The following is a 45,095-nucleotide window of genomic DNA, read 5'->3' on the forward strand; positions in this document are numbered from 1 at the left end:
CGGCGTTTTCGTCCTGCTCGATGGCGCGCTGGGTATCGTCCCGGTAGAGCCGATACAACCGCGCGATATTCGTCTCCGCATTGGCGTAACTGCTGTCGTCCTTCAGCATGAATTTTTCGCAGTGCAGAGCGATGCTTTCTGCCTGGTCCTGCCGAAAACCCTGAGCTTCCGCTCGGCAGGTTGCACCCGTGGCGGCGTTGAAGAGGTTGTTGCCGGTGCCATCGAAGAACACGCCGACACGTAGGGTGATGCGCTGCTCCACCGGGCGTTCGGGCTGGCTAACTGAGCGGTCCTGACCGACTGGAGCCCCAACTGGGCGACTGGAAGCGCTGCCCGGCCCTGGTCTTTCACGTCCGCGCAGGCCGAGTGGCGCGGTCCGTCCTGGCGCTTGGCGGGCAAACTCCCCGCTCGCGGCACAGGTGCCGTTCGCCAAGCTGCCAGTGCTCAGCCCTCCGCCACCCATGCCGATGATCACCGTCCCCGAACCACCGATCACCACCCCGCCATGGCTGGTGACGCTGCCGAGCACGGCAGCAGGCTGGCCGTTGATCAGGACGTTGGGGATGACGGCCGCACTCAGCTTCGCACCACAGCCACAGGCTTGGCCCAGGGTGGCGGCGGGCAAGCCGTCGAAGAAGACGTTGGCCGAGCCCTGGACCAGGGCCGTGGCCCCGCACTTGGGGCAGGTGACGGCGTCACCCAGGCGCGCAGCAGGTTTTCCGGACATGACCGATTTCCCTATCGGTGATTTCAGGCCCGGAAGATGCCGCAGGAAAGGCTCTAGAACAATAGTTACAGACCGATAACGCGGAAACCGTCACACCGCTACCCGTGTGGATCTTCCGGGTAGGTGAAGGTCGGCATCTGCCAGTTGAATTTCAACGCCAGCAGGCGCAGCAGCAGGCCGGCAGCCAGGGTGATGAGCAGCGCCTGCTCTTCGCCGAGCCAGTGGCGGCAGAGCAGGTAGCAGCCGGCGGACAGCACGGCCACGCTGGCATAGAGTTCGCGCCTCAGGATCAGCGGGACGTCGTTGCAGAGGATGTCGCGCAGGATGCCGCCACAGGTGCCGGTGAGGGTGCCGCTGACGATGACGATGACCGGACTCAGGCCCATCTCCAGGGCCACCTGGCAGCCGATCACGGTGAAGGCCACCAGGCCCAGGGCGTCGAGCAGCAGGAACAGCCGGCGCAGGTAGCGCATGACTCGGGCGATGGCCACGGTGGCGAGGCCCGCGCCAACGGTCAGCGCCAGGTACTCCGGATGCTTGACCCAGCCCAGCGGATAGTGGCCCAGCAGGACGTCGCGCACCGAGCCGCCACCCAGGGCGGTGACGCTGGCGATCAGCGCCACGCCGAACAGGTCCATGCCGCGGCGACCCGCGGACAGCGCACCGGTCATGGCCTCGGCGGTGATGGCAACCAGGTAGAGGATGGACAGCAGCACGGGGGTGCGGCCGTCAGACCTTGATGAAGTGCTCGCGGTAGTGGCGCAGCTCGGCGATGGAATCGCGGATGTCGTCCAGCGCCAGGTGGCTGCCGCTCTTCTTCACGCCATCGCGGACGTGGGGGGCCCAGCGCGCGGCCAGCTCCTTGAGGGTGGAGACGTCCAGGTTACGGTAGTGGAAGTAGGCTTCCAGCTCCGGCATGCGGCGATGGAGGAAGCGGCGATCCTGGCAAATGCTGTTGCCGCAGATCGGCGACTTGCCCTTGGGCACCCATTGACGCAGGAACTCCAGGGTCAGGGCCTCGGCCTGGGCGGTGTCGACGGTGCTCTCGCGGACCCGCTGGGTCAGCCCCGAGCCGCCGTGCTGGCGGGTATTCCACTCGTCCATGCCGGCCAGCACCTCATCCGACTGGTGGATGGCCAGTACCGGGCCCTCGGCCAGCACGTTGAGATCGCTGTCGGTGACGATGGTGGCCATCTCGATGATCACGTCCCGATCCGGATCCAGGCCGGTCATTTCCAGGTCGATCCAGATCAGGTGCTGCGGATTGGGGGTGGTCATGGCGAACTCCTTGATGAGGGCGCCAGTGTAGCAGCGCGCCTGTCGCCTACCTACCGGCGCCATAGCAGCAGGCGGCTACCGCGCAGGTCACCCACTTCAAGGACGGCATCGGCCGGCTGACCGGGGATCTCGAAGGTGTTGCTGACCAGCCAGCTGCCGGGGCGCAGCTCCTGGCGGGCTTTCTCGCCCAGGCGTGGCATGGGCGCCGGCGAGAGAAAGCAGTAGACGACGTCGAACTCGCCCAGCTGCACCCGCCAGAGATCGCGATAGCGCACCTGGCAATTGCGCCGCGGCAGGCAGCGCAGCCAGGCCAGGGCGAAACTCAGCGGCGCCGTCTCCACCCCGACGAAGGTGGCCTGGGGAAAGCGCCGGGACAGATCGACCAGGGTATCGCCCAGGCCGCAGCCGAGGTCGACGAAGCGAAAGGTCGGCTCGCGCTCGGCGAGCAATTCGGCCAGCCGCTCGCGGGTCTGGCGCCCGGTCAGATAGAGCGGTACCCGCTCGCGCAGGCTGTTCCAGTTCAGCAGCAGGAGCAACAGAAAACCGAGCGCGGCGATGCCCGCCGACAGGCCGCGACCGCTGACCAGATAGAGCGCGGGGGCGAACAGCAGGTTGATGAACACCCACCAGCGCGCCAAGCCGAGCAGCTCCCCCAGCAGGGCCGCCAGCACTGCCTGCAGGCAGACCAGCGCCAGCAACGAAGGCCGCTGACCGGCGAAGCTGGCCCAGATTCTCAGGCCGACGATGGCGACCACCAGGGCGGCCAGTTGCACCAGCACGGCCAGCAACAGGGGATAGCGCGAGGCGAGATGGGCCAGCATGGGCGCTCCAGAGCGACGAGGTGCGCCAAGTTTAGGTAATCCGCGAGAGGCGGCCAATGCTAGACTCCTCGCCCCTGACACCCGCGGACTTCCCATGGCCAAACGCCACCTGACCCGTCGCCAGAGCTGGCGGATCGAAAAAATCCAGACCGAACGCGCCGCTCGCGCGGAGAAACGCGAATCCAAGCTGGTCGACGAACTCGAGGGTGGCGATCTGGGCCCGGAACAACAGGGCCAGGTGATCGCCCACTTTGGCGTTCAGGTGGAGGTCGAGGATGGCGAGGGCCGCTTGCAGCGCTGCCATCTGCGCGCCAACCTGCCGACCCTGGTCACCGGCGACCAGGTGGTGTTCCGCGCCGGCATCCAGGGCAATGGCGTCATCGTGGCCCAGTTACCGCGCCGCTCGGAGATCTGCCGGCCGGACATGCGCGGCCAGCTCAAGCCGGTGGCGGCCAACGTCGACCGCCTGGTGATCGTCTTCGCCCCGCTGCCCACACCCCACGCCAATCTCATCGACCGCTACCTGGTGGCGGCCGAGCACGCCGGCATCCAGCCGCTGCTGCTGCTGAACAAGGCCGACCTGATCGACGAGCACAATGGCCCCGCCCTGGATGAGCTGCTGGGCATCTACCGTGAACTGGACTACCCCCTGCTGGAGGTCTCGGCCCACAACGGCCTGAGCATGGATCAGCTCAAGAGCGCGCTGGACGAGCACGTCAGTGTCTTCGTCGGTCAATCCGGCGTGGGCAAGTCGTCGCTGGTGAACGCCCTGCTGCCCGGCGTCGATACCCGGGTCGGTCCGCTGTCGGAGCTGACCAACAAGGGCACCCACACCACCACCACCGCCCGGCTCTTTCACTTTCCCGACGGCGGCGATCTGATCGACTCGCCCGGCATCCGCGAATTCGGCCTGAGCCACGTCAGCCGTGACGACGTGGAAGCCGGTTTCAAGGAATTCGGTGACTTCATCGGTCGCTGCCGCTTCCGCGACTGCCAGCACGAGCGCGAACCCGGTTGCGCCTTGCTCGCCGCCCTGGAGCGGGGCGACATCCATCCGCAGCGGATGGCCAGCTACCGGCATATCCTGGCTAGCCTCGAAGGCGAATCGCGCTACTAGCTTGCGCTTGTTGCTCAGCCTTGTAGACAGGCCAAAAAAAACGCCGCGCTCTTTACACAGGAACGCGGCGTTTTTTCTTAACTGATCGGCATTGGGCCCATGCCGGACTATTGCATGGACCTCTACCGCTCCTGCTTTATCGCAGCCATGGCGGTCCGCCAATGCGGCCGCTCCGACAGGTACATCGTGCCTTTTTAGGAGCAACTGTCTGCGCGCATTATCGCGGCCATGGCGGTCCGCCGATGCGGCCGCTCCTACAGAGGCACCACACCCTGTAGGAGCGGCCCATGGCCGCGATAGCAGGCCTAAAGCCAGATCCAAGCTTCGTCCCAGCCACCAAGGCCTTCCCGAAACGCTAGGCGAAGGCTAACTGATCGGCATTAGGGACAAGCCTGGCCTCTTTATGATCAACCGAAGACGCGGAAGCGCTCGGCGTCATCCATGAAGGTCTTCTCCGGGAAGTCGCCCTCGTTGGAGCCGAAGGGCATCTGGGCGCGCAGGTGCCAGGTCTCCGGCAATTTCCACTCGGCGGCGGCCAGGGCATCGGGCAGCGGATTGTAGTGCTGCAGACTGGCGCCGATGCCGGCATTGGCCAGCGCCGTCCATACCGAGAACTGAGCGATGCCGCTGGCCTGTTCCGACCAGATGGGGAAGTTGTCGGCGTAGCTGGGGAATTTATCCTGCAGGGCCGAGATGACCTGGCGATCCTCGTAGAACAGCACGGTACCGGCGCCGGCGGCGAAGCTGTTGATCTTGCCCTCGGTGGGCGCGAAGGACTCGGCCGGCACGATCTGTCGCAGGGCCTGCATGACGAAGCCCCAGAACTTCTCGCTCTCGGCGCCGAACAGGATCACCGCGCGCGAGCTCTGGGAGTTGAAGGAGGACGGCGACAGCTTGACCGCCTCCTGGATCAGCGCGGTGACCTGATCCTGCGCCAGCGGCAGGTTCTTGCCCAGCGCGTACTGGCTACGGCGGCGCTTGATGGTGTCGATAAAGGCGTTGCTCATCGGGAGGCTCCTGCTGAGGGAATCGGAGATCGAGAGACCTCGTGCCAGGGCGCAAGGTGCCCGATCCATCATGAATCCTCTGCAGCATAGCGAGCCCTCTACCCGCCAACGGACGAAAAAACCGAACGCTGGCAGCGAATTTTCCTATCGATCAGCGCGATCGCTCAGGGCTTGCTCTGGATGACACCCGCATCGAAGGCATTAATCTGCTGCTTGAAAGCGGCGTTGTTGATGGGCTGCGCCAGATTGCCGGTGGCGGATACGCCCCCGCTGGAGACCCCGCTGCGATTGGCACCGGGCGCATCCTGAGCCGGCGCCGCGGAAGGACCCTTGTTACCGTTGCGCCCCTCGATGGCCTGCTGGGCCTTCTTGGTCAGCACGATGATGTCGATGCGGCGGTTGACCGGGTTGAGCGGGTGCTCTCGGTCGAAGGGTGCCGAAGCCGCATAACCGACGATCCGGGCCACCTGCTCGTCCGGATAGCCACCGGCCTCCAGGGCGCGCCGCGCCGAGTTGGCCCGGCCGGCGGACAGCTCCCAGTTGCTGAAATCGCCCTTGCCGACGTAGCGCGCCGCATCGGTATGGCCACTGATGCTGATCTTGTTCGGCACCTGGCGAATGGTGTCGGCCATGGCCAGCAGGATGTCCTCGAAATAGGGCTTCAGCCGCGGACTGCCCGAATCGAACATCGACCGATTGTCGGCATCGACGATCTGGATGCGCAGGCCGTCCTGGGTGATCTCCATCAGGATCTGATCCTTGAACTTCTGCAGCTCCGGATTCTCGTTGATCTTGTTCTGCAACTCCTGCAGCAACAGCTCCAGGCGCTGCTTCTCGACCTGCTCGGCGATCTTCTCCGCCTGGCTGGCATCCATCTTCTGGGCCTGCTGGCTCTGCTCCTGGTTCTGATCCTTCTGCGCCGCCGCATTCGGCTGGCGATCCGGCGAGGTGTCCGGGGACTGGGTCGGATCGGGCTGCACCCGGTTGGAGTCATTGGGGTCGGCGCGCTCCTCCATGTCCGGATTGACCTTGTTCTGGGTCGAATCCGGCTGGGCCTGGATCTCCGGATTCAAGGTCCGGTCAGGCGCGGGCGTCGGGGTGCCGCCCAGGTCGATGACATAGGGGCTGGCGCTTTCGGTGAAGCCGATCGGGTCCTGGAAGTAGCCGGCGATGGCCTTCTTCTGCTCCGGCGTGGCCGAAGACATCAGCCAGAGCACCAGGAAGAACGCCATCATGGCGGTGGCGAAGTCGGCGAAGGCGATCTTCCAGGCGCCGCCGTGGTGACCGGCGGCGCTCTTCTTGACGCGCTTGACGATGATCGGCTGATTGTTGTCCATCAGCTGCCCCGCATCGCCTGCTCGAGTTCACTGAAGGACGGCCGGTGCGCGGGGAACAGCACCTTGCGGCCGAATTCCACGGCGACGGTGGGCGGCATGCCGCTGGCGGCGGCCACCAGGCAGGCCTTGATGGCTTCCAGCACGTTGAGCTCTTCCTTGGCGTCGTGCTCCAGGCAGGTCGCCAGCGGACCGAAGAAGCCGTAGGCGGCGAGAATGCCGAGGAAGGTACCGACCAGCGCCGCGCCCACGTGGCCGCCGATGGCCGCCTGGTCGCCCTCGCCGAGCATGCCCATGGTGATCACGATCCCCAGTACCGCGGCGACGATACCGAAGCCGGGCAGGCCGTCGGCGACCCGCGATACCGCATGGGACGGGTGCTCCAGTTCTTCCTTGATGCCGGCCAGCTCCATGTCGAACAGGCCTTCCAGCTCGTGGGGCGCCATGTTGCCGGAGGACATCAGCCGCAGGTAGTCGGCAATGTAGGCCGTCATCCGCTCATCCTTGAGGATGTTCGGGTATTTGCTGAAGATCGGGCTGGCCTTGGGATCCTCGACGTCGGCTTCGATGGACATCATGCCCTCGCGCCGGCTCTTGTTGAGGATCTCGTAGAGCAGCTTCAGCACGTCCAGGTAGAAGGCGTGGGTGAAGCGGTTGCCGAACATCTTCAGCGACTTCTTGAACACCTGCATGAAGGTGCTGCCCGGGTTGGCCTGCAGGAAGGCTCCCAGGGCGGCACCGCCGATGATCAGCACCTCGAGCGGCTGGATGATCGCGGCGATCTTGCCGTGCGCGAGGATGTAGCCGCCGAGGACCGACGCGAATATCACGATGATGCCGATGATTTTTGCCATGGTTGGGAATACTGTGTGCTAAGGAAAGTTGAGCCGGGGAATAACCCTCACGCCCCCTTTATCGGACCCGGCGTCCCGGACTGAAGGCCTTTCATCAAATTTCAAGGCGACCGTCGTATGTCCAGCCGCCCGAACACTGTCGAAGACTGGGTCAAACACCTGGAAGGCGTGCGCCTGCCAGTGGCCACCTCCACCGCAGAGCGTCTACGCCGTACCCTGGCCGATGGCCGGCTGGCGCTGCATGAGATAGCCGAACGACTCTGCGAGTCACCTCCCCTGGCGCTGGCCCTGCTGCGCGAGGCCAATCGTGGCCATGCCAGCCTGGGCGATCCGGCCGCCAGCCTCGAGGCCGTGCTCGGCCGCGTCGGCCTCGGCCCGGCGGAGTATTTGGTGGCCCATCAGGCCAGCCTGGTCGAGGAGCGCCTGCCGCAACCACTGCGGCAGCTGTGCCTGGTCAGCCAGCACGCCATGACCCTGGGTCTCGGCCTGTTCGGCGTGCCCCTGGCGCGCCTCTGGCCGGACATCCGCCTGGCCGCCCTGCTGTTCCTGGCCCCGCTCTGGCCGCTGGTCACCCGCTATCCGGAGCTGTTCGAGGAATGGGAGCGCCGGGTGCTGGGCGAAGGCGAGCCGGCGCTCAAGGTCGAACTCGACCTGCTGGGCGTTCCCGCCGTGCGCCTGTGCCAGGCACTGGCCCGCCACTGGCAACTGCCGGACTGGATCGTCGAGGGCTATCGCCTGCTCGACCAGGATCGCCGCCAGTTGGTCAAGGCCCTGCACATCGCCCATGCCGAGGATCCGCTGGAACAGCAGCACCGCCTCGACGAGGACCCGGAGCTGCGGCGCTGGCTGACCCACCCGGGCAACACCATCCTGCTGGCCAACGGCCTGGCCCTGGCCAGCCACCATGCCTGGAACGACCCTCACACCCTGCGCTGGCAGCGCCTCAGCGCGCTCTACCTGCAGCTGCCGCTGGCACGCGTGCAGAGCCGCAGTCACGAACTCGCGGTCCAGGATGCCCAGCGGCATGCCCGCCCCGGCCTCTGGCACCCCGCCGAAGGCCTGCTCTGGCCACCCGGCGAGCGCCGCCTCAAGCCGATCCCCAAGGTCCAGGTCGCCGCCGAAAGCCAGGCACAGCGCTGGCGCGGCCTGTGCGAGCAACTGCTGCACACGCCCAGTGCCTTCGCCACCCTGCCCCAGCTGTTCGACTGTGCGCGTCAGGCCCTGGTGGCTTGCGGCCTGCCACGCCTGCTGCTGCTCACCCCCGACCGCACGGGCAGCAAGGGCAACGTGCAACTGCACCACGGCCTGGACGAGGCGCCTGGCCTGCAACTGGATATTGCCGGCCAGCCGCTGCTGGCCAAGCTGTTCGGCAGCCCGGGACAACTGCGCATCGATGCGGCCAATCGCACGCGCTTCGCCCCTCACCTGCCCGCCGACCTGCGCCGGCTGTTCACCAGCGAACGCCTCTGGCTGCGCAGCCTGGGCTTCGGCGAGCGGGTGGTGCTGCTGGCGGTGCTGGATACCGAACTGGAGCCGGCGGACCCCCGCCGGACGGCGGCGCTGGACAAGACCTTCACCTGCATCGAGCGCGCCATCGCCACCTTCGGTAGTCGTCCTAGAGCGCGGCCGACCTGACGCTGTGCGGCCAACCTCGGTACACTTGACTCTCTTCGGACTGACGGGAAATCCGCGATGCCCTTTTCCGCCCTGCCCCTGGTGATCGAACCGGCCGACCTCGCGGCGCGCCTGGATGCGCCCGAACTCATTCTGGTCGACCTCTGCAGCGCCGCCCATTACGCCGAGGGGCACCTGCCCGGTGCGCGCCACGTCGCGCCCGCCCGCACCCAGTTGGGAACCAGGCCGGCTCCCGGTCTGCTGCCGGCACAGGCGGACCTGGAGCAACTGTTCGGCGAACTGGGCCAGCGCGACGAGGCCGTCTACGTGGTCTATGACGACGAGGGCGGCGGCTGGGCCGGGCGCTTCATCTGGCTGCTCGACGTCATCGGCCATGCGAACTACCACTACCTCAACGGCGGCCGCCAGGGCTGGATCGCTGCCGGCCTGCCGCTGGAGACCGCCGTTCCCACTCCTGCCGGCGGACCGGTACCCCTGACGCTGCACGAGGAACCCACCGCCACTCGCGCCTACCTGCAGAGCCGGCTGGGCGCCGAGGACCTGGCCATCTGGGACGCCCGCGGCGCCGACGAGTACCGGGGCGAGAAGGTGCTGGCCGCCCGCGGCGGCCACATTCCCGGGGCGATCAACTTCGAATGGACGGCGGGCATGGATCGCGAACGCCAGTTGCGCATCCGCGAGGACCTGGCCGCCGAACTCGAGCGCCTGGGCATCACCCGTGACAAGGAAATCGTCACCCACTGTCAGACCCACCACCGATCCGGCTTCACCTACCTCGCGGCCAAGGCCCTGGGCTACCCGCGCGTGAAGGCCTATGCCGGCTCCTGGGGCGAATGGGGCAACCATCCCGACACGCCCATCGAATGATCGCCAAGGACAACCCATGAAACTGCAAGACCGTCTGTTCATCCTGGCCCAGCACCTGCTGCCCCACCACCTGCTGTCGCGGGTGATCGGCGGCTTCGCCGAGTGCCGCGCGCCCTGGTTCAAGAACCGCCTGATCCGCTGGTTCGTGCGCCACTACGACGTGGACATGCGCCAGGCCCTGGTGGAAGAACCCACGGCCTACGAGAACTTCAATGCCTTCTTCACCCGCGCCCTGAAGGCCGATGCCCGGCCGCTGCCGGCCACGCCGGAGGTGGTGGTCAGCCCCAGCGATGGCGCCATCAGCCAGCTCGGCCGCATCGAGCATGGCCGCATCTTCCAGGCCAAGGGCCACAGCTACAGCCTGCTGGAACTGCTCGGCGGCGACGGTCTGCGCGCCGCGCCCTTCATGGGCGGCAGCTTCGCCACCATCTACCTGTCGCCCAAGGACTACCACCGGGTGCACATGCCGCTGACCGGCACCCTCCGGGAAATGGTCTATGTTCCCGGGCGCATCTTCTCGGTCAACCAGCTCACCGCCGAGAACGTGCCCGAGCTGTTCGCCCGCAACGAGCGGGTGGTCTGCATCTTCGATACCGCGGTGGGCCCCATGGCGGTCATCCTGGTGGGTGCCATGATCGTCGCCAGCATCGAGACGGTGTGGGCCGGCCTGGTCACGCCGCCCAGGCGTGAACTCAAGCGTTTCGCCTACGACGAGGCGGCGCGGGCACCCATCACCCTACGCACCGGCGACGAGCTGGGCCGCTTCAAGCTGGGCTCTACCGCCATCGTCCTGTTCGGACCCGAGGCGGTGAACTGGTCAGCTGAACTCGGCGCGCTGTCCACCGTCAACATGGGGCAACTGCTCGGCGTTCCCGCCGTGCCCACCCCATCGACCACCGTTTCCGAGCCTGGGCCTCTCGTCTAGATGCGCGGTTCATTGCCCATCGAAAGAGGAGTACGAGCGGCGAATGGATAGCAAAAGGCCACAGCTCATGTTGCGGGTACCGGCGCCCGACCAGCGCAGCCTGACGTTCTGTGACGCTACGCCGGCCGGCCTCAAGCGTTGGCTGGACCAATTGCCCCGGGCCAAGCTGGGCGAATTCGCGCGGCTGCTCTACCAGGGCCTGCACGAGATCAACCGCCTGATGCTCACGGCGGAGGCGCGGCTGCGCCTGCTGGAAGCCTTGCGCCCGGACGTGCAGCGGGTTTGCCAACTGCTCGAACGCCACGTGCTCAACCAGGCCATCGTGCTCGACGAGCGCTCGCGCAAGGTCGCCAACCTCTGCCAGGCGCTGCAGAACCTGCTGGCCGCCGGCTACAAGCTGATCGTGGTCGAGGAAAGCGAGCGCGGCGAACGCGGCACCCTGCTGGCCACCGCCATCCAGCGCGCCCTGCGCGCCCTGCTCGGCCCGCTGATCCGCGCCGCCCAGCTCTATACGCCAGTCCACGACAACCTCTGGCTGGAGCTGCACCAGCTCTACCGCCTGGCGGTGACCACCGGCGTGCACAACCAGAAGGTCCGCGACGAGCTGCTGCCAGGCGATGGCAGCCAGACCATCACCCAGGCCTATTGCGCCGCCCTGCTGTTCGGCGCGGCGCGCTGCAACCAGCTGCGCCAGAGCCACATCGCCCAGCTCACCCTGCATCTGGACGACTGGGCCAACCTGGTCCGCCTGCAAGGTCCCGAGCAAAATGGCACCCTGATGGTGGTGGCGCCGCAGATCGACGCCCCGCCGCGCTATCGCTCGCTGCTGCGCGAAACCAACCTCAGCGGCCTGCTGGGCCTTGCCCCGCAGCAACTGGTCCAGGCCATCGAGGACTATCTCGCCCTGGCCCCCGAACAGCGCCCCCGCGCCCGCCTGCCGGTGCATGGCGACCTGTCCCTCGATCTGCTGCAGCATCTGGTCGGAGCCTGGGGCCAGGAAGCCGATCGTGCCTTCCAGCGCATGCCCGGACAGGGCCAGGTACTGGTCTGCATCGGCATGAGCGCCCTGCACTACCAGCTCTCCGGCGGCCAGACCTTCACCGATACCCTGCGCCAATCCGCGCCGCAGGCTCCCGAGGCCTTCGCCCCGAAACCCAAGGAAGACGTCTGGTCGCTGGCCTTCGACGCCGACGTCCGGACCTCCGACGCCCTCGACTGGAACGCCGGGGCCATGGAAGAAATCCATTACGACGTCCTGCCCGGCGACAGCGAGGCGGCCAGTCCCGCCTTTCCGATCCATTCCGTGCAGGTGGTCAACCACAGTCCGGGCGGCTACTGCCTGAGCTGGGGTGGCGAGGTGCCCGAGCAACTGCAGGCCGGTGAACTGCTTGGCGTGAAGCTGCCCGAGGATCACAACTGGGGCCCGGGGGTGGTGCGCTGGGTACGCCAGGTCCCCGGCAGCGGCACCCAGATGGGCGTCGAGCTACTGGCTCCCACCGCCCGTCCCTGCGGCCTGCAACTGCTGCGCAAGGCCGAGCAGAACAGCCAGTACCTGCGCGCCCTGCTGCTGCCCGAGATCAAGGCCATCGACCAGGCACCGACCCTGATCGCGCCGCGCCTGCCGTTCCAGGAGGGCAGCAAGGTACAGATCAACCAGCAGGGCGACGAACAGCGCGGCATGCTCGACCGGCGCCGCAGCATGACCGTCAGCTTCAGCGTCTTCGAATATCATCTGCTGGAACAGAGCGCGCCGAAGTCCTCTGGAGTGCCGTCCGGCGGACCTGGGGTCCGTCAGGAAGAAGACTTTGACTCCCTGTGGAAGTCTCTGTAGTTTCAGAGAATTATCGTTATCGCCAAGGTGCGAGTAGACCATGGCTTCCGAACACAGTGCGATCCGCCTGTTGCTGCTCGAAGCATCGCAGAACGAGGCGGAACGCCTGGTAAGCCTGTTTCGTAACGCCGGCCGAGCCGCCCGCGCCCATCGCCTCGCCGACCCGGCCGGGCTCGAGGAACTCCTGGCCCAGTCCTGGGACCTCGTCATCCTCGCGGCGCCCTCCGAAGAACTCGATCCCGCCGTGGCGCTCACCCTGTTGCGCCAGCGCGCGCCGCGCCTCGCCGTCATCCAGCGCGTCCACCCGGACGATCCCGATGCCGTGGTCAGCGCCCTGCGCCAGGGCGCCCGCGATGCCATCGTCACCGACAACGACGAACACCTGCTACTGGCCAGCCTGCGCGAACTGGGCAACCTGGCCGACCGGCAGGAGCGCAGCCGCCTGGAACAGGCCCTGGCCGAAGCCGAACAACGCTGCCAGCTGCTGCTGGCCAATGCCGTGGACGCGGTCGCCTACGTCCACGATGGCCTGCACATCCACGTCAACTCGGCCTATGTGGAGCTGCTGGGCTATCCGAGCGCGGACGACCTGGAAATCACCCCGCTGATGGATCTCATCGCGCCGGCCGACCAGCCGGCGTTGCGCGAAGCCTTTCGCCAGCTGCGCGACGACCCCAGCGCCAGCGAGCTGGATTGCCAGTGCGTCCGCCACGACGGCAGCCTGATCGACATCCACCTGCGACTGACGCCGGCGATCTATCTCGACGAACCCTGCGTGCAGTTGCACCTGCGCGAAGAACGCGCGGTGCCCGAATCCCTCGAGGAGCAGCTGCGCGAGGTCCGCTCCCAGGACGTCCTGACCGGCCTGATCAACCGCGGGCGCATGCTCGACCTGCTGGAAGACGCCCTGGAACGTGCCCGGCTCGGCGCGCCGGCCAGCTTCGCCTACCTCACCATCGACCGCTATCCGGCACTGCTGGCGGAGCTGGGCATCGGCGCCATGGACGAGTTGCTGGTGGCGCTGGCCGATCGCCTGCGCGAGCATTTCGGTACCCTGGCGACCCTGGCCCGGTTCGCCGACGATGCCTTCACCGCCCTGCTGCCCCAGGCGGCCGACGCCAGCCTGGATACGGCCTTCGAGCGTCTGCTCGGCCGCCAGGAACGCCAGCCGCTGACCATCGCCGGCCGGGCCCTGGCCATCAGCTACTCCATCGGCGTGGTCGGCCTGGACACCCACGTCAAGAGCGCCGGCGACCTGGTCGACCGGGCCCACCGCTCCGCGCGCCAGATCGCCCAGCGCGGCGGCAACGCCTGCAAACGCTACGACCCCGCGGAAGAGCTGGCGGCCGCCGCCAATCGCGGCAATCTGGTGGCCATGGTCAAGCAGGCGCTGCAGCAGAATGGCTTCCGCCTGCTGTTCCAGCCGGTGATCGGCCTGCGCGGCGGCAGCCACGAGTACTGCGAAGCCCTGCTGCGACTGATCAATCCGCAGGGCGAGGAGGTCTCGCCGACCGAATTCGCCCGCACCGCACGAGACAGCGGCCTGAGCGGGCAGATCGACCGCTGGGTGATCCACCAGGCGGTCCGCCAGTTGGGCGAGCATCGGGCACGCGGGCATGGCACGCGGATCTTCGTGCATCTGTCGGGTGCGACCCTGGACGACCTCGAATTGCTGCCCTGGCTGGCCAAGACCCTGCAAAACCAGAACCTCGCTGCCGAGGCGGTGATCTTCCAGCTGACCGAAGACGACCTGCTGGCCAATCCGGCGCAGGGGCTGGCGATGGTCCAGCGCCTGCGCCGCCAGGGTCACCAGGTCGCCATCAGCGGCTTCGCCGGCAGCGACCAGCCACTGGCCGCGCTACGCCTGTTGGTGCCGGACTACGCCAAGCTCTCCAGCTCGCTGATCCGCGACCTGGGCCAGCCGGAACACCAGGAGCGACTCAAGGCCATGGTCGCCGAGCTCAGCGCGCAGAACGTCCTGACCATCGCCCCCTTCGTCGAGAGCGCCAGCGTGCTGGCGCAGCTCTGGCAGGTCGGGGTGCACTTCATCCAGGGCTACTACCTGCAGGAGCCCAGCCAGGCGATGGACTACGAGTTCCAGGCCGAGTAATGGCCGTACCGAGACACCTTCGTTATCGCGGCCATGGGCCGCTCCTACAAGCTCAGGCACAGCCGTAGGAGCGGCCCATGGCCGCGATCCGGCGTTTCAACCGCGAGTCAGCCCAGGGTATGGCGATCTTCCACGCCCAGCAGATAGAGCACCCCGTCCAGCCCCAGCACGCTCACCGACTGGCGGGCGGACTGGCGCACCAGGGGCTTGGCCCGGAAGGCCACGCCCAGTCCGGCCAGGGCCAGCATCGGCAGATCGTTGGCGCCATCGCCCACGGCGATGGTCTGCTCCAGCGCCAGGCCCTCGCGGCTGGCCAGCTCGCGCAGCAGATCGGCCTTGCGCTGGGCATCGACGATGGGTTCCATCGCTCGCCCCGTCACCTTGCCGTCGACGATCTCCAGCTCGTTGGCGTAGACGTAGTCGATACCCAGCCGCGCCTGCACCTGGCGAGCGAAATAGGTGAAGCCGCCGGAGAGGATGGCAGTCTTGTAGCCCAGGCGCTTCAACTCGGTGAACAGCCGCTCGGCGCCCTCGGTCAGACGCAATCGCGCACCGATATCTTCCAGGACATCCTCGGACAGGCCCTGCAGCAAGGCCATCCGCTCGGTGAAACTGGCGCGGAAGTCGATCTCGCCGCGCATGGCGCGCTCGGTGATGGCGGCCACTCGTTCGCCGATGCCGGCGGCCTTGGCCAGTTCGTCGATGACCTCGGCCTGGATCAGGGTGCTGTCCATGTCGAACACCGCCAGGCGGCGATGCTGCCGCTGCAGCTCGTCCGGCTGCCAGCCGATGTCGGCCTGGCCTTCCTGCGCCAGCTCCAGCAACGCGGCGCGCCAGGCCTGGGCGTCATGCGGCTCGCCCGTGACACTCAGTTCCAGCGCGGCGCGTTCGGTCGAACTCGGCTCGCTCAGGGCACGGATGGCCTGGATACCCAGGCCCTGCGCACGGCAGAGTGCGCTCAATCGGGTCAGCGGCAGAGTGGCGAGGGTACGCCCCATCAAGGTCAGCACGTGCCGCCCCCCGGTGTCCGGTGCGGGTTGCGCCAGGGGCGCCACCTGCAAACCCAGCGCCTGCAGGGCCTGGACCAGTGCGGTGCCAGCGGCGGCGGGGCTGATCAGCAAGGTCACGGCGGCGCCGTCGCCCAGGCCCTGTTGCTGCAACGACTCCAGCCGGGCCCCGGCCGCGGCCAGGGCGCCGGTGAGGGCAGCCAGCCAGTCAGCGGGCAGCGTGCCCACGGCCTGAAGTCCGATAACGTCTTGCATGGCGATCCCCTCGACGAAAAGCGCGCAGTCTACCCTTTCGCCCGGGCGGTGCCGAGCCGGGTACGCCGGCCGGCGGAGAGAGTCCACCGCTGGCCTTATTTGCGGGCAAGGACCCGCATTCGCCGTTTTCGCCCCCCGACCCGCTGGTTATACTGGCCGCACACTTTTTGTCCAAAGAAACGATTTCTGTGACCCGCCCCGCGACCGTCAAGCCCGATAATTTCTTCCTGCTGATCTACCGAGCCCTGCGCCAGCGTCGTGTGCCGGTGGCCTTGCGTATCGTTTCCCACAGTCTGCTGCTGGTGGCTGCCGCCCTGGTGATCTATGCCGGCATCATGAGCATGCAGTTCCGCCATGCCATGCAGCAGCAGGCCGACGCCGTCGGCCAGAGCCTGGTGACCCAGACCGCCAACTCCGCCGCCGAACTGCTGGTGGCCAACGACAACCTAAGCCTCAATGTGCTGCTGGGCAACCTGGCGCGCAATCCGCTGGTGGCCCATGCCGCGGTCTATAGCCCCGACAACCGGGTGCTGGCCGAATCCGGCACCCGTCCGAGCCAGGGCCTGCTGACCGCCACCGATGGCATCTACAGCACGCCGATCCGCTTCCAGGACGTCACCGCCGGCCAGGTCCGCCTGGCGCTGGACATGAACCAGTTCCAGCAGCCGATGATGATCAGCCTGCAGAACATGGGCCTGCTCGGCCTGATCCTGCTGGCCCTGACGTTGATCCTCAGCCTGCGCCTGGGGCGCCAGCTGTCGATCCCGCTGCTGGAGTTGCGCGTCTGGCTGCGCGACCCGGACGATCCGGCACCGGGCGCCGGGCGTCTCGACGAACTGGGCGACCTGGCCCGCCAGCTGCAGAGCCGGCTGGTACCGCCCAAGCCGCCCAAGGCGGAAGCGGCCGCGGATGACGATCCCTTCGCCGATGAGCAGGGCGGCCTGAGCGTGAAGCCGCCACCGGCGCGCAAGGCCCCCGCTGCCAAGCCCGCCGCCCGCAAGCCGGCAGCACCGGCGCAGCCGGAGAGCGACGAGCTGGACGCCGACGCCTTCGCCGACCTGGTACCGGATTCCTTCACCGAGCCGCCGGCCACCCCGGCGCCAGCGCCGGCGCTGCCCACCGAACCCGACATCGTCACCTCGGCGGTCCTGGCCATCCAGCTCGGCGCCCAGGACCAGCTCAGCCGGTTGCCGCGGAGCCGGCTGGAAGAACTGCTCGGTCGCTACCGTGATTGCCTGCAACAAGCCACCGAACTCTATGCCGGCGAATTGCACACCCTCAAGGACGGCGGCAGCCTGATCCTCTTCCACGAGCGCAGTGATGACGACGACTACCTGACCCGCGCCCTCTGCTGCGGCGAGATCATGCGTGCCCTGGGTCACGCCTTGCAGGTGGAAGTGATAGGGAGCGGTGCAACCCTGCAGCTGCAACTCGGTCTGACCCAGGGTGAACGTCTCGCCGGCCTGGAACTCGCCCAATTGCTGGACAACACCACCGTACGCAACGCCCAGACCCTGAGCCGCCACAGTCGCAATCTGCTGCTGGTCGAACAGAGCATCGCCGAGGACGAACTGCTGCGAAAACGCGCCCGCATCCGCACCATCGCGAGTCCCGCGGGTGCCAGTTGCGTGGAACGCCTCCTGGAACCCTACTCCGCGACGCTGGAGCGTCATCTGGTCCGGCTCGAGGCGCGTTGAGGCGCCCACCGACCCCACCTATGAGCCTCCTATCGCCCCGTCTCGCCTTCGCTGCGCTGTTGCTGGTGGCTTGCGTCGCCCAGGCGGCGCCTAACGCGAGCAGCGTGAGGTTGCCCGATGGCGGGGTCTACACCGGCGAGATCGTCAGCGGCCTGCTCAACGGCAGCGGCCGCATCGAATGGCCCAATGGCAACTGGCTCAAGGGCCGCTTCAAGGACGGCCTGGCCGAAGGCCCCGGCGAGCAGCAGTTCGCCGACGGCACCTACTACCAGGGCACCTTCCGCCGCGGGCTCTACCACGGCCAGGGCAACCTCATCAGCAGCAGCGGCTGGGAATACCATGGCAGCTTCGTCAATGGCCGCATGCAGGGCCAGGGTTCCAAGCTCGACAGCGACGGCACCCAGACCATCGGCACCTTCAACGACGGCCACCTCAATGGCGTCGGCCAGTGGCAGGAGCCGGGCGGCGACCGCTACGACGGGGAATTCGTCGACGACCAGTTCGAGGGCGCCGGTGTCTACCGCAGCGCCGGCGGCGATCTCTGGCGCGGCCGATTCAGCGGTGGCGAACTGACCGGCAACGGCGAATTCGTCGGCAGCGATGGCAGCCAGTACCGCGGTGCCTTCCGCAACTGGAAGTTCGATGGCCAGGGGGTGCTCACCAACAGCGACGGCAGCATCTACCGCGGCAGCTTCGCCGATGGCGTCTACGCCGGCGCCGGCGTCCTCACCCGTGCCGACGGCCAGCTCGAACGCGGTCTCTGGGAGGGCGGCAAGCGCATCCGCGACGACCAGGGCCAGTACATCGCCGACCCCCTGGAACGCGCCCTGCTCGATCAGGGCAAGGTGCTCGAACAGGAACTGCAGCAGATTCCCGCCTCCACCCCCGCCACCGAACTCTATGGCCTGGTACTGGCCGGCGACGGCAACCAGGGGGTGTTCCAGCGCGAAGCCAATTACGTGGCCAACTTCATGACCACCACCTGGGGGGCCCGCGGCGTCGTCCACCTGATCAACGCCAAGGACATCCGCAGCGATCACCCGCTGGCCACCCGCGAGAATCTCTACCAGAGCCTGCAAACCCTGGCCCAGCGCACCGGACCGGAAGACCTCATCGTCATCTACCTGACCAGCCATGGTTCGGCCGATCACCAACTGGTGCTCGACGAGCCCGGCCTGGACCTCTCCAGCCTGCCTGCGGCGGAACTCGGTCGCCTGCTCGCGCCGCTGCGCGGTCGTGACAAGCTGGTGATCGTCTCCGCCTGCTACAGCGGTGGCTTCATCCCGCAGCTGCAGGACGACCATACCCTGGTGATGACCGCCTCCAAGGCCGATCGCACCTCCTTCGGCTGTACCGACGAAGCCGATTTCACCTATTTCGGCCGTGCCCTCTTCGCCGAGGCCTTCCAGCACACCGACGATCCCGAGCAGGCCTTCCAGCGCGCCCGCGATACGGTCTCGGTGCGCGAGAAGACCGAAGGCTTCGATCCGTCCGAGCCCCAGCTGTGGGCCCCGCCCGCCGTGCTGCAGAAGTGGCGCGCCTGGCGCGCGAGTCGCTGAGTGCACTTCTTGCCGGCGGCCTTGACGAACAACCGGAACGTCTGCGGTCCAACTCGGCAGAAGTGGCCGCCGCTACCAAGGAGAGTCCCTTGTACCTGACGCCCCAGCATGCCCTCATCGCCGGCGCCACTGGCCTGACCGGCGAACACCTGCTCGACCGGCTGCTCAACGAGCCGACGGTACCCCGCGTCCTGGCGCCCACGCGGCGGCCGTTGGCGGAACATGTACGCCTGGACAACCCGGTCGGTGACCTCAACAGCCTGCTGCCGACCCTGGAAGGTCCCCTCGACGTGGCCTTCTGCTGCCTCGGTACCACCATGAAACAGGCCGGCTCCGAAGCCGCCTTTCGCGCGGTGGACTATGGCCTGCCCCTGGCGGTCGGCCAGCGCGCCCTGGAACTGGGCGCCCGTCACTACATCGTGGTCAGCGCCATCGGCGCCGATCCGCAATCGTCGATCTTCTACAACAAGGTCAAGGGCGAGCTGGAAGAAGCGCTGCGCGCTCAGGGCTGGCCCCAGTTGACCCTGGCCCGCCCTTCGCTGCTGATCGGCCAACGCCAGGAGGAGCGCCTGGGCGAGCGCCTGGCCGCTCCCCTGTCGCAATGGCTGCCGGGCAAGTGGCATGGCATCGAGGCCGCCGTCCTGGCCCGCGCCCTGTGGCGCCTGGCCCTCGAAGAAGGCAAGGGCGTGCGGGTGGTGGAATCGGACGAATTGCGCAAGCTGGGTCGCTGAGTGCCCCAATCAGCACGCCGCTGTAGGAGCGGCCCATGGCCGCGATCAGGTTCCTGCCGCGAAAAACCCATCGCGGTGCATGCCCTTCCTCCAGGCGAGCCATAAGCAGCCGTCGCGGGTTTTCCGGGATCAGTACAGATTCATCCCTTCTCCGCCAGGAAGAGGGTTCGGCTGAGGACCCACTCGCCGAATTCCCAGTGGAAAAGGCTGCGCCGTTTTCCACGCTACGGGCCTGGCGCAAACCACGCCCAGCACGGACAAACGCCTTTCCCCCTGGGAGAGGGATTGGGTTGAGGGCGCGGCTCACGACGCCCACCCAGTGGAAAAGGCTGCGCCGTTTTCCACGCTACGGTTCTGTCTTATCGCAGCCAATGCCGCCGCCTCTACCGATCTGTAGGAGCGGCCCATGGCCGCGATCCCTACACTCACGGCTTGTTAAGCGTCGCCATCTAGCGAATCCCCATCGCGATCAGGGCGGTCCACCGATGCGACCGCTCCTACGCCGGCTGCGCCAGGGCCATCTGGTCGGCCTCCAGCACCAGCCAGTCGTGCAGGGCGCGTAGGCGCGGATCGGCCAGGGCGCCCTGGGCATAGAGCAGCATGTATCTCTTGTGCGCCGGCACCGAACGGCCGAAGGCTGGCACCACCAGCACGCCCCGCGCCAGCTCGTCGGTGATCAGGGCGCGGCGGGCGATGGCCACGCCCATGCCGGCGATGGCCGCCTCGATGGTCAGGTGGTTGCGGTTGAAGGTATGACCGCGGCGCACGTCCAGCGCGGGCGCGCCGATGCTGGCCAGATAGAACTCCCATTCGGCGTATTCGTAGCTGCCGCGCCAGGCGGTGATGTCGTGCAGCAGCGGATAGAACTCCAGGTCCTCCGGCCGCTCCAGCGGTGGACGTCCCGCCAGCAGAGCGGGCGCGCAGACCGGAAAGATTTCCTCCTCCATCAGCGGTGTCGAAGCCAGGCCTGGATAGCTGCCATCGTTGAGGTCGATGGCCAGGTCGAATTCACCCTCGCGTAGCGACCAGCTGCTGTCTTCGGCCACCAGCCGCAACTGCAGATCGGGAAAGCGCGCCTGCAGCCGCGGCAGGCGCGGCGTCAGCCACTTGCCGAGGAAGGAGGGGATCGACCTCAGCCGCACCACCCCACCGAACTGGCCGGCGTTCAATCGCCGCAGCTCGGCGTCGATCAGCCCATAGGCCTGGTTCAGGGTGGTCGCCAGGCGCTGGCCTTCGGCGGTCAGCTCCAGGCCCCGGGCAACCCGGTGAAACAGCTTGAAGCCCAGGCGCTCTTCCAGCTGGCGCATCTGCTGGCTGATGGCACCGGGCGTCACGTGCAGCTCTTCGGCGCAACGGGTGAACGACAGATGCCGGGCGGCGCAGGCGAAGACCTGCAACCAGGCTTGGGTTTGGGCGTTGAGGATCCGGCTCATCGATGAGTTCCGCTAAAGGATCGCTTAGAAGCTTTCGTTTGTGCGAGCGGGGGGCTTATCACCACTATGAGCCATCCGCCGGCACCTTGTCTGGTGCCCATTCAAGCTCAATCAGGGATCATCGTCATGGCCATCAGCGTCTTCGACCTGTTCAAAATCGGCGTTGGTCCGTCCAGTTCCCATACCGTAGGCCCGATGCGGGCCGGCGCCCTCTTCGCCCAACGCCTGGTCGACGAGGGTCTGTTGGAGCAGGTCAAGCGGCTAGAGGTACGCCTCTACGGCTCGCTGTCGGCCACCGGCGTTGGCCATGGCACCGACCGCGCCACCCTGATCGGCCTGATGGGCGAATGGCCGGATCGGGTCGATCCCGCTGCCGTGGAGCCGCGCATCGAGGCGCTGCGCAGCGAACGCAAGCTGCTGCTCGCTGGTACCCACCCGATCAACTTCGACTGGCAGGAAGATCTGCTGCTGCTGGACGAGAGCCTGCCCTACCATCCCAATGCCATGACCCTGACCGCCTTCGGTGCCACCGGCGAGGTGGCCGAAGCCACCTACTACTCCGTGGGCGGTGGTTTCGTGGTGGACGCCGAGCAGGCCGCCAGCGGCGTGCTGGACAACGACACCACCGAGCTGCCCTACGAATTCTCCAGCGGCGCCGAACTGCTGCACCTCTGTCGCAGCCAGGGCCTGGGCGTGGCCGAGCTGATGCTGGCCAACGAAAAGAGCTGGCGCTCCGAAGACGAGATCCGCAGTGGCCTGCTGCGCATCTGGGCCGTGATGAAGGAATGCGTCCAGAACGGGCTCGCCAACGAAGGCATCCTGCCCGGCGGTCTCAAGGTGCGCCGCCGGGCTGCCCGCCTGCATCAGAGTCTGCAAGCCATCGGCAAGCCCAATGTCATCGGCTCCACCCTCTCCGCCATGGAATGGGTCAACCTCTTCGCCCTGGCGGTGAACGAGGAGAACGCCGCCGGTGGCCGCATGGTCACCGCGCCCACCAACGGTGCAGCCGGCATCATCCCCGCCGTGCTGATGTACTACATGAAATTCAATCCCGACGCCTGCGACGATGACGTGGTGCGCTTCATGCTCGCTGCCGCCGCCGTCGGCATCCTGTGCAAGAAGAACGCCTCCATCTCCGGCGCCGAAGTGGGCTGCCAGGGCGAGGTGGGCTCGGCCTGCGCCATGGCTGCCGCGGGTCTGGCCGAGGTACTGGGTGCCAGTCCGGCCCAGCTGGAAAACGCCGCCGAGATCGGTCTGGAACACAACCTGGGCCTGACCTGCGACCCGGTGGGTGGCCTGGTGCAGGTACCCTGCATCGAGCGCAACGCCATCGCTGCGGTCAAGGCGATCAACGCCGCCCAGATGGCCCTGCGCGGCGACGGCGAGCACTTCATCTCCCTCGACCAGGTGATCCGCACCATGAAGCAAACCGGAGCGGACATGCACGACAAGTACAAGGAAACCTCGCGCGGCGGCCTGGCCGTGACCTTCGTGGAGTGCTGAACCAGTCTTGACGTAGGTAGTGCGGATTACCGAAAGTCGGGGTTTGCCTTGCACGGGAAGCCCCATGAGCCTCGAATCCGTTCGCCAGCATCTCGCCCGCATCGCCCCTGACCTCGAGATTCTCGAGGCTACCACCAGCACCGCGACCGTTACCCTGGCCGCAGCCGCCCATGGCGTGGAGCCGGGGCGGATCGCCAAGACCCTGGGGCTGAAAGTGGGCGATCAGCAACTGCTGCTGGTCGCCCGCGGCGACGCGCGCCTGGACAACCGCAAGCTCAAGGCCGCCTTCGGCGGCAAGGCCAAGCTGCTCGATGCCGCCACCGTGGAAGGCCTCACCGGGCACCCGGTGGGAGGCGTTTGCCCGTTCGGGCTGACCACGCCGCTGCCGGTCTACTGCGACGAATCGCTGAAAGCCTTCGATGAGGTGCTACCGGCTGCAGGTGCCATCCACAGCTGCGTGCGCCTCGCGCCGGAGCGGCTGGCCACCCTCAGCGAGGCACGCTGGGTGGATGTCTGCGAGGTAGGCGCTCAGCGCAGCTGATCGTTCTTTTCCACGTCGCGACGATCCTTGTTCAGCATGACGCAGGCGTAGTAGCCGCTGCCGAGCAGGATGAGTGCGAGCACACTGAAAAGAATCATGAAGATACCATCGTCCATGGCTGCCTCCGCGGGATGCCAGATAGGGATGGGTACAGCCTAGTCCCCGGCGCATGAGCTTCACAGCAGCAGGTAGGCACCGGAAAAACCGGATCAGATGGGATCAGCCTCGCTATAGTGACGGTCTCCCCTGCCCTGGCCCCGCATGAAGCGCTACGAAAGATTCGCCGACCAGCTCGCCACCCTGATGACCAGCGGCGTCCTCGCCCCCGGCGAGCGCCTGCCGTCGGTGCGCAGCGCCAGCCAGACCCATGGCATCAGCCCCTCCACGGTGTTCCAGGCCTACTACCTGCTGGAGAGTCGCGGCCTGATCGAGGCCCGCGAGAGATCCGGCTACTTCGTCCGCGAGCCGGCCCGGTCACGGGATTCGGCGCCGCTGCTGGCGCCCCTGGAAGGCACCGAGGTCGCGGTGAGCGACCTGGTCTATTCGGTGCTGCAGTCGCTGCAGGACCCAGGCATCGTGCCCTTCGGCTCGGCCTTTCCCAGCCCCGATCTGTTTCCCCTGGCGCGGCTGGCGCGCAGCATGGCCCACGGCCTGCGCGACCTGCCCGCCCAGGACCTCACCGCCTATGTGACGCCAGGCCATCCCGAACTACGCCGGCAGATCGCACGCCGCTACGGCTTGGCCGGCATGCCCGAGATTGGTGAAGAGCTGGTGATCACCCATGGCGCCCTGGAGGCGCTGAACCTCGGCCTGCAGAGCCTGACCCGTCCCGGCGATCTGGTGGCGGTGGAAAGCCCGGCCTTCTACGCCAGCCTGCAGGTGCTGGAACGGCTGCAGCTCAAGGCGGTGGAGATTCCCGTCGACCCCGAGCGCGGCCTCGATCTTGATATCCTGGAAGAAGCCCTCACCCGCCTGCCGATCAAGGCCTGCTGGTTCATGAGCGGCTTGCAGAATCCCACCGGGGTCAGTCTCGACGACAGCGCCCAGCAGCGCCTCTATGGCCTGCTGCAACGCCACCAGGTGCCTATGCTGGAAGACGACGTCTATGCCGAGCTCTACAGCGGCAGCGAACCGCACCGCCCGGTCAAGCGCTTCGACCGCGACGGCCTGGTGCTGCACTGCGGATCCTTCTCCAAGTGCCTGGCGCCGGGCTACCGCATCGGCTGGATCGCGGCGGGACGCCAGGCCGGCGCCGTTGCCCGGTTGCGGCTGATGACCACCATCACTCCCTCGATGCCGGCCCAGGCCGCCCTGGCCGACTATCTGCAGCACGGCGGCTACGATCGCCATCTGCGTCGCCTGCGGCTGAGCCTCGACCGCCAGCGGCAGGCCATGCTGGCCGCGGCGCGGCGCTACTTTCCCGCCGACACCCAGGTCAGCCGACCGCAGGGCGGCTACTTTCTCTGGTTCGAATTGCCGACGCGGGTGGACAGCCTGGCGCTCTATCGCCAGGCCCTGGCCGAGGGCATCAGCCTGGCGCCAGGGCCGATCTTTTCCGCGCAGCAGGGCTTTCGCCACTGCATCAGGCTCAATTGCGGCCATCCCTGGGACGAACGCAGCGAGGGGGCCATGGCCAAGCTTGGCGAGCTGCTGGCCGGGTTCTGAATCGTTCATAGCAGCAGGCCGAGTAGACGGTTTGATTTACCAAGAGTAAGTTACCTTTGGTAAATTAAATTGTGAGACCTTCTCTCATGCATGCACTCATCGTCGTTGCCCACCCCCTGCCGGATTCCCTGACCCAAGCGGTCACCGCTCAGCTTGCCCAGGGCATTGGCGCCGCCAGCTCTACGGACTCCTGGGAGATCGCCGATCTCATCAAAGAGGGCTTCGATCCCCGCTTCAACAGGGAAGATCTCGCGCTATTCCGTGGCGATAGCGCGCCTGCCGCCGATATCGCCGCCGAACAGGCCCGTTTGGAACGGGCGGACGCCCTGGTGCTGGTCTATCCCCTCTATTGGTGGTCCTTCCCGGCCGTGCTCAAGGGCTGGATCGACCGGGTCTTCAGCCACGGCTGGGCCTACGAAGACAAGGATGGCACCCTGGTAAAAAAGCTAGGCTGGCTACCCGTTCATCTGGCCGCCCTGGGCGGCGCCGATCGCGGCACCCTCGACCGACACGGCTACGAGGTAGCCATGAAAACCCAGATCGATCACGGCATCTTCGGCTACTGCGGGGCTCCCGTGAAGACGTCGACACTGCTACTGGCTTCCGACGACGGCTATCCCGAAGCCCATCTGCAGCGGGCCCGCGCCCTGGGTCAGAGCCTATTCGCTGAGCACTGAACCCAAGAGGAACCGCCTAAATGACATCCACCCCGCGGCGACGTCTATCCCGTGAAGCCCGCACGCGCCAGTTGCTGGATGCAGCCTGGCAACTGATCGCTGACGAGGGTACCGACGCGCTAACCCTGATCCACCTCGGCGAGGTGGCAGGGGTTACCAAGCCCTTGGTCTACGACCACTTCGGTAGTCGCAACGGCCTGTTGGCAGCCCTGTATGAGGATTACGACGCCCGCCAGACAGCCCTGTTCGATGCTGCCATCGCCGCCTCCGAACCGACCCGAAAGGCCAAGGCGCACGTCCTGGCCACTAGCTATGTCGATTGCGTACTCACCCAGGGACGTGACATCGCCGATGTCCTGGCCGCCCTGACCGGGTCCCCGGAATTGCTCGCGGTGAAACGCCGCTACCAACTCGCCTTTATCGAAAAGTGCCTGGCCGTTCTGGCGCCCTTTGCGGGACCAGCGGGTTTATCGATAGCCGGCCTCTGGGGTTTTCTGGGAGCGGCAGAGGCGCTATCCAACGCCGCGGTGGCCGGTGACATCACCGCTGAGCAAGCGCGCGGCGAACTCGAACTGAGCCTACTCGCGCTGCTGGCCCGTACGGATTGACCTTAGAGCCCGCCCTGCACACTGCCGCGCCCGCCGATGGCGGCGGGTAGCGACAATGGCAGCAACAGGGTATCGAGCAGGGCACTGCCGGGCAGGTCCAGCACCGGCCAGGCCGGTGCCTCGGCGCCGAAACGATCCAGCGCACAGCAACCGCCCTGCAGGGCATAGAGATCCAAACGAGTGCCGGCATAGACCACCGGCGCGCCGGGCTTGGCGGCGTCCAGGGTACGCGCCGTGGCGCAACCGCCGAGGGCCAGGATGGCCATCAGCAGCAGGCCGAGGCGCGCAGCCCTAGTCATCGCTGCTGGCCAGGTGATGCTCACCCCAGCGCGGCAACATGTCCTGGGGGATGCCCAGGGTGTTGAGGATGCGCGCCACCACGAAGTCCACCAGGTCATCGAGGGTCTGCGGCTGGTGGTAGAAACCCGGCGAGGCCGGCAGGATGGTCACCCCCAGGTTGGACAGCTTGAGCATGTTTTCCAGATGGATACTGGAGAACGGCGACTCGCGCGGGACCAGGATCAGTTGCCGGCGCTCCTTGAGCGCCACGTCGGCGGCCCGTTCGATGAGGTTGTTGCTGGCGCCGGTGGCGATGGCCGACAGGGTACCGGTGGAACAGGGGCAGACCACCATGGCCGCCGGGGCGCTGGAGCCGGACGCCGGTGGGGCCATCCAGTCGCTCTGGCCGAACACCCGCACCTGGCCCGGCGCCGCGCCGGTGTATTCTGTGAGAAAGGCCTGCATGGCCTGGGGCTTGGGTGGCAGCACCACGTCGGTCTCGGTGGCCATCACCAGGTGCGCGGCCTTGGAGATGAGGAAGTGCACCTCGCGTTCCTCCTGCACCAGGCAGTCCAGCAGGCGCAGGCCGTACTGGGCGCCGGAAGCGCCGGTCAGCGCCAGGGTGATGCGTTCCGGGCCGGCCATCATGCCTGCTCCAGGGCGGCGGCCAGCTTGCCGTGCAGGCCGCCGAAACCGCCGTTGCTCATGATCACCACGTGGGTGGGGCCGTCCAGTTCGGACTGGACCCGAGCGATGATCGCCTCCAGGGAATCGCAGACCACGGCCGGTACGGCGCAGGCCTCGGCCGTCCCGGCCAGGTCCCAGCCCAGATTCGGCGGGGCGTACCAGATGACGCTGTCGGCGCCGGTGACGCTGGCCGGCAGACCGTCGCGGTGGGCGCCCAGCTTCATGGAATTGGAGCGCGGCTCGATGACGGCGATGATCCGCTCGCTGCCGACCCGGGCGCGTAGGCCCTGCAGGGTGGTGGCGATGGCGGTGGGATGGTGGGCGAAGTCGTCGTAGACGGTCACCCCGCGCACCTCGGCGACCTTCTCCATGCGCCGCTTCACGCTGCGGAATGCGCTCAGGGCGGCGACGCCCAGGCCGGGCACCACACCGACGTGACGAGCCGCCGCCAGGGCGGCCAGGGCATTGGCCACGTTGTGCTGGCCGGTGAGTTCCCAGTTCACCGTGCCCTGCACCTCGCCGTCGAACAGCACCTCGAAGCGCGAGCCGTCCTCGGCCAGCAGGCGGGCCTGCCACTGGCCACCTTCGCCGGTGGTCTGCACCGGCGTCCAGCAACCCATCTCCAGCACCCGCACCAGCGCCGTCTCGGCGGTGGGATGGATGATCAGGCCACTGCCGGGGATGGTCCGCACCAGATGGTGGAACTGCCGCTCGATGGCCGCGAGATCCGGGAAGATGTCCGCGTGGTCGTATTCCAGGTTGTTGAGGATGGTGGTCCGCGGCCGGTAGTGGACGAACTTGGATCTCTTGTCGAAAAAGGCGCTGTCGTATTCGTCGGCTTCCACCACGAAGAAGGGCGTGCCGCCCAGGCGCGCCGAGATGCCGAAGTTCTGCGGCACCCCGCCGATGAGAAAGCCCGGGCTCATGCCGGCGTGCTCCAGCACCCAGGCCAGCATGCTGGTGGTGGTGGTCTTGCCGTGGGTCCCGGCGACTGCCAGTACCCAGCGCCCCTGCAGGACGTGCTCGGCCAGCCACTGGGGACCGGAGACATAGGGCAGGCCCTGGTCCAGCACGTACTCCACCGCCGGGTTGCCCCGCGACAGGGCGTTGCCGATCACCACCAGGTCCGGCGCCGGATCGAGTTGCCTGGGATCGTAGCCCTGGGTCAGCTCGATGCCCTGGACCTGCAGCTGGGTACTCATGGGCGGATAGACGTTGGCATCGGAGCCGGTCACGCGATGGCCGGCTTCCTTGGCCAGCACCGCGAGCGACCCCATGAAGGTGCCGCAGATACCGAGGATGTGGATGTGCATGACAGGCGGGCTCCGCTACAGAATTGAACGGCGGCAAGGTTAGCACGGGGGGCCCGCGCTTCCACGGACCCAGCGCACCCTGGCACCGCGTGCCGCTAGAAGACCGCCCTGGGCCGGATGGCTTCGCGTAGCGAATCGAAGGCCGCGGCGCTGGGGCTGACCAGGGCGAAATTGTAGCCCTGCCCCGACCAATAGTCGGCGGTGACGTCACCTTCCTGACGTGAGCCCTGGCCGATCTCCCGCTGGCTGTGTGGATGGCGCAGATAGAAGATCACCTGGCGCCCCTGGTCGTCCCGATAGAGCACCATCGCCGCCGGCCCGGTATCGCTGGCCATGAGCCGCCCGCCGACCGGTAGCAGGCCGAAGCGCTCCAGGTTGGGCAACGCGGGGGCCCGAACGAAGGTGTGCTGTAGCCAGCGCTGGATGGCGTCTTCCCGCCCGCTGACATCGACCGGCGGCGCGGCCGCCGTGCTGGCGAACAACCGATAGGCCTCCACGGCATCGGCCATGGGGACCTGGGCCTGTTGCAGCTGGGTTTCCCGCACCTGCCAGCCCAGCCCGCTGCCCAGACCGAGGGTCAGCAGCAGCGAGGCCAGGTACAGCGATCGCCGCTTACGTCTGGCCGTCACCCGACGGCGCACGGCCGCGGGCAGGAGTGCAGTTGGCACAGGCGTGGAGCCGGCATCGAACAGCAGGCGCAGGCGGCGATTCTGCTCGCGAATGTCGACGACCGCGGCGGCGGCTTCAGGATGAGCGGCCAGATAGCGCGCCACCTCCTCGCGCCGCGACGCGCTCAGCTGATCGTCGGCGAAGGCCATCAACTCATCCTGGGTAGGCGGTAAGGAGATCATTTCAAGACTCGCATGACAGAGGGGGGCACAGGGCCTTCATGGACCTGCCGCAGGGCCGCACGGGCGCGGGCCAGGCGAGACATCACCGTACCCAGAGGAATGTCCAGCGTCTGGGCCACCTCGCGATAGCTCATGCCTTCAACGGCGATCAGCAGCAACAGGGCACGTTGCTCGGCACTCAACTGGGCGAGTCCCGCCAGGGCTTCGCGATCCAGATGAATCCGCTCGGCCGACGGCTCCACCGGCATCTCCTGAAAGCCCAGCCACTCCAGCAATCGACCGTATCGGCGCTCGCGGCGACGCCCATCGACGAACTGACGATAGAGGATGGTGAAGAGCCAGGCGCGCGGGTCACCGTCGGGATGGCGACTCTGGCCATGGGCCAGGGCGCGTTCCAGACAGCTCTGCACCAGGTCATCGGCACTGGCATCGTGCCGTGTCAGGGAGCGGGCGAAGCGGCGCAGCGCCGGCAGCAGGGCGTGAAGCGTGGCGTCATCGAGCATGGGCGATCCTCGCGTGTGCCTGACAGACGTCTGGGCCGTCGGATTATTCCCGCCGATTTTTATTTTCTTCGCGCTGGAATAGACCGCGCGGGGCAAACGTCTGCCCGGATATCCACTCGTCCGAACAGGAGTCCTAGCGTGCGCTCACCTCGAACTCTACCCCTGGCGGTCGCCCTGCTGGTAGCCGCCGCCCCGAACTCCTGGGCACAGCCGGATGCCAGCGTCGCCGCAGCGGCCCACACCGCCAATGAAAAGGCCATGACACTCATGATGAACGCCATGCATGTCCCCAGCAGTGGCGACGTCGACCAGGACTTCATCACCCAGATGACCGCTCATCATCAGGGCGCGATCGACATGGCCCGCATCCAGTTGCAGTACGGCCACAACGAACAGCTGCGGCGCCTGGCCCAGGAAATCATCGTCACCCAGCAGCAGGAAATCGCCGTCATGCAGCAGGCCCTTTCCATCCCGCCCACCTCTCCCACTCGGTAACGCCCATGTCCTGTCGCGCGCTCACCTCGCTCGCTACCGCCCTGCTCCTGTCTACCTCCCTGACCCAGGCCGCCCAGGTTCCCCTGGCCGCAGCCGCGCCGGATATTCCCCTTGATGCCCAGGACCGGGTCTATACGGCGGATCAGTTTTCCAACACGGTATCGGTGATCGATCCCGCGACCGCTACCCTGCTCGGGGTCATTTCTCTGGGCGACAGCCAGCCCAATAATCTGAGTCCGCTGTACCGGGGCGAATTGCTGGTGCATGGCTTGGGCTTCGCGCCGGATGGTCGGACCCTGGCCGCGGTGGCCATCGGCTCCAACGCCGTGACCTTCATCGATACCACCACCAATCAGGTCAAGGGCAAGACCTATCTGGGCCGCGCGCCCCACGAGGCCTTCTTCACCCCGGATGGCAAGGAGCTGTGGGTCACGGTGCGCGGCGAGGACTACATCGCGGTGATCGATCCGCAGACCTTTCACGAGATCACCCGGATCAAGGTGCCCGTCGGCCCCGGCATGCAGATCTTTTCGCCGGACGGCCAGTATGGCTATGTCTGCTCGTCCTTCACGCCGGAAACGGTAGTGATCGCGGTGGCCAAGCACCAGATCGTCGGCCGGGTGCCCCAGGCCAGTCCCTTCTGCCCCAACATCGCCGCCTCCCCGGACGGCCAGCAGGTCTGGTTCACCCTCAAGGATGTCGGCAAGACCCAGGTATTCGCCGCCAAGCCGCCCTTCGGCCTGCTCAAGACCCTGGACACCGGCCCCATCACCAACCACGTCAACTTGGTGCGCAATGCCAAGGGCAGCTTCGCCTATGTGACGGTGGGTGGCGAGAATCGCATCAAGGTCTTTCGTACCGCTGATTTCACCCAGGTCGCCAGTATTCCCGTCGGTGCCCTCCCCCATGGTCTCTGGCCTTCGGGCGATGGCACTCGGCTCTACGTCGGCCTGGAAAACGCCGATACCGTGGCGGTCATCGACACCCTGACCAATCAGGTCGTCGGCACCCTGCCGGTGGGGCAGGCACCGCAGGCCCTGGTCTATGTGCCCCGGGCCGTTGCCAAGGGTGGCGGGAAAGACGGCCTGCAGCCGCTGCGCAACGTCGCCAAGCGCGTGCAGATCGCCCTGGCGGCGCCGGACAAAGACTCGTCGCACATCACCCAGGTCACCCTGTTCGACCAGGGCCTGACCCAGGTTCTACAGGCTTCCGTGACGGGCCTTGCCGCCAAGCAGCCCTACGTCCTGGCCTTGGCTACCCAGGCGGATGGCCACGGCCCCCTCGAATCGCTGGCGGCCTTTCAGAGCAATCCCGCCGGCGCGGCCATCGTCAACGCCGTAGGCCCCATTCGCCAACTCGTCCAAGGCCGGGCGGCAGATGAGCACCGCTACCTGGTCATCGCCCCAGGTACGCCCGACGCACCAGGAGCCCCCGTGCAAGTGCAAGTCCAGTAGCTAGACTCCAAGCATCCGTCACCACACGCCGAGGTCCATCATGTTGAAACGTCTGCTGCTCGCCACCGCTGTCCTATCCTTCGCCAGTCTGGCCCTGGCTGCCGCGCCCGCCAAGGTCGCCGACACCGCCATGGGCAAGGTGCTCGTCGATGCCAAGGGCATGACGCTCTACACCTTTGCCAAGGACAGCGCGGGCAAGTCCGCCTGCAATGGCCCCTGCGCCCAGAACTGGCCGCCCCTCAAGGCCGCAGCCGGTGCCAAGGCGGCCGATGGCTACAGCCTGGTGACCCGTGACGACGGCAGCCAGCAATGGGCCTACCAGGGCAAGCCGCTGTACACCTGGGTCAAGGACAGCAAGCCGGGCGATACCTCGGGTGACGGCGTCAATCAGGTCTGGCACGTGGCCAAGCCCTGATGCGCGGGCGCTGTCTGCCGAACGCAGGCAGCGCCTTATCTACCCAATGGTTTATTATTTCATGATCATTCACTTTTAATGATAAGCAAGCAGGCTTAGCCTGAAGGCCTTCACCTTCAGGAGCCCTGCCATGCCATTTCCCGCCGTTGTCCCAGAGCAGGTACTCAGACCCTTCAGCCAGCTCGACCGCCCATTGGAGGTCATCCGCCAGTTCACCCCCAACTGGTTCGCCGTGACCATGGGCACCGGCGTGCTGGCCCTTGCCCTGGCAGCCTTTCCCTGGAGGCTTCTTGGATTGCACGTCCTCGCCGAGGGCCTCTGGCTGCTCGATGTACTACTGTTCTGCCTGTTCACCGGGCTCTATGCCGCGCGCTGGTTGCTGTTCTTCGACGAGGCCCGCGAGATTTTCGCCCACTCCACCGTCTCGATGTTCATCGGCACCATCCCCATGGGCCTGGCCACGCTGATCAACGGCCTGCTGCTGTTCGGCCTGCCGCGCTGGGGTGAGGCCGTGGTGCCCCTGGCGCTCGGCCTCTGGTGGCTGGACGCGGCCATGGCGTTGGCCTGCGGAGTGCTGATCCCCTATCTGATGTTCACCCGCCAGGCGCATCGTATCGACCAGATGACCGCCGTCTGGCTGTTGCCGGTGGTGGCCGCGGAGGTGGCGGCGGCCAGTGGTGGCCTGCTGGTGCCCCACCTGGCCGTGGGCGAGCAATTCACAGTGCTCGTCGCCAGCTACGTGCTCTGGGCCTATTCGGTACCGGTCGCCCTCAGCCTGCTGGTGATCCTGCTGTTGCGCCTGGCGCTGCACAAACTGCCGCCGGCCAGCATGGCGGCGTCGAGCTGGCTGGCACTAGGGCCGATCGCCACCGGTGCCCTGGGGCTGCTGGTGCTGGGCAGCGCTGCGCCCGCGGTGTTCGCCGCCCATGGCCTGACCGGAATCGGCGAGATCGCCCAGGGTCTGGGCCTGCTGGGCGCGGTGCTGCTCTGGGGCCTGGGGCTCTGGTGGCTGGCGCTGGCCGTACTGGTGACCTATCGCCAGGCCCGTGACGGCATGCCCTTCAACCTGGGCTGGTGGGGTTTCACCTTTCCCCTGGGCGTCTATGCCCTGACCACCCTGCGCCTGGGCGCAGCCCTGGCGGCGCCCTTCTTCACCGGCCTGGGCGCGGTCTTGGTGGTGCTGCTGGCCTTGCTGTGGACCCTGGTCGCCAGCCGCACCCTGGCCGGCGCCTACCGGGGCGAGCTGTTCGTCTCGCCCTGCATCGCCCACCTGTGCAAGAAGGTGCGCTAGAGCCTGCTCAAAGGCTCGCGAGCTAGAGTCAAACAAGGCGAAAATGGCTGAGGAAGCGGAGTTTACGAGTGGTAAATGAGCATTCCGAAGCCATTTTCAACGCCGTTTGGCCGACGCGCAGCAGACTTTGAACAGGCTCTTAGTCCTGGGGGCGCTGCAGGCCGTGTTGATGCAACCACCGATAGAGGGTGTTGCGACTCACCCCCAGACGCTTGGCGGCACGGGTCATCTGCCAATGGCAATCGTCCAGTACCGCGCGCAGTTCTTCGCGGGCGCTGTCGACCGGTGCCGCGCTGGACGGCAGCGGCAGCCGGGCGCCACGGCAGTCGGCGGGTAGCTCGTCCAGGCCGATATGGCCATCTTCGCTCAGGGCAACCAAGGTGCGCAGCACGGTACGCAACTGGCGGACATTGCCGGGCCAGGGCTGGGCCAGCAGGCAGGCACGGGCCGCCGGATCGAGGCGAATCGACTCGCCGCGGGCCTCCTCGGTCAGCAACTGATCGAGCAGTTCGCCGCGATCACTGCGCTCGCGCAGCGCCGGCAGCGTCACCACCAGGCCGCGCAGGCGATAGTAGAGGTCTTCGCGAAAGCTGCCGGCGACCACCAGGGCCTCCAGATCGCGGTGACTGGCGCTGACCAGCCGCAGGTCCAGAGCGCGCGGTGCCCCGCCGCCGAGGGGGACCACCTGACGCTCTTCCAGAACCCTTAGCAGTCGGGTCTGCAGGGCCAGGGGCATGTCGCCGATCTCGTCGAGAAAGAGAATGCCGCCATCGGCCTGCTGCAACTTGCCGGCCATGCCTTCCTTGCGCGCCCCGGTGAAGCTGCCGCCGCGATAGCCGAACAACTCGCTCTCGATCAGGGTTTCCGGAATGGCCGCGCAATTGAGGGCGACAAAGGCCTGGCCGGCGCGACTGCTGGCGCGGTGCAGGGCGCTGGCGAAGGCTTCCTTGCCGGTGCCGGTCTCGCCGTGCAGCAGCACCGGCACGTCACGCTCCAGCACCTTGAGCGCCCGGGTGAAATCCCGCGCCAGCGCCGGATCGGCCAGGCAGATGCCGCTGGGCAGGGGCGCCTTGGGCACCGCTACCGGGGTGACCGGCCGCACCTGAGGGCCACGCACCAGGCCGTGGAAGCCCTGGCCCTGACGGCCACGCAGCGCCCAGCAGGCGCTGGGTTGCGGGCGGGCGCGCTCCAGCAGGTCGTCCTGCCGCAACTCGAACAGGCTCTCCATCCGCTGCCCCAGTACCGCGCTACGCGCCAGCCCCAGCAGCATCAGGGCGGTCTCGTTGGCGGCCTGGACGCGACCTTCGTCGTCGAAGGCCAGCAGGCCCTCGCTGAGCAGGCCGACATAGGCCGCCTGGGCATGGAAGCGGAGCAGATAGCCATCGGCGTAGCGGTCGAGGAAATAGCAGCTCTCGATCAGCTTGGCCGAAAGATTGACCAGCGCCATGGTATGGAACTGGCCCTGGCGCGAGGCTTCCTGGCGGGCGGTGGAGACGTCCAGCACCGCCAGCAACTCGCCGGCCGGATCGAACACCGGACTGGCCGAGCAGGTCAGCTGGGTATGACGACTGCGGAAGTGCTCGTCGCGGTGGATGGTCAGCGCCTGCCGCTCCACCACGCAGGTGCCGATGCCGTTGGTGCCCTCGCAGGCCTCGCTCCAATCGGCGCCCAGCCACAGCCCGGCCTGCTGGAAGACTCCGCGCTCGGCCTCGGCGGTCACGCAATCGAGGATCAGCCCGCGGGCGTCGGTGAGCAGCACGGCATAGCCGGCGCCGCCGAGTTGCTGGTGCAGGGAATTCATCTGACCACGGGCGATCTGCAGGACCCGCTGCTGGCGCTGGCGGTGCTCGTCGAAGCGGGCGCGGTCCAGCACCCAGGGCGCCACACGGGCGGCCGGGTCCAGCTGGTGTTCGTCGAGACAGCGCCGCCAGGAGCGGGCGATGGCCGGATCGCTGGCCGGGCCGTCGAGGACGGCGCCGCGGGCGAGCTCGAGCACCTGGCTGGCATGACGATCGGACGGGGTGGCGGCCATTGTTGTTGTCCTCCGCGGGGCGTCTGCGGCCTCCAGCATAGGCCAAATCGGGCGGACTGGGCACTTTGTCACGCCCAGGTGACAGGCTGTCACGCCAAGGGGTGACAGCTCTGTCACAGTGACAGCTGGCGACTTTCCCTGGAACAGGCCGCAAGGCCGCAGTCATGCGGGTCTGCCGACATTGGCCCGCGCCTTGCTCAGGATGGGAGCGCCGTTTCATACAAGAACAAACAGGAGACCCACCATGCGCTACGCAGCTCCCGGCACCCAAGACGCCCTCGTCACCCTGCAGGCCCGCTACGGCAATTACATCGGCGGCGAATTCGTCGCCCCGGTGAAGGGCCAGTACTTCACCAACACCTCCCCGGTGAACGGCTCGGTGATCGGTGAATTCCCCCGCTCCGACGCCGCCGACATCGAACGCGCCCTGGACGCCGCCCATACCGCCGCCGATGCCTGGGGCCGCACCTCGGTGCAGGACCGCTCGCTGATCCTGCTCAAGATCGCCGACCGCATCGAACAGCATCTGGAAAAACTGGCCGTCGCCGAAACCTGGGACAACGGCAAGGCGGTACGCGAGACGCTCAATGCCGACGTGCCCCTGGCCGCCGACCACTTCCGCTACTTCGCCGGCTGCATCCGCGCCCAGGAAGGCAGCGCCGCCGAGATCAACGACAAGACCGCCAGCTACCACTTCCACGAGCCACTGGGCGTGGTCGGCCAGATCATCCCCTGGAATTTCCCGCTGCTGATGGCCGCCTGGAAGCTGGCCCCGGCCCTGGCCGCCGGCAACTGCGTGGTGCTCAAGCCCGCCGAGCAGACCCCGCTGTCCATCACCCTGTTCGTCGAGCTGGTCGGTGACCTCCTGCCGCCCGGCGTGCTCAACGTGGTGCAGGGCTACGGCAAGGAGGCCGGCGAGGCCCTGGCCACCAGCACCCGCATCGCCAAGATCGCCTTCACCGGCTCGACTCCGGTGGGCTCGCACATCCTGTCCTGCGCGGCCAAGAACATCATCCCCAGCACCGTGGAGCTGGGTGGCAAGTCGCCCAACATCTACTTCGAAGACATCATGCAGGCCGAGCCGAGCTTCATCGAGAAGGCCGCGGAAGGTCTGGTGCTGGGCTTCTTCAACCAGGGCGAGGTCTGCACCTGCCCATCCCGCGCCCTGGTGCAGGAATCCATCTATGCGCCCTTCATGGAAGCGGTGATGAAGAAGATCGCCCAGATCAAGCGGGGCGATCCGCTGGACACCGAGACCATGGTCGGTGCCCAGGCCTCCCAGCAGCAGTTCGAGAAGATCGTTTCCTACCTGGAGATCGCCCGCGAGGAAGGCGCCGAATTCCTCACCGGCGGCAATGTGGAGAAACTGCAGGGCGACCTCGCCAGCGGCTATTACATCCAGCCGACCCTGCTCAAGGGCCACAACAAGATGCGCGTCTTCCAGGAGGAAATCTTCGGTCCGGTGATCGGGGTGACCACCTTCAAGGACGAGGCCGAGGCCCTGGCCATCGCCAACGACACCGAGTTCGGCCTCGGCGCCGGCGTCTGGACCCGCGACATCAATCGCGCCTACCGCATGGGCCGCGGCATCAAGGCCGGCCGCGTCTGGACCAACTGCTATCACCTCTACCCCGCCCATGCTGCCTTCGGCGGCTACAAGAAATCCGGCGTCGGCCGTGAAACCCACAAGATGATGCTCGACCACTACCAGCAGACCAAGAATCTGCTGATCAGCTACGACATCAATCCGCTGGGCTTCTTCTAGGAGCGACCGGCAGGACGACGGGTGCAGCCGAGCGCTAGCTGCAGCCGCCGTCCAACGCCGCTCCAAGAAGACGACGCCTGGATCGCGCGCCCCAGCAGGACGTCGGGGCGCGCCTCCCGCCTGACCTGGATCAACACCCCCTCCCTGTGGGTAGCCGACGCTAGACGCAGCGGCCGCCCGTGGTGGACAGGTGCATCCCGGCGCAGGCCCCGTCTGGCTTCATCCACGCATCATGCCTCCATGAGGGACTCGTCATGCCCAAAACAATGAAAGCCGCTGTCGTCACCGCCTTTGGCCAACCCCTGGAATTCCGCGAAGTCGAGGTGCCCACTCCGGGCGCTGGCCAGGTGCTGGTCAAGATCGCCGCCAGCGGCGTCTGCCACACCGACCTGCACGCCGCCCAGGGCGACTGGCCGGTCAAGCCCAATCCGCCCTTCATCCCCGGCCACGAAGGGGTCGGCCAGGTGGTGGCGGTGGGCGCCGGGGTCACCCACGTCAAGGAGGGCGACCGGGTCGGCGTGCCCTGGCTGTATTCCACCTGCGGCCACTGCGAGCACTGCCTGGGCGGCTGGGAGACGCTCTGCGAGTCCCAGCAGAACACCGGCTACTCGGTGAACGGCGGCTTCGCCGAATACACCCTGGCCGATGCCGGCTACGTCGGCCGGCTGCCGGACAACGTCGGCTTCGTCGAGATCGCGCCCATCCTCTGCGCCGGCGTCACCGTCTACAAGGGCCTGAAGATGACCGACACCAGGCCCGGCAACTGGGTGGTGATCTCCGGCATCGGTGGCCTGGGGCACATGGCCGTACAGTACGCCCGCGCCATGGGCCTGAACGTGGCGGCGGTGGACGTGGATGACAAGAAGCTCGACCTGGCCCGCCGGCTGGGTGCCGAGGTCACGGTCAACGCCCGTACCCAGGATCCGGCGGCCTATCTGAAGAAGGAGATCGGCGGCGCCCATGGTGCCCTGGTCACGGCGGTCTCGCCCAAGGCCTTCGAACAGGCCATCGGCATGACCCGCCGCGGCGGTACCATCGCCCTCAACGGCCTGCCGCCGGGTGACTTCCCGCTGTCGATCTTCGACATGGTGCTCAACGGCACCACGGTGCGCGGCTCCATCGTCGGCACCCGCCTGGACCTACAGGAGGCGCTGGACTTCGCCGGCGAAGGCAAGGTCAAGGCCACGGTGAGCGCCGAGCCGCTGGAGAACATCAACGACATCTTCGCCCGCATGCATCAGGGCGGGATCGAAGGTCGGGTGGTGATCGACATGGCGCTGGGATAAAGAAAGCTCTCGATCTCGCGAGCTAGAGCCAACCAAGGCGAAGGTGCCCGAGGAAGCGGAGTTTACAAAGGGTAAATGAGCACTCCGAGGGGCTGGCCTTCCAGGGCAGTTTCAACGCAGGTTGGCCGACGCGCAGCAGATCGTGACCAGTCCGACACTCCCGCGCCCGGAAAGGCGCGGGAGTGAACCTTTGCCCTACCCCGACCTCTGAGCGGCTGGCGATTTTTCCCGGCGCCGATCTCGACCAGGCCACAAAACCCGGTCCCGGCTGCCCTTATAATCGCCGCTGGACCCTCGCATCTACGGTAGGCACGCCCCATGGAATTCAACCCGATCGACCTGATCCTGCACCTCGACGTCTACCTCAGCGGGTTGGTAGCCCAGTACGGCACCTGGATCTATGCCATTCTCTTCGCGGTGATCTTCTGCGAAACAGGTCTGGTGGTGACGCCCTTCCTCCCCGGCGACTCCCTGCTGTTCATCGCTGGCGCGCTCTCCGCCCTCGGTGACATGGACCCCTATCTGCTGGCCGGCCTGCTGATGTTCGCCGCCGTGGCAGGCGACAGCACCAACTACCTGATCGGCCGCTTCGCCGGTGACAAGCTGTTCAGCAATCCCCATTCCAAGCTCTTCCGCCGCGACTACCTGCTACGCACCCAGGCCTTCTACGAGCACCACGGCGGCAAGACCATCACCCTGGCGCGCTTCCTGCCCATCATCCGTACCTTCGCCCCCTTCGTCGCCGGCGTGGGCCGCATGCACTACCCCTATTTCCTCGGCTACAGCGTGCTCGGCTCGCTGCTCTGGGTCGGCGGTCTGGTGAGCCTGGGCTACTTCTTCGGCAACGTGCCCTTCATCAAGCAGAACCTCACCCTGATGGTGCTGGCCATCATCGGCATCTCCCTGCTGCCGATGATCCTCGGCCTGATCAAGAGCCGTCGCGCCGCGGTCCAGGGCGGGGCCTGATCCCTTGGGCTTCTGGCGCGCCTGGCGCGAACGGCGCCTGCTGGAGCGAGTGGCCATCGCCGACGAGCTCTGGGCGCGCCTGCGCCAGCGCCTGCCGATCCTCGATGGCCTGAGCGCCGCGGAAGATGCCTGGTTGCGCGAACACTGCGTGCTGTTCCTCGCCGAGAAGCACCTGACCCTGCTCGAAGGCCTGGAGCTGGACGACGGCGATCGCCTGCTGCTGGCCGCCCAGGCACTGCTGCCCCTGCTGCACCTGCCGGAAGCGGCGCTCTATCCCAACGTGCGCGAGATCGTCGTCTATCCGGACGCCTTCGTCAGCCCCCAGCGCCATCGCGACGAGGGCGGCCTGGAGCACGAATGGGACGAAGAACGGGACGGCGAAGCCTGGGACCGTGGCCAGGTGGTACTGGCCTGGCCCGGTATCCAGGCCAGTGGCGGCTGGGAGGCCTACAACCTGGTCATCCACGAATTCGCCCACCTCATCGACCTGCTCGCCGGTGGCCTGTGCAACGGCCAGCCGCCGCTGCACGAGGGCATGCCCCAGGCGGCCTGGACCAGCGCCCTGCAAAGCGCCTTCGACGACCTCAATCGCCAGCTCGACGCCGATCCGGACGCGGAGACCGCCCTCGATCCCTATGCGGCGGAAAGCCCCGAGGAATTCTTCGCCGTCGCCTGCGAGTACTTCTTCAGCGCCCCCGATGTGCTCGACGAACACTATCCCGCGGTCTACGCACAGCTGCAGCAGCTGTTTCGCCAGGACCCGCGCCTGCGTCTCGCCACCAGCCAGGCGAGCGTGCAACCGCCGGCAACCCCGGGGTCCGAAGCTCGAACCCCGATCTGAAAGCGCCTATACTCCGGCCACTTTTCCCAACCGACCAGAGGGACCCGTTCATGAGTTACAGCAAGATTCCCGCCGGCAAAGACCTGCCGAACGACATCTACGTCGCCATCGAGATTCCGGCCAACCACGCGCCGATCAAGTACGAGATCGACAAGGACAGCGACGCCCTCTTCGTCGACCGTTTCATGGCCACCCCCATGTTCTACCCGGCCAACTACGGCTACATCCCCAACACCCTGGCCGATGACGGCGATCCCCTGGACGTGCTGGTCGTAACCCCCTACCCGGTCGCGCCCGGCGCCGTGATCCGCGCCCGTCCGGTCGGCGTGCTGCACATGACCGACGAAGCCGGTGGTGACGCCAAGCTGATCGCCGTCCCCCACGACAAGCTGACCGTCCTCTACAAGGACGTGCAGGAATACACCGACCTGCCGGCCCTGCTGCTGGAGCAGATCAAGCACTTCTTCGAGAACTACAAGGATCTCGAAAAGGGCAAGTGGGTCAAGGTCGAAGGCTGGGGCAACGCCGACGCCGCCCGTGCCGAGATCACCAAGGCCGTGGCCGCCTACAAGGCCTGATCCACGCCGCTGTCGAAAAGCCCGGCTCGCCGGGCTTTTTTGTGCCCGCTCGCAAGGCAGTCAGCCATGCCCTGTCCGCGAGAAGACTTATCGCGATAGCGCTAGTCGGCGCAACGATAACGCCCATCCGAATTAACGATAAGTATTATCATAAACGAATAGGATTGCTTCCCACTCGTGATCCCGTCGTCCGTGATGGGGACTCCGAGCCTTCGTCCCGTCAGCTCAGGATTCGCTCGTCATGGCTCGTTCGCACTTCGCCTTCAGGCTCTCCCCTCTCGCCCTGTCCATCGCTGCCCTCTACGTGGTCAGCGGCACAGCCGCTTCGGCCCAGACCGTCGGCGATACCCTGCAGTTGGACTCCACCACGGTGACCGCCACCGAGACACCCAAGGACGCGCCGCCACCTGCCTATACCGGTGGCCAGGTGGCGACCGGCGGCAAGTTGGGCGTACTGGGCAACCAGGACAACATGAGCGTCCCCTTCAGCGTCACCAGCTACACCGCCAAGCTGATCCAGGACCAGCAGGCCCAGACCATTGGCGAGGTGCTGAGCAACGATGCCTCGGTGCGTCAGTACAGCGGCTATGGCAACCAATCGCAGAACTTCGTCATTCGCGGCTACAAGCTGACCGGCGATGACATCTCCTTCAACAACCTCTATGGCGTCATGCCGCGGCAGATCATCGCCACCGAGGCCCTGGAGCGCGTCGAGGTGTTCAAGGGGCCCAATGCCTTCATCAACGGTGTGACACCCACCGGCTCCGGCATCGGCGGCGCGGTCAACCTGCAACCCAAGCGCGCCCAGGACACGCCGACCCGCAGCTACACCGTCGACTACACCACCGACGGTCGCCTCGGCCAGCATCTCGACCTCGGCCAGCGCTTCGGCGAGGACAATCGCTTCGGCGCCCGGATCAATCTGATGCAGCGCGAGGGCGATACCGCCATCGACGATGAAAGCCAGAGATCCAAGCTGTTCGTCGCCGGCCTGGATTACCGAGGCGACCGCTTCCGGCTCTCCACCGACTTCGGCTACCAGAAGCAGGTGGTCAACGGTGGTCGCGACAGCCTGCTGCTCGGCAGCGGCCTGACCCGCCTGCCCCACGCCCCCTCGTCCGACACCAACTACAACGCCCCCTGGGGTCATACCCAGCTGGAAGACACCTTCGGCATGGTGCGTGGCGAATACGACCTGAGTGACCGCTGGACCGCCTACCTTGCCGTGGGTGGCAAGCACACCCGCGAGAACGGGACCTACGGTAGCGCCACGCTGAATGACGACGCCGGCAATGCCTCTATCGGAGGCTCCTTGATTCCCCATGACGATGACGCCAAGACCGTCCTGGCCGGCCTCAACGGCAGGCTGCAGACCGGCGCGGTCAGTCATCAGATCGCTTTCGGCGTATCTAGCATCTGGACCGAACAGAAGAACGCCTTCGACTTCGCTCAGACGCCCTTCGCCAGCAATACCAACATCCGTCATCCGGTCGCGGTCGCCTATCCCACCTTCGGCTGGTTCACGGGTGGCGACCTGCACGACCCGGGCACCACCAGCAAGACGGTCAACCAGAGCATCGCGCTGTCCGACACCCTGGGCTTCCTTGATGATCGCCTCCTGGCGACGGTCGGTGTGAGACGCCAGTCCCTGCTGGTCGAAGGCTACAGCTACGAGGGCATGAGCTTCCTGGGTACGCCCATGCCGGGCAACGATGGCTCGCGTACCGCCAAGTACGATCAATCCATCACCACCCCAATCTATGGTGTCGTCTACAAGCTGACCGACGAGCTCTCGCTGTACGCCAACCGTATCGAAGGCCTGGCGCAGGGCCCCACCGCTCCGGCCAATTCGCTGAACGTGGGCCAGGTCTTCTCCCCGGCACGCTCCAAACAGACCGAGGCCGGCATCAAGTATGACCAGGGTACCTTTGGCGCCACCTTTGGCATCTATCGCATCGAACAACCGTCTGACGGTTACCTGGTCAATAACCTTTACGTCCGCGACGGTGAACAGGAAAACCGTGGCCTCGAGCTGAACGTCTTCGGCGAGCCCCTGGTAGGCCTGCGCCTGCTGGCGGGCGCCACCTGGATGGACACCGAACTCAAGGGCACCCAGAACGGCAGCAACGACGGCAACCGCGCCATCGGTGTGCCGCGCTTCCAGTACAACCTCGGCGCCGACTGGGACGTGCCCGGCCTGCCAGGCGCCGCGCTCAATGGCCGCTTGCTGCGCACCGGCGGCCAGTACGCCGATGCGGCCAACAACCTGAGCATCCCGGCCTGGACCCGCGTCGACCTCGGTGCGCGTTATCGCTTCAAAGTCGAGCGAAAAGACGTTACCCTGCGCGCCAACGTCGAGAACGTGGCCAACAAGGCCTATTGGGAATCCGCCTTTGGCGGCTACCTGACCCAGGGCGATCCGCGCACCCTCAAGGTGTCCGCCACCCTGGACTTCTGATCGACAGGCGTCCTGGCCCACCGCCGGCCGCCGTGCGCGACCTTTGTCGCGCTTCTCAGCTCTGCCCGGCAAGGGCAACCCGGGCGGGCCGGGCTCACCAAAAATCAGCTCAACCCGCCCTCGAAAGCCGGCCACAAGCCGGCTTTTTTGCGTCTGCCGTTCGAGCGGCGCATAACCAGGCGCAACGGAGCGACGACCGGTACGGATGCAGGCCGCCCAGGCAGGGCCTTTTGCCCATGCCGGCAGCCTGAGTCAGGCCGTCAGGCGAACTCACGAGAAACTCAGGCCCGTTCCGAAGGGTCGACCGAGAACGAGTCCGCCCCGAGCCACCACCATGCCCCGTCACCTGCGCCTGCCTCTTTACGTCCTCTTCGGCCTGGTCGTCCTGCTGCTGTGCCTGCACCTCGCCGCGCCCCTGGTGATCCGCCACTACCTCAACGAGCAGTTGGCGGACATGGGCGACTATCGCGGCCAGATCACCGACGTGGACCTGGCCTGGTGGCGCGGCGCCTATCGCATCGAGGGGCTGGAGATCGTCAAGGTCAACGGCAAGGTGCCGGTGCCCTTCCTCAAGGCGCCCAGCATCGACATCGCGGTGAGCTGGCGCTCGCTGTGGCAGGACCATGCCATCGTCGGGCGTATCCTCTTCGATCGTCCCGAACTCAACTTCGTCGATGGCGGCGCACGCAAGGAGCAGTCGCAGACCGGTGAAGGCACCGACTGGCAGGATCAGGTCGACAAACTCATCTCCATCACCCTCGACGAGGTGCGAGTGGTGAACGGACGGCTGACCTTTCGCAACTTCAATTCCAAGCCCCAGGTGAATCTGGCCGCCACCAACGTCAATGCCAGCCTCTACAACCTGACCAACGCCGCCGATGCCCAGGGCGAGCGCATCGCCCACTTCGAAGGCAAGGCCGCCATCCTCGGCAGCGCTCCCTTGGAAGCCAGTGCCCGCTTCGACCCCTTCGAGGACTTCACCGATTTCGATTTCCGTCTGCGGGTCACCGGCATCGACCTGCCCAGGCTCAACGACTTCGCGCGGGCCTATGGCAAATTCGATTTCCGCTCCGGCAGTGGCGATGTGGTGGTGGAAGCCAAGGCGGTGGACGGCCAACTCAGCGGCTATGTGAAACCGCTGATGAGGAACGTCGATATCTTCGACTGGCAGCAGGACGTCGAGAACCGCAACAAGAACGCCTTGGAAAGCGCCTGGGAAGCCGTGGTCGGCACCGCCCAGACCCTGCTCAAGAACCAGCGCCGCGATCAGTTCGCTACCCGGGTGGATCTCTCTGGCAGTGTGAAGAGCCAGGACATCAGCCCGCTGCAGGCCTTCTTCAATATCCTGCGCAACGCCTTCGTGCAGGCCTTCAGTGCGCGGTATGACGCCGATTGAGCGCCCTCCTCACCCAAGAGAGAAGGGGCGACGGGGCTTCGTAGCGTGGAAAACCGCGCAGCGTTTTCCACTAACGGACTCCGGTACCCGCGGTGGATAAGGCTACTGTGGTGACCTTCCGTCGAAGACTGCGGCCATGGCGGTTCTCCGATGCGGTTGCGACGATGTTTTTGCTAATCGCGGCCATGGGCCGCTTGTGTCTTGGCTTGCCGTTAGGATGGAGGTGAGAGCAGCAGGGGGCAGGCTGTAGGGCCGCAGTGTTTCGAGCACGTGTAGGAGCCGGTCCCGCCCCCTGCTGACCTC

41 protein-coding genes are annotated in these 45,095 nt (G+C 66.7%); 25 read left to right on the forward strand and 16 right to left on the reverse strand.

From position 1 onward, the window contains the following. The 4 genes from AR540_RS25570 to AR540_RS21750 all read right to left on the reverse strand — a co-directional run. Window positions 1–727: PAAR domain-containing protein (locus tag AR540_RS25570; protein ID WP_177339271.1), on the reverse strand; the 727-nt coding region annotated here is incomplete at its 3' end. 98 nt (window positions 728–825) lie between these two features. After that, a complete protein-coding gene (locus AR540_RS21740) occupies window positions 826–1,440 on the reverse strand; it encodes a trimeric intracellular cation channel family protein (protein ID WP_059232168.1) in 615 nt (204 codons plus the stop codon). Between the two features lie 16 nt (window positions 1,441–1,456). Then, on the reverse strand, window positions 1,457–2,005 hold the full coding sequence (orn, locus tag AR540_RS21745; protein ID WP_059232057.1) for an oligoribonuclease: 549 nt from the start codon (window positions 2,003–2,005) through the stop codon (window positions 1,457–1,459). Between the two features lie 50 nt (window positions 2,006–2,055). Continuing rightward, entirely contained in the window at window positions 2,056–2,826 is a 771-nt protein-coding gene (locus AR540_RS21750) for a class I SAM-dependent methyltransferase (protein ID WP_059232059.1), read from the reverse strand. Between the two features lie 94 nt (window positions 2,827–2,920). Between AR540_RS21750 and rsgA the strand changes: the two genes are divergently transcribed. Further along, window positions 2,921–3,943, forward strand: a complete 1,023-nt coding sequence (rsgA, locus tag AR540_RS21755; protein WP_059232061.1) for a small ribosomal subunit biogenesis GTPase RsgA — start codon at window positions 2,921–2,923, stop codon at window positions 3,941–3,943. A 407-nt stretch (window positions 3,944–4,350) separates the two neighbouring features. On the opposite strand, the gene AR540_RS21760 is transcribed toward rsgA, so the two are convergent. The 3 genes from AR540_RS21760 to motA form a co-directional block, all read right to left on the reverse strand. Then, window positions 4,351–4,950, reverse strand: a complete 600-nt coding sequence (locus AR540_RS21760; protein WP_059232063.1) for a nitroreductase family protein — start codon at window positions 4,948–4,950, stop codon at window positions 4,351–4,353. A 164-nt stretch (window positions 4,951–5,114) separates the two neighbouring features. After that, window positions 5,115–6,287: a flagellar motor protein MotB gene (locus tag AR540_RS21765; protein WP_059232065.1), complete on the reverse strand. Its 1,173-nt coding sequence runs from the start codon at window positions 6,285–6,287 to the stop codon at window positions 5,115–5,117. Next, window positions 6,287–7,138 (reverse strand): flagellar motor stator protein MotA, encoded by an 852-nt coding sequence (motA, locus tag AR540_RS21770; RefSeq protein WP_059232067.1) that lies wholly within the window; start codon window positions 7,136–7,138, stop codon window positions 6,287–6,289. Before motA ends, AR540_RS21765 begins: the two co-directional genes overlap by 1 nt. Before the next feature lie 117 nt (window positions 7,139–7,255). Between motA and AR540_RS21775 the strand changes: the two genes are divergently transcribed. Genes AR540_RS21775 through AR540_RS21795 form a run of 5 tightly spaced genes read left to right on the forward strand, consistent with a single transcriptional unit; the run spans window position 7,256 to window position 14,506 of the window. Beyond that, window positions 7,256–8,773: an HDOD domain-containing protein gene (locus AR540_RS21775; RefSeq protein ID WP_059232069.1), complete on the forward strand. Its 1,518-nt coding sequence runs from the start codon at window positions 7,256–7,258 to the stop codon at window positions 8,771–8,773. A 57-nt stretch (window positions 8,774–8,830) separates the two neighbouring features. Continuing rightward, complete coding sequence (locus tag AR540_RS21780) at window positions 8,831–9,640, forward strand: rhodanese-like domain-containing protein (protein WP_059232072.1); 810 nt, start codon at window positions 8,831–8,833, stop codon at window positions 9,638–9,640. Between the two features lie 16 nt (window positions 9,641–9,656). Next, on the forward strand, window positions 9,657–10,565 hold the full coding sequence (gene asd, locus AR540_RS21785) for an archaetidylserine decarboxylase (protein ID WP_059232074.1): 909 nt from the start codon (window positions 9,657–9,659) through the stop codon (window positions 10,563–10,565). Window positions 10,566–10,608: 43 nt separating this feature from the next. Further along, window positions 10,609–12,396, forward strand: coding sequence for a molecular chaperone (locus tag AR540_RS21790; RefSeq protein WP_236712111.1), 1,788 nt, complete (start codon window positions 10,609–10,611; stop codon window positions 12,394–12,396). Window positions 12,397–12,436: 40 nt separating this feature from the next. Continuing rightward, window positions 12,437–14,506, forward strand: a complete 2,070-nt coding sequence (locus tag AR540_RS21795; RefSeq protein ID WP_059232077.1) for a GGDEF domain-containing phosphodiesterase — start codon at window positions 12,437–12,439, stop codon at window positions 14,504–14,506. A gap of 107 nt (window positions 14,507–14,613) precedes the next feature. On the opposite strand, the gene serB is transcribed toward AR540_RS21795, so the two are convergent. After that, the gene (gene serB, locus AR540_RS21800; RefSeq protein ID WP_059232079.1) at window positions 14,614–15,768 is read right to left on the reverse strand and encodes a phosphoserine phosphatase SerB; all 1,155 of its coding nucleotides are present in this window, start codon (window positions 15,766–15,768) and stop codon (window positions 14,614–14,616) included. 188 nt (window positions 15,769–15,956) lie between these two features. Between serB and AR540_RS21805 the strand changes: the two genes are divergently transcribed. The 3 genes from AR540_RS21805 to AR540_RS21815 all read left to right on the forward strand — a co-directional run bounded on the left by AR540_RS21805 (window position 15,957) and on the right by AR540_RS21815 (window position 19,755). Beyond that, entirely contained in the window at window positions 15,957–17,465 is a 1,509-nt protein-coding gene (locus tag AR540_RS21805) for an AhpA/YtjB family protein (RefSeq protein ID WP_059232081.1), read from the forward strand. A 20-nt stretch (window positions 17,466–17,485) separates the two neighbouring features. Continuing rightward, the gene (locus AR540_RS21810; protein ID WP_059232083.1) at window positions 17,486–19,024 is read left to right on the forward strand and encodes a C13 family peptidase; all 1,539 of its coding nucleotides are present in this window, start codon (window positions 17,486–17,488) and stop codon (window positions 19,022–19,024) included. 89 nt (window positions 19,025–19,113) lie between these two features. Next, on the forward strand, window positions 19,114–19,755 hold the full coding sequence (locus tag AR540_RS21815) for an oxidoreductase (protein WP_059232085.1): 642 nt from the start codon (window positions 19,114–19,116) through the stop codon (window positions 19,753–19,755). 497 nt (window positions 19,756–20,252) lie between these two features. Here the strand turns inward: AR540_RS21815 and AR540_RS21820 are convergent, their stop codons facing one another. Beyond that, the gene (locus AR540_RS21820; protein WP_059232086.1) at window positions 20,253–21,188 is read right to left on the reverse strand and encodes a LysR substrate-binding domain-containing protein; all 936 of its coding nucleotides are present in this window, start codon (window positions 21,186–21,188) and stop codon (window positions 20,253–20,255) included. Window positions 21,189–21,314: 126 nt separating this feature from the next. Between AR540_RS21820 and AR540_RS21825 the strand changes: the two genes are divergently transcribed. Both AR540_RS21825 and AR540_RS21830 read left to right on the forward strand, forming a co-directional pair. After that, window positions 21,315–22,691, forward strand: coding sequence for an L-serine ammonia-lyase (locus tag AR540_RS21825; protein WP_059232089.1), 1,377 nt, complete (start codon window positions 21,315–21,317; stop codon window positions 22,689–22,691). A 64-nt stretch (window positions 22,692–22,755) separates the two neighbouring features. Further along, the gene (locus tag AR540_RS21830; protein WP_059232091.1) at window positions 22,756–23,232 is read left to right on the forward strand and encodes a YbaK/EbsC family protein; all 477 of its coding nucleotides are present in this window, start codon (window positions 22,756–22,758) and stop codon (window positions 23,230–23,232) included. On the opposite strand, the gene AR540_RS26235 is transcribed toward AR540_RS21830, so the two are convergent. Next, the gene (locus AR540_RS26235) at window positions 23,220–23,348 is read right to left on the reverse strand and encodes a hypothetical protein (protein WP_260856146.1); all 129 of its coding nucleotides are present in this window, start codon (window positions 23,346–23,348) and stop codon (window positions 23,220–23,222) included. The genes AR540_RS21830 and AR540_RS26235 overlap by 13 nt on opposite strands. Window positions 23,349–23,493: 145 nt before the next feature. Between AR540_RS26235 and AR540_RS21835 the strand changes: the two genes are divergently transcribed. The 3 genes from AR540_RS21835 to AR540_RS21845 all read left to right on the forward strand — a co-directional run bounded on the left by AR540_RS21835 (window position 23,494) and on the right by AR540_RS21845 (window position 26,182). Continuing rightward, a complete protein-coding gene (locus AR540_RS21835) occupies window positions 23,494–24,897 on the forward strand; it encodes an aminotransferase-like domain-containing protein (RefSeq protein ID WP_059232093.1) in 1,404 nt (467 codons plus the stop codon). Window positions 24,898–24,983: 86 nt separating this feature from the next. Beyond that, on the forward strand, window positions 24,984–25,574 hold the full coding sequence (locus AR540_RS21840; protein WP_059232095.1) for an NAD(P)H-dependent oxidoreductase: 591 nt from the start codon (window positions 24,984–24,986) through the stop codon (window positions 25,572–25,574). Window positions 25,575–25,594: 20 nt separating this feature from the next. After that, window positions 25,595–26,182, forward strand: coding sequence for a TetR/AcrR family transcriptional regulator (locus AR540_RS21845; RefSeq protein ID WP_059232097.1), 588 nt, complete (start codon window positions 25,595–25,597; stop codon window positions 26,180–26,182). A gap of 2 nt (window positions 26,183–26,184) precedes the next feature. On the opposite strand, the gene AR540_RS21850 is transcribed toward AR540_RS21845, so the two are convergent. The 5 genes from AR540_RS21850 to AR540_RS21870 form a co-directional block, all read right to left on the reverse strand. Next, complete coding sequence (locus AR540_RS21850; protein ID WP_059232099.1) at window positions 26,185–26,481, reverse strand: YceK/YidQ family lipoprotein; 297 nt, start codon at window positions 26,479–26,481, stop codon at window positions 26,185–26,187. Then, the gene (gene ubiX, locus AR540_RS21855; RefSeq protein ID WP_059232169.1) at window positions 26,474–27,106 is read right to left on the reverse strand and encodes a flavin prenyltransferase UbiX; all 633 of its coding nucleotides are present in this window, start codon (window positions 27,104–27,106) and stop codon (window positions 26,474–26,476) included. The genes AR540_RS21850 and ubiX overlap by 8 nt, the downstream gene beginning before the upstream one ends. Next, entirely contained in the window at window positions 27,106–28,461 is a 1,356-nt protein-coding gene (mpl, locus tag AR540_RS21860) for a UDP-N-acetylmuramate:L-alanyl-gamma-D-glutamyl-meso-diaminopimelate ligase (protein ID WP_059232101.1), read from the reverse strand. Before mpl ends, ubiX begins: the two co-directional genes overlap by 1 nt. Before the next feature lie 95 nt (window positions 28,462–28,556). Further along, window positions 28,557–29,279 (reverse strand): hypothetical protein, encoded by a 723-nt coding sequence (locus AR540_RS21865; protein WP_059232104.1) that lies wholly within the window; start codon window positions 29,277–29,279, stop codon window positions 28,557–28,559. A 29-nt stretch (window positions 29,280–29,308) separates the two neighbouring features. Beyond that, a complete protein-coding gene (locus AR540_RS21870) occupies window positions 29,309–29,815 on the reverse strand; it encodes an RNA polymerase sigma factor (RefSeq protein WP_059232107.1) in 507 nt (168 codons plus the stop codon). Between the two features lie 138 nt (window positions 29,816–29,953). Between AR540_RS21870 and AR540_RS21875 the strand changes: the two genes are divergently transcribed. From AR540_RS21875 to AR540_RS21890, 4 genes are all read left to right on the forward strand, one after another. Then, window positions 29,954–30,310 (forward strand): DUF305 domain-containing protein, encoded by a 357-nt coding sequence (locus tag AR540_RS21875; RefSeq protein ID WP_082707085.1) that lies wholly within the window; start codon window positions 29,954–29,956, stop codon window positions 30,308–30,310. A gap of 5 nt (window positions 30,311–30,315) precedes the next feature. Continuing rightward, complete coding sequence (locus AR540_RS21880; protein ID WP_059232109.1) at window positions 30,316–31,764, forward strand: YncE family protein; 1,449 nt, start codon at window positions 30,316–30,318, stop codon at window positions 31,762–31,764. A 40-nt stretch (window positions 31,765–31,804) separates the two neighbouring features. Further along, window positions 31,805–32,179: a COG4315 family predicted lipoprotein gene (locus AR540_RS21885; RefSeq protein WP_059232111.1), complete on the forward strand. Its 375-nt coding sequence runs from the start codon at window positions 31,805–31,807 to the stop codon at window positions 32,177–32,179. A 130-nt stretch (window positions 32,180–32,309) separates the two neighbouring features. Then, the gene (locus AR540_RS21890) at window positions 32,310–33,470 is read left to right on the forward strand and encodes a TDT family transporter (protein ID WP_059232113.1); all 1,161 of its coding nucleotides are present in this window, start codon (window positions 32,310–32,312) and stop codon (window positions 33,468–33,470) included. Window positions 33,471–33,609: 139 nt separating this feature from the next. Here AR540_RS21890 and AR540_RS21895 read toward each other — a convergent pair whose 3' ends face one another. Beyond that, complete coding sequence (locus AR540_RS21895; RefSeq protein ID WP_059232114.1) at window positions 33,610–35,502, reverse strand: sigma-54-dependent Fis family transcriptional regulator; 1,893 nt, start codon at window positions 35,500–35,502, stop codon at window positions 33,610–33,612. A gap of 244 nt (window positions 35,503–35,746) precedes the next feature. Between AR540_RS21895 and exaC the strand changes: the two genes are divergently transcribed. The 7 genes from exaC to AR540_RS21930 all read left to right on the forward strand — a co-directional run bounded on the left by exaC (window position 35,747) and on the right by AR540_RS21930 (window position 44,792). Further along, a complete protein-coding gene (gene exaC, locus AR540_RS21900) occupies window positions 35,747–37,267 on the forward strand; it encodes an acetaldehyde dehydrogenase ExaC (RefSeq protein WP_059232116.1) in 1,521 nt (506 codons plus the stop codon). A gap of 254 nt (window positions 37,268–37,521) precedes the next feature. Then, entirely contained in the window at window positions 37,522–38,553 is a 1,032-nt protein-coding gene (gene adhP, locus AR540_RS21905) for an alcohol dehydrogenase AdhP (RefSeq protein WP_059232117.1), read from the forward strand. A 318-nt stretch (window positions 38,554–38,871) separates the two neighbouring features. Continuing rightward, window positions 38,872–39,519 (forward strand): DedA family protein, encoded by a 648-nt coding sequence (locus AR540_RS21910; RefSeq protein WP_059232118.1) that lies wholly within the window; start codon window positions 38,872–38,874, stop codon window positions 39,517–39,519. 4 nt (window positions 39,520–39,523) lie between these two features. Continuing rightward, window positions 39,524–40,360 carry a zinc-dependent peptidase gene (locus AR540_RS21915; protein ID WP_059232119.1) on the forward strand — a complete coding sequence of 279 codons (837 nt, stop codon included), beginning with the start codon at window positions 39,524–39,526 and terminating at the stop codon, window positions 40,358–40,360. Between the two features lie 50 nt (window positions 40,361–40,410). Further along, the gene (ppa, locus tag AR540_RS21920) at window positions 40,411–40,938 is read left to right on the forward strand and encodes an inorganic diphosphatase (protein ID WP_059232120.1); all 528 of its coding nucleotides are present in this window, start codon (window positions 40,411–40,413) and stop codon (window positions 40,936–40,938) included. Window positions 40,939–41,179: 241 nt separating this feature from the next. Continuing rightward, window positions 41,180–43,396, forward strand: coding sequence for a TonB-dependent receptor (locus AR540_RS21925; RefSeq protein WP_059232121.1), 2,217 nt, complete (start codon window positions 41,180–41,182; stop codon window positions 43,394–43,396). A gap of 334 nt (window positions 43,397–43,730) precedes the next feature. Beyond that, window positions 43,731–44,792, forward strand: a complete 1,062-nt coding sequence (locus AR540_RS21930; RefSeq protein WP_059232122.1) for a DUF748 domain-containing protein — start codon at window positions 43,731–43,733, stop codon at window positions 44,790–44,792. Window positions 44,793–45,095: the final 303 nt, after the last annotated feature.

Origin of the sequence: Pseudomonas sp. EpS/L25 (assembly GCF_001512295.1) — a bacterium.
Lineage (GTDB): Bacteria > Pseudomonadota > Gammaproteobacteria > Pseudomonadales > Pseudomonadaceae > Chryseomonas.

Bases quoted from the DNA above. Each gene is read 5' to 3' on its own strand.
- ppa (WP_059232120.1), top strand. From the start codon at position 40,411: ATGAGTTACAGCAAGATTCCCGCCGGCAAAGACCTGCCGAACGACATC.
- ubiX (WP_059232169.1), bottom strand. From the start codon at position 27,106: ATGGCCGGCCCGGAACGCATCACCCTGGCGCTGACCGGCGCTTCCGGC.
- AR540_RS21775 (WP_059232069.1), top strand. From the start codon at position 7,256: ATGTCCAGCCGCCCGAACACTGTCGAAGACTGGGTCAAACACCTGGAA.
- AR540_RS21780 (WP_059232072.1), top strand. From the start codon at position 8,831: ATGCCCTTTTCCGCCCTGCCCCTGGTGATCGAACCGGCCGACCTCGCG.
- exaC (WP_059232116.1), top strand. From the start codon at position 35,747: ATGCGCTACGCAGCTCCCGGCACCCAAGACGCCCTCGTCACCCTGCAG.
- AR540_RS21865 (WP_059232104.1), bottom strand. From the start codon at position 29,279: ATGGCCTTCGCCGACGATCAGCTGAGCGCGTCGCGGCGCGAGGAGGTG.
- AR540_RS21760 (WP_059232063.1), bottom strand. From the start codon at position 4,950: ATGAGCAACGCCTTTATCGACACCATCAAGCGCCGCCGTAGCCAGTAC.
- rsgA (WP_059232061.1), top strand. From the start codon at position 2,921: ATGGCCAAACGCCACCTGACCCGTCGCCAGAGCTGGCGGATCGAAAAA.
- AR540_RS21835 (WP_059232093.1), top strand. From the start codon at position 23,494: ATGAAGCGCTACGAAAGATTCGCCGACCAGCTCGCCACCCTGATGACC.
- orn (WP_059232057.1), bottom strand. From the start codon at position 2,005: ATGACCACCCCCAATCCGCAGCACCTGATCTGGATCGACCTGGAAATG.
- AR540_RS21750 (WP_059232059.1), bottom strand. From the start codon at position 2,826: ATGCTGGCCCATCTCGCCTCGCGCTATCCCCTGTTGCTGGCCGTGCTG.
- AR540_RS21850 (WP_059232099.1), bottom strand. From the start codon at position 26,481: ATGACTAGGGCTGCGCGCCTCGGCCTGCTGCTGATGGCCATCCTGGCC.
- AR540_RS21790 (WP_236712111.1), top strand. From the start codon at position 10,609: ATGGATAGCAAAAGGCCACAGCTCATGTTGCGGGTACCGGCGCCCGAC.
- AR540_RS21870 (WP_059232107.1), bottom strand. From the start codon at position 29,815: ATGCTCGATGACGCCACGCTTCACGCCCTGCTGCCGGCGCTGCGCCGC.
- AR540_RS21890 (WP_059232113.1), top strand. From the start codon at position 32,310: ATGCCATTTCCCGCCGTTGTCCCAGAGCAGGTACTCAGACCCTTCAGC.
- AR540_RS21845 (WP_059232097.1), top strand. From the start codon at position 25,595: ATGACATCCACCCCGCGGCGACGTCTATCCCGTGAAGCCCGCACGCGC.
- AR540_RS21825 (WP_059232089.1), top strand. From the start codon at position 21,315: ATGGCCATCAGCGTCTTCGACCTGTTCAAAATCGGCGTTGGTCCGTCC.
- AR540_RS26235 (WP_260856146.1), bottom strand. From the start codon at position 23,348: ATGGACGATGGTATCTTCATGATTCTTTTCAGTGTGCTCGCACTCATC.
- AR540_RS21765 (WP_059232065.1), bottom strand. From the start codon at position 6,287: ATGGACAACAATCAGCCGATCATCGTCAAGCGCGTCAAGAAGAGCGCC.
- AR540_RS21820 (WP_059232086.1), bottom strand. From the start codon at position 21,188: ATGAGCCGGATCCTCAACGCCCAAACCCAAGCCTGGTTGCAGGTCTTC.
- AR540_RS21880 (WP_059232109.1), top strand. From the start codon at position 30,316: ATGTCCTGTCGCGCGCTCACCTCGCTCGCTACCGCCCTGCTCCTGTCT.
- mpl (WP_059232101.1), bottom strand. From the start codon at position 28,461: ATGCACATCCACATCCTCGGTATCTGCGGCACCTTCATGGGGTCGCTC.
- AR540_RS21885 (WP_059232111.1), top strand. From the start codon at position 31,805: ATGTTGAAACGTCTGCTGCTCGCCACCGCTGTCCTATCCTTCGCCAGT.
- AR540_RS21810 (WP_059232083.1), top strand. From the start codon at position 17,486: ATGAGCCTCCTATCGCCCCGTCTCGCCTTCGCTGCGCTGTTGCTGGTG.
- AR540_RS21795 (WP_059232077.1), top strand. From the start codon at position 12,437: ATGGCTTCCGAACACAGTGCGATCCGCCTGTTGCTGCTCGAAGCATCG.
- serB (WP_059232079.1), bottom strand. From the start codon at position 15,768: ATGCAAGACGTTATCGGACTTCAGGCCGTGGGCACGCTGCCCGCTGAC.
- asd (WP_059232074.1), top strand. From the start codon at position 9,657: ATGAAACTGCAAGACCGTCTGTTCATCCTGGCCCAGCACCTGCTGCCC.
- AR540_RS21840 (WP_059232095.1), top strand. From the start codon at position 24,984: ATGCATGCACTCATCGTCGTTGCCCACCCCCTGCCGGATTCCCTGACC.
- AR540_RS21930 (WP_059232122.1), top strand. From the start codon at position 43,731: ATGCCCCGTCACCTGCGCCTGCCTCTTTACGTCCTCTTCGGCCTGGTC.
- AR540_RS21910 (WP_059232118.1), top strand. From the start codon at position 38,872: ATGGAATTCAACCCGATCGACCTGATCCTGCACCTCGACGTCTACCTC.
- AR540_RS21830 (WP_059232091.1), top strand. From the start codon at position 22,756: ATGAGCCTCGAATCCGTTCGCCAGCATCTCGCCCGCATCGCCCCTGAC.
- AR540_RS21925 (WP_059232121.1), top strand. From the start codon at position 41,180: ATGGCTCGTTCGCACTTCGCCTTCAGGCTCTCCCCTCTCGCCCTGTCC.
- motA (WP_059232067.1), bottom strand. From the start codon at position 7,138: ATGGCAAAAATCATCGGCATCATCGTGATATTCGCGTCGGTCCTCGGC.
- adhP (WP_059232117.1), top strand. From the start codon at position 37,522: ATGCCCAAAACAATGAAAGCCGCTGTCGTCACCGCCTTTGGCCAACCC.
- AR540_RS21895 (WP_059232114.1), bottom strand. From the start codon at position 35,502: ATGGCCGCCACCCCGTCCGATCGTCATGCCAGCCAGGTGCTCGAGCTC.